Annotated in this window: 61 protein-coding genes, 1 pseudogene and 1 riboswitch (1 of these 63 only partly in view); of the genes and pseudogenes, 44 read left to right on the plus strand and 18 right to left on the minus strand. The window is 72.3% G+C overall.

Annotation, left to right across the window (positions count from 1 at the left end):
* Positions 1-482 precede the first annotated feature (482 nt).
* A complete protein-coding gene (locus D0D28_RS20155) occupies positions 483-1,487 on the plus strand; it encodes an NADP-dependent oxidoreductase (RefSeq protein ID WP_162830527.1) in 1,005 nt (334 codons plus the stop codon).
* A 31-nt stretch (positions 1,488-1,518) separates the two neighbouring features.
* Here the strand turns inward: D0D28_RS20155 and purU are convergent, their stop codons facing one another.
* The 7 genes and pseudogenes from purU to D0D28_RS20190 all read right to left on the minus strand — a co-directional run bounded on the left by purU (position 1,519) and on the right by D0D28_RS20190 (position 6,609).
* On the minus strand, positions 1,519-2,379 hold the full coding sequence (gene purU, locus D0D28_RS20160) for a formyltetrahydrofolate deformylase (protein ID WP_094003689.1): 861 nt from the start codon (positions 2,377-2,379) through the stop codon (positions 1,519-1,521).
* A 26-nt stretch (positions 2,380-2,405) separates the two neighbouring features.
* Positions 2,406-3,146 (minus strand): maleylpyruvate isomerase N-terminal domain-containing protein, encoded by a 741-nt coding sequence (locus D0D28_RS20165; protein ID WP_346009491.1) that lies wholly within the window; start codon positions 3,144-3,146, stop codon positions 2,406-2,408.
* Positions 3,147-3,270: 124 nt separating this feature from the next.
* Positions 3,271-3,741 (minus strand): annotated as a pseudogene (locus D0D28_RS36895) (DedA family protein); the annotation flags it as partial.
* Complete coding sequence (locus tag D0D28_RS20175) at positions 3,734-4,417, minus strand: lysophospholipid acyltransferase family protein (protein WP_116111641.1); 684 nt, start codon at positions 4,415-4,417, stop codon at positions 3,734-3,736. The pseudogene D0D28_RS36895 and the gene D0D28_RS20175, both read right to left, overlap by 8 nt.
* A 77-nt stretch (positions 4,418-4,494) precedes the next feature.
* The gene (locus D0D28_RS20180) at positions 4,495-5,217 is read right to left on the minus strand and encodes a GNAT family N-acetyltransferase (RefSeq protein ID WP_116111605.1); all 723 of its coding nucleotides are present in this window, start codon (positions 5,215-5,217) and stop codon (positions 4,495-4,497) included.
* 112 nt (positions 5,218-5,329) lie between these two features.
* Positions 5,330-6,130, minus strand: coding sequence for a class I SAM-dependent methyltransferase (locus D0D28_RS20185; protein WP_116111606.1), 801 nt, complete (start codon positions 6,128-6,130; stop codon positions 5,330-5,332).
* A complete protein-coding gene (locus D0D28_RS20190) occupies positions 6,106-6,609 on the minus strand; it encodes a DUF2505 domain-containing protein (protein ID WP_116111607.1) in 504 nt (167 codons plus the stop codon). Before D0D28_RS20190 ends, D0D28_RS20185 begins: the two co-directional genes overlap by 25 nt.
* Positions 6,610-6,635: 26 nt before the next feature.
* Between D0D28_RS20190 and D0D28_RS20195 the strand changes: the two genes are divergently transcribed.
* The gene (locus D0D28_RS20195) at positions 6,636-7,658 is read left to right on the plus strand and encodes a UDP-N-acetylmuramate dehydrogenase (protein WP_116111608.1); all 1,023 of its coding nucleotides are present in this window, start codon (positions 6,636-6,638) and stop codon (positions 7,656-7,658) included.
* Here the strand turns inward: D0D28_RS20195 and D0D28_RS20200 are convergent, their stop codons facing one another.
* Positions 7,659-8,393, minus strand: coding sequence for an SDR family oxidoreductase (locus D0D28_RS20200; protein WP_094003696.1), 735 nt, complete (start codon positions 8,391-8,393; stop codon positions 7,659-7,661).
* A gap of 95 nt (positions 8,394-8,488) precedes the next feature.
* Between D0D28_RS20200 and D0D28_RS20205 the strand changes: the two genes are divergently transcribed.
* The 4 genes from D0D28_RS20205 (at position 8,489) to D0D28_RS20220 (ending at position 12,881) form a co-directional block, all read left to right on the plus strand.
* Complete coding sequence (locus D0D28_RS20205; protein ID WP_116111609.1) at positions 8,489-9,658, plus strand: L,D-transpeptidase; 1,170 nt, start codon at positions 8,489-8,491, stop codon at positions 9,656-9,658.
* A 99-nt stretch (positions 9,659-9,757) separates the two neighbouring features.
* The gene (mshA, locus tag D0D28_RS20210) at positions 9,758-11,065 is read left to right on the plus strand and encodes a D-inositol-3-phosphate glycosyltransferase (RefSeq protein WP_430732401.1); all 1,308 of its coding nucleotides are present in this window, start codon (positions 9,758-9,760) and stop codon (positions 11,063-11,065) included.
* The gene (locus tag D0D28_RS20215; protein ID WP_116111611.1) at positions 11,062-11,577 is read left to right on the plus strand and encodes a YbjN domain-containing protein; all 516 of its coding nucleotides are present in this window, start codon (positions 11,062-11,064) and stop codon (positions 11,575-11,577) included. The genes mshA and D0D28_RS20215 overlap by 4 nt, the downstream gene beginning before the upstream one ends.
* A gap of 563 nt (positions 11,578-12,140) precedes the next feature.
* Positions 12,141-12,881, plus strand: a complete 741-nt coding sequence (locus D0D28_RS20220; RefSeq protein WP_094003700.1) for a phosphoglyceromutase — start codon at positions 12,141-12,143, stop codon at positions 12,879-12,881.
* A gap of 105 nt (positions 12,882-12,986) precedes the next feature.
* Here the strand turns inward: D0D28_RS20220 and D0D28_RS20225 are convergent, their stop codons facing one another.
* Entirely contained in the window at positions 12,987-13,613 is a 627-nt protein-coding gene (locus D0D28_RS20225) for a helix-turn-helix transcriptional regulator (RefSeq protein WP_094003701.1), read from the minus strand.
* 67 nt (positions 13,614-13,680) lie between these two features.
* Between D0D28_RS20225 and D0D28_RS20230 the strand changes: the two genes are divergently transcribed.
* The 15 genes from D0D28_RS20230 (at position 13,681) to D0D28_RS36215 (ending at position 26,393) form a co-directional block, all read left to right on the plus strand.
* Positions 13,681-14,571, plus strand: coding sequence for an oxidoreductase (locus D0D28_RS20230; RefSeq protein WP_116111612.1), 891 nt, complete (start codon positions 13,681-13,683; stop codon positions 14,569-14,571).
* A 107-nt stretch (positions 14,572-14,678) separates the two neighbouring features.
* Positions 14,679-15,899 carry a sensor histidine kinase gene (locus D0D28_RS20235; RefSeq protein WP_162830528.1) on the plus strand — a complete coding sequence of 407 codons (1,221 nt, stop codon included), beginning with the start codon at positions 14,679-14,681 and terminating at the stop codon, positions 15,897-15,899.
* The gene (locus D0D28_RS20240) at positions 15,899-16,588 is read left to right on the plus strand and encodes a response regulator transcription factor (protein WP_094003703.1); all 690 of its coding nucleotides are present in this window, start codon (positions 15,899-15,901) and stop codon (positions 16,586-16,588) included. Before D0D28_RS20235 ends, D0D28_RS20240 begins: the two co-directional genes overlap by 1 nt.
* Before the next feature lie 66 nt (positions 16,589-16,654).
* On the plus strand, positions 16,655-17,662 hold the full coding sequence (locus D0D28_RS20245) for a Ppx/GppA phosphatase family protein (RefSeq protein ID WP_116111613.1): 1,008 nt from the start codon (positions 16,655-16,657) through the stop codon (positions 17,660-17,662).
* Between the two features lie 88 nt (positions 17,663-17,750).
* A complete protein-coding gene (locus D0D28_RS36210; protein WP_205413311.1) occupies positions 17,751-19,427 on the plus strand; it encodes a hypothetical protein in 1,677 nt (558 codons plus the stop codon).
* Positions 19,428-19,452: 25 nt separating this feature from the next.
* On the plus strand, positions 19,453-20,226 hold the full coding sequence (locus D0D28_RS20255; RefSeq protein ID WP_094003706.1) for a sugar phosphate isomerase/epimerase family protein: 774 nt from the start codon (positions 19,453-19,455) through the stop codon (positions 20,224-20,226).
* 83 nt (positions 20,227-20,309) lie between these two features.
* Complete coding sequence (locus tag D0D28_RS20260; protein WP_094003707.1) at positions 20,310-21,236, plus strand: proline dehydrogenase family protein; 927 nt, start codon at positions 20,310-20,312, stop codon at positions 21,234-21,236.
* Positions 21,233-22,060, plus strand: coding sequence for a thioesterase family protein (locus tag D0D28_RS20265; protein WP_094003708.1), 828 nt, complete (start codon positions 21,233-21,235; stop codon positions 22,058-22,060). Before D0D28_RS20260 ends, D0D28_RS20265 begins: the two co-directional genes overlap by 4 nt.
* A 25-nt stretch (positions 22,061-22,085) precedes the next feature.
* Entirely contained in the window at positions 22,086-22,280 is a 195-nt protein-coding gene (locus tag D0D28_RS35730) for a hypothetical protein (protein WP_162831129.1), read from the plus strand.
* A 273-nt stretch (positions 22,281-22,553) separates the two neighbouring features.
* Complete coding sequence (proC, locus tag D0D28_RS20270) at positions 22,554-23,360, plus strand: pyrroline-5-carboxylate reductase (RefSeq protein WP_116111614.1); 807 nt, start codon at positions 22,554-22,556, stop codon at positions 23,358-23,360.
* 188 nt (positions 23,361-23,548) lie between these two features.
* On the plus strand, positions 23,549-23,761 hold the full coding sequence (locus D0D28_RS20275) for a helix-turn-helix domain-containing protein (protein ID WP_094003711.1): 213 nt from the start codon (positions 23,549-23,551) through the stop codon (positions 23,759-23,761).
* 128 nt (positions 23,762-23,889) lie between these two features.
* Positions 23,890-23,991 carry a 30S ribosomal protein bS22 gene (locus D0D28_RS20280; protein ID WP_017986394.1) on the plus strand — a complete coding sequence of 34 codons (102 nt, stop codon included), beginning with the start codon at positions 23,890-23,892 and terminating at the stop codon, positions 23,989-23,991.
* Positions 23,992-24,183: 192 nt separating this feature from the next.
* The gene (locus D0D28_RS20285) at positions 24,184-25,209 is read left to right on the plus strand and encodes an NAD-dependent epimerase/dehydratase family protein (protein WP_094003712.1); all 1,026 of its coding nucleotides are present in this window, start codon (positions 24,184-24,186) and stop codon (positions 25,207-25,209) included.
* Between the two features lie 28 nt (positions 25,210-25,237).
* Complete coding sequence (locus tag D0D28_RS20290; RefSeq protein WP_116111615.1) at positions 25,238-26,230, plus strand: lysophospholipid acyltransferase family protein; 993 nt, start codon at positions 25,238-25,240, stop codon at positions 26,228-26,230.
* Between the two features lie 25 nt (positions 26,231-26,255).
* Entirely contained in the window at positions 26,256-26,393 is a 138-nt protein-coding gene (locus D0D28_RS36215) for a hypothetical protein (RefSeq protein WP_167481474.1), read from the plus strand.
* Between the two features lie 1,003 nt (positions 26,394-27,396).
* Here the strand turns inward: D0D28_RS36215 and D0D28_RS20295 are convergent.
* A complete protein-coding gene (locus tag D0D28_RS20295) occupies positions 27,397-28,233 on the minus strand; it encodes an HAD family hydrolase (RefSeq protein WP_229874567.1) in 837 nt (278 codons plus the stop codon).
* A 180-nt stretch (positions 28,234-28,413) separates the two neighbouring features.
* Between D0D28_RS20295 and D0D28_RS20300 the strand changes: the two genes are divergently transcribed.
* Both D0D28_RS20300 and D0D28_RS20305 read left to right on the plus strand, forming a co-directional pair.
* On the plus strand, positions 28,414-30,369 hold the full coding sequence (locus D0D28_RS20300; RefSeq protein ID WP_116111616.1) for an ABC1 kinase family protein: 1,956 nt from the start codon (positions 28,414-28,416) through the stop codon (positions 30,367-30,369).
* Positions 30,370-30,374: 5 nt separating this feature from the next.
* A riboswitch (guanidine-III (ykkC-III) riboswitch) is annotated at positions 30,375-30,435 on the plus strand.
* Positions 30,436-30,468: 33 nt separating this feature from the next.
* The gene (locus tag D0D28_RS20305) at positions 30,469-30,783 is read left to right on the plus strand and encodes a DMT family transporter (RefSeq protein WP_094003723.1); all 315 of its coding nucleotides are present in this window, start codon (positions 30,469-30,471) and stop codon (positions 30,781-30,783) included.
* Between the two features lie 212 nt (positions 30,784-30,995).
* On the opposite strand, the gene D0D28_RS20310 is transcribed toward D0D28_RS20305, so the two are convergent.
* Together D0D28_RS20310 and D0D28_RS20315 are read right to left on the minus strand one after the other, a co-directional pair.
* Complete coding sequence (locus D0D28_RS20310) at positions 30,996-31,994, minus strand: DUF5667 domain-containing protein (protein ID WP_116111617.1); 999 nt, start codon at positions 31,992-31,994, stop codon at positions 30,996-30,998.
* Between the two features lie 39 nt (positions 31,995-32,033).
* Entirely contained in the window at positions 32,034-32,624 is a 591-nt protein-coding gene (locus D0D28_RS20315) for a sigma-70 family RNA polymerase sigma factor (protein WP_240323277.1), read from the minus strand.
* Positions 32,625-32,848: 224 nt separating this feature from the next.
* Here D0D28_RS20315 and D0D28_RS20320 point away from each other — a divergent pair, with 224 nt between their 5' ends.
* From D0D28_RS20320 to D0D28_RS20385, 14 genes are all read left to right on the plus strand, one after another.
* Positions 32,849-34,342: an AMP-binding protein gene (locus D0D28_RS20320; RefSeq protein ID WP_094003726.1), complete on the plus strand. Its 1,494-nt coding sequence runs from the start codon at positions 32,849-32,851 to the stop codon at positions 34,340-34,342.
* A gap of 7 nt (positions 34,343-34,349) precedes the next feature.
* Positions 34,350-34,586, plus strand: a complete 237-nt coding sequence (locus D0D28_RS20325; protein WP_116111619.1) for a glutaredoxin family protein — start codon at positions 34,350-34,352, stop codon at positions 34,584-34,586.
* A gap of 23 nt (positions 34,587-34,609) precedes the next feature.
* Positions 34,610-36,124, plus strand: coding sequence for a molybdopterin-dependent oxidoreductase (locus tag D0D28_RS20330; protein WP_116111620.1), 1,515 nt, complete (start codon positions 34,610-34,612; stop codon positions 36,122-36,124).
* A gap of 165 nt (positions 36,125-36,289) precedes the next feature.
* Entirely contained in the window at positions 36,290-37,069 is a 780-nt protein-coding gene (locus D0D28_RS20335; protein WP_094003729.1) for a redox-sensing transcriptional repressor Rex, read from the plus strand.
* Entirely contained in the window at positions 37,070-38,395 is a 1,326-nt protein-coding gene (locus tag D0D28_RS20340) for a glutamyl-tRNA reductase (protein ID WP_116111621.1), read from the plus strand.
* The gene (hemC, locus tag D0D28_RS20345) at positions 38,392-39,357 is read left to right on the plus strand and encodes a hydroxymethylbilane synthase (protein ID WP_162831130.1); all 966 of its coding nucleotides are present in this window, start codon (positions 38,392-38,394) and stop codon (positions 39,355-39,357) included. Before D0D28_RS20340 ends, hemC begins: the two co-directional genes overlap by 4 nt.
* A 55-nt stretch (positions 39,358-39,412) precedes the next feature.
* Positions 39,413-40,948 (plus strand): uroporphyrinogen-III synthase, encoded by a 1,536-nt coding sequence (locus D0D28_RS20350; protein WP_116111622.1) that lies wholly within the window; start codon positions 39,413-39,415, stop codon positions 40,946-40,948.
* A 78-nt stretch (positions 40,949-41,026) separates the two neighbouring features.
* The gene (gene hemB / locus D0D28_RS20355; protein WP_116111623.1) at positions 41,027-41,998 is read left to right on the plus strand and encodes a porphobilinogen synthase; all 972 of its coding nucleotides are present in this window, start codon (positions 41,027-41,029) and stop codon (positions 41,996-41,998) included.
* 107 nt (positions 41,999-42,105) lie between these two features.
* Positions 42,106-42,624 carry a hypothetical protein gene (locus D0D28_RS20360; protein ID WP_116111624.1) on the plus strand — a complete coding sequence of 173 codons (519 nt, stop codon included), beginning with the start codon at positions 42,106-42,108 and terminating at the stop codon, positions 42,622-42,624.
* 1 nt (position 42,625) lies between these two features.
* The gene (locus tag D0D28_RS20365; protein ID WP_116111625.1) at positions 42,626-43,048 is read left to right on the plus strand and encodes a DUF3093 family protein; all 423 of its coding nucleotides are present in this window, start codon (positions 42,626-42,628) and stop codon (positions 43,046-43,048) included.
* Positions 43,049-43,060: 12 nt separating this feature from the next.
* Positions 43,061-43,405: a hypothetical protein gene (locus tag D0D28_RS20370; RefSeq protein ID WP_094003734.1), complete on the plus strand. Its 345-nt coding sequence runs from the start codon at positions 43,061-43,063 to the stop codon at positions 43,403-43,405.
* Positions 43,406-43,430: 25 nt separating this feature from the next.
* Positions 43,431-44,732: a glutamate-1-semialdehyde 2,1-aminomutase gene (gene hemL, locus D0D28_RS20375; protein ID WP_116111626.1), complete on the plus strand. Its 1,302-nt coding sequence runs from the start codon at positions 43,431-43,433 to the stop codon at positions 44,730-44,732.
* Complete coding sequence (locus tag D0D28_RS20380; protein ID WP_116111627.1) at positions 44,729-45,355, plus strand: histidine phosphatase family protein; 627 nt, start codon at positions 44,729-44,731, stop codon at positions 45,353-45,355. Before hemL ends, D0D28_RS20380 begins: the two co-directional genes overlap by 4 nt.
* Complete coding sequence (locus D0D28_RS20385; protein ID WP_116111628.1) at positions 45,352-45,927, plus strand: TlpA family protein disulfide reductase; 576 nt, start codon at positions 45,352-45,354, stop codon at positions 45,925-45,927. The genes D0D28_RS20380 and D0D28_RS20385 overlap by 4 nt, the downstream gene beginning before the upstream one ends.
* Here D0D28_RS20385 and D0D28_RS20390 read toward each other — a convergent pair.
* Positions 45,906-46,433 carry a hypothetical protein gene (locus D0D28_RS20390; RefSeq protein WP_116111629.1) on the minus strand — a complete coding sequence of 176 codons (528 nt, stop codon included), beginning with the start codon at positions 46,431-46,433 and terminating at the stop codon, positions 45,906-45,908. The genes D0D28_RS20385 and D0D28_RS20390 overlap by 22 nt on opposite strands.
* A 121-nt stretch (positions 46,434-46,554) precedes the next feature.
* Here D0D28_RS20390 and D0D28_RS20395 point away from each other — a divergent pair, with 121 nt between their 5' ends.
* Genes D0D28_RS20395 through D0D28_RS20410 form a run of 4 tightly spaced genes read left to right on the plus strand, consistent with a single transcriptional unit; the run spans position 46,555 to position 51,025 of the window.
* Positions 46,555-47,328 (plus strand): cytochrome c biogenesis CcdA family protein, encoded by a 774-nt coding sequence (locus D0D28_RS20395; protein WP_116111630.1) that lies wholly within the window; start codon positions 46,555-46,557, stop codon positions 47,326-47,328.
* A complete protein-coding gene (gene resB / locus D0D28_RS20400) occupies positions 47,325-48,923 on the plus strand; it encodes a cytochrome c biogenesis protein ResB (RefSeq protein ID WP_116111631.1) in 1,599 nt (532 codons plus the stop codon). Before D0D28_RS20395 ends, resB begins: the two co-directional genes overlap by 4 nt.
* A 6-nt stretch (positions 48,924-48,929) precedes the next feature.
* Positions 48,930-49,928, plus strand: coding sequence for a c-type cytochrome biogenesis protein CcsB (gene ccsB / locus D0D28_RS20405; protein WP_116111632.1), 999 nt, complete (start codon positions 48,930-48,932; stop codon positions 49,926-49,928).
* On the plus strand, positions 49,928-51,025 hold the full coding sequence (locus D0D28_RS20410; protein WP_094003742.1) for a MinD/ParA family ATP-binding protein: 1,098 nt from the start codon (positions 49,928-49,930) through the stop codon (positions 51,023-51,025). Before ccsB ends, D0D28_RS20410 begins: the two co-directional genes overlap by 1 nt.
* Before the next feature lies 1 nt (position 51,026).
* Here D0D28_RS20410 and D0D28_RS36220 read toward each other — a convergent pair whose 3' ends face one another.
* On the minus strand, positions 51,027-51,200 hold the full coding sequence (locus D0D28_RS36220; RefSeq protein ID WP_094003743.1) for a hypothetical protein: 174 nt from the start codon (positions 51,198-51,200) through the stop codon (positions 51,027-51,029).
* Positions 51,201-51,329: 129 nt separating this feature from the next.
* Positions 51,330-51,539, minus strand: coding sequence for a BldC family transcriptional regulator (locus D0D28_RS20415; protein WP_020417396.1), 210 nt, complete (start codon positions 51,537-51,539; stop codon positions 51,330-51,332).
* Between the two features lie 212 nt (positions 51,540-51,751).
* Here D0D28_RS20415 and D0D28_RS20420 point away from each other — a divergent pair, with 212 nt between their 5' ends.
* The 3 genes from D0D28_RS20420 to D0D28_RS20430 are packed head-to-tail and all read left to right on the plus strand — an operon-like array spanning position 51,752 to position 53,575.
* On the plus strand, positions 51,752-52,225 hold the full coding sequence (locus tag D0D28_RS20420) for an Lrp/AsnC family transcriptional regulator (protein WP_094003744.1): 474 nt from the start codon (positions 51,752-51,754) through the stop codon (positions 52,223-52,225).
* An 11-nt stretch (positions 52,226-52,236) separates the two neighbouring features.
* Positions 52,237-52,518, plus strand: coding sequence for a DUF4229 domain-containing protein (locus D0D28_RS20425; RefSeq protein ID WP_027932766.1), 282 nt, complete (start codon positions 52,237-52,239; stop codon positions 52,516-52,518).
* Positions 52,502-53,575 carry a PLP-dependent cysteine synthase family protein gene (locus D0D28_RS20430; RefSeq protein ID WP_116111633.1) on the plus strand — a complete coding sequence of 358 codons (1,074 nt, stop codon included), beginning with the start codon at positions 52,502-52,504 and terminating at the stop codon, positions 53,573-53,575. The genes D0D28_RS20425 and D0D28_RS20430 overlap by 17 nt, the downstream gene beginning before the upstream one ends.
* A gap of 159 nt (positions 53,576-53,734) precedes the next feature.
* On the opposite strand, the gene D0D28_RS20435 is transcribed toward D0D28_RS20430, so the two are convergent.
* The 3 genes in view from D0D28_RS20435 to menE are tightly spaced (at most 31 nt apart) and all read right to left on the minus strand, a layout consistent with a single transcriptional unit that may run on beyond the window.
* The gene (locus D0D28_RS20435) at positions 53,735-54,607 is read right to left on the minus strand and encodes a 1,4-dihydroxy-2-naphthoate polyprenyltransferase (RefSeq protein ID WP_094003746.1); all 873 of its coding nucleotides are present in this window, start codon (positions 54,605-54,607) and stop codon (positions 53,735-53,737) included.
* Between the two features lie 23 nt (positions 54,608-54,630).
* Positions 54,631-54,771 (minus strand): hypothetical protein, encoded by a 141-nt coding sequence (locus tag D0D28_RS36225; protein WP_167481475.1) that lies wholly within the window; start codon positions 54,769-54,771, stop codon positions 54,631-54,633.
* A gap of 31 nt (positions 54,772-54,802) precedes the next feature.
* On the minus strand, positions 54,803-54,807 hold the final stretch of the coding sequence (gene menE, locus D0D28_RS20440) for an o-succinylbenzoate--CoA ligase (RefSeq protein ID WP_116111634.1). 1,144 nt of this gene lie beyond the right edge of the window; 5 of the gene's 1,149 nt are visible here — the last part of the coding sequence; the start codon falls outside the window, past its right edge; it ends in the stop codon at positions 54,803-54,805.

A 54,807-nucleotide genomic window follows, 5' to 3' on the forward strand; every position in this document is an offset into this window, starting at 1 on the left:
GGCCGGGCGGATGGTTGCCGGGTGGGTCGGCGGTCGCGGGACCGGCCCTGGCTTGCGGGCAGGGCTGGTTCCCGCGGCGGGCTGGGAAGCTGACCGCAGTTGGTGGGCGGGGCTGGTTCGCGCGGCGGGCTGGGAAGCTGACCGCGGTCGGCGGGCGGGCCTGGTTCGCGCGGCGGGCCGCAGATGGTGGGCGCACAGTGGCTGGCGGGTGGGTCGTGGTGCGCACCGTGGCTGGCGGGTGGAGCTGGCGCTCGCGCCGAGCCGTGAGGTCGACCGCGGTCCCGGGTAGCCGCAGTTGGTGGGCTCTCGGGCCGAGCGCGGCTCGGGGCCCGGCACGCCCGCGGCTGGGGTGCGGGGTGTCAGAGGTGATGCGCCGGTGAGGGCACGTGCCGGACCGGCTGTAGCCTCAGCCACAAAGCGGAATCCTCGCCCCGTTTGAGTCGTTGGTGCCGGTGACACACCTTCGACCCGTGGAGTGCATCATGACCACCACCGCGACCGAGATCCGGCTGGCCTCGCGGCCGCATGGCTCGCCGACCTTGGAGAACTTCGACATCGTCGACGTCGAGGTGCCGCGGCCTGGCCCCGGCCAAGCGCTGGTCCGCAACCTGGAAATCAGCGTCGACCCCTACATGCGGGGGCGGATGAGCTCCGCCAAGTCCTACGCGCCTCCGTACGAGGTCGGCAAGGTGATGCTGGGCGGTGCGGTCGGCGAGGTCGTCGAATCGAACACCGACTCGCTGCGGCCCGGTGACCTGGTGCTGCACGGCTTCGGCTGGCGGTCGCACGCCCTGGTCACCGCCGAGCAGGCCGCCAAGATCGACGCCGGCCTGGCGCCGCGCGAGGCGTACCTCGGGGTGCTCGGCATGACCGGCCTCACCGCCTACGCCGGGCTCACCGAGATCGCCCGGTTCACGCCGGGCGACACCGTGTTCGTCTCGGGAGCCGCCGGTGCGGTCGGCTCCGTCGTCGGGCAACTGGCGAAGCTGAAGGGCGCCAAGCGGGTCATCGGCAGCGCCGGCTCCGCCGCGAAGGTCCGCCACCTGATCGACGACCTCGGATTCGACGCCGCGTTCAACTACAAGGACGCGCCCGTCGCCGAGCAGCTGGCACAGGCCGCGCCCGAGGGCATCGACGTCTACTTCGACAACGTCGGCGGCGAGCACCTCGAAGCAGCCATCGCCTCGGCGAACGTGCACGCCCGCATCGCCGTCTGCGGCATGATCTCGATCTACAACCTCACCGAGCCACCCGCCGCGCCGCGCAACCTGGGCCAGATCATCGGCAAGCGGCTCGACATCCGCGGGTTCCTCGTCGGCGACCACTACGACCTGCAGCCGAAGTTCCTCGAGGAGGTCGCGCCGCTGGTGCGCGACGGCCGGCTCAAGTACGAGGAGACGATCGTCGAGGGGCTGCGCAACGCACCGCAGGCCTTCCTCGACCTCCTGGCGGGCGCGAACACCGGCAAGATGCTCGTCCGCGTCTGACCGCCCGGCGCACACACGGCGGCACCAGGAGCTAGAACACCACCGTGCGGTTGCCGTGCACCAGCACCCGGCTCTCCAGGTGCCACCGCAGCCCGCGGGCCAGCGTGATCTTCTCGATGTCGCGACCCTTGCGGACCAGGTCGGGCACGGTGTCGCCGTGGTCGACGCGGATCACGTCCTGCTCGATGATCGGCCCGGCGTCCAGGTCGGCGGTCACGTAGTGGCACGTCGCGCCGATCAGCTTCACGCCCCGGCGGTGCGCCTGGTGGTAGGGCCGCGCGCCGACGAACGACGGCAGGAAGCTGTGGTGGATGTTGATCGCCCGCCCGGACCACGCCTCGCACAGCTCCGGCGGCAGGATCTGCATGAACCGCGCCAGCACGACGGCGTGCGGATCGTGCTCGTCGACCAGCTTGCGGACCTCGGCGAACGCTTCGGCTTTGTCGCCGGCCGCAAAGGGCACGTGGTGGAACGGGATCCCGTGCGCGCGGGTGATGTCGGCGAGGTTGTCGTGGTTGCCGATCACCGCGCGCACGTCGACGTCCAGCTCACCGGCCGCGACCCGGCCCAGCAGGTCGTACAGGCAGTGGCCCTCCTTCGACACCAGGATCACCACCCGGCGCCGCTCCTCGGTGTCCTCGACGCGCCAGTTCGACTCGGCCGACAGCGCCGACGCCACCTCGGCGAAGCGCGAGCGCAGCTCGTCCACACCGAACGGCAGCGAGTCCGCCCGCACCTCCTGGCGGGTGAAGAACCAGCCGGTGTCCGGGTCGGTGTGGTAGGCCGCCTCGACGATCCACCCGCCGTTGTCGGCGAGGAAGGACGACACGCGCGCGACGATGCCGGTGCGGTCGGGGCAGCCGAAGGTGATCACATAACGTCGTTCGGGCACCGCTCCATCTTCCCCGGCGCTCCCGCTCACGGTGCGGCCAGGGGCTCCAGGAGACGCACGTCACCGGTCACCGAGGCGTGGCTGGGCCGCCCCCACACCCGCCGGTACACCGCGTCGGCGGTGCCCGCGACCGTCACGTCGGCCTCGAACGCGGCCGTCACCGGATCGATCGTGCCGGGCTGACCGGGGTGCAGCACGACCCGCCACATGCGGCCGGCGTCGGCGGCGTGCACCAGCACCGAACCGGACACGGCGAACTGGTCCCACTTCGCGCGCGTCGGCAGGATCCAGGCGATCAGCTCGTCGATCCCGTCCGCGGCGAAGGCCGGGCCGAACACCAGCGACGGGACGGCCGACGGGTCGGCGCTGCCGGCCCGCGCGTGCTCGGCGTCCAGCCGGTGGATCGCCGCCTCGTGCGCCTGCCTGCGGGCCCACGAGCCGGTGGTCCCCGGGTAGCGGCCCCACGGCAGCCACGCCGGCGCCGCCGGATCGGCGAGTTCGGCCAGCAGTCCGTGCAGCTGCTCGTCCCACCAGGCCAGCAGTTCAGTCCACTCGGCGGGCGGCTGCCCGGGTGTCACGTTCTCGCCACTGGGATGCGCGATCGCGGACCGGACCCACGACTGGACCTTCGCCAGGTGGCCGACGAGGCGCTGGACAGTCCACTTCGGACAGGTCCGCACCGGCGCCTCCGGCCCGGCTTTCACCGCGGCCGCCCGCAGGGCCTGGGACTGCACCTCGATCATCGTCAGGTACTCGGCGTGCTGCATGTCGTGAGCCTAGCCGCCGCACCACCTCGATGACCCCGACCATCAGCAGGCCGATGCCGAACGACAGCAGCAGCCCCTTGGCCGGCTGACCGTTGAAGCTCGCCCCGCCGATCGCACCGATGATCACGGAGTAGACGGCCCAGATCGAGGTCCCCACGGCGTCGAGCGCGATGAACCGCGCCCACGGCACACCCATGCTGCCCGTCGCCAGGCCGCTCGCGACCCGGCCGCCGGGGATGTACCGGCCCGCGACGATCAGCAGCCCGGCGTGCCGGTCGACCTGTCCGCGGGCCCATTCGTAGCGGTCGTGCTTGCCGCCGCGGAGCCACCGGGTCAGCGCGGGCGCGGCGCCCCGGCCGACCGCGTGCGACAGGCAGTCCCCGGCGAGCGCGCCGGCGGCCGCGAGCAGCGCGAGCAACGCCAGCCTCGGCACGTCCGGACCGAGCAGCACGCCGACCGTGATCACCGTCGTCTCGCTCGGCATGAACGGCAACAGCGCGTCCAGCGCGGCCACCGCGAAGACGATCAGCCACAGCCAGGGCGAGGAGAGGGTGCCCTGGAGCAGCTCGCCGAAGTGGTCGAGGAAATCAAGCATGGGCCGGGATCCGGGTGAGCCGGACGGCGTCCTGGGCCCGCGCGGCCAGCTCGCGCCGGTCGCCGGCGGGGTCGAGCGGCGGGTGCGCGGTCAGTTCGATCCGCAGGTCGCGAGCCCGTGCCACCCGGTTCAGCGAGGGCAGGAGCGCGTCGTCACCGACGAAGGCCGCGACCGTGCTCGGCTGCCCGCCCTGCGAGTACGCGAAGGTGACCGGCCGCACCGGCGCACCGGCGTCGATCGCGGCCTGGAACGCGGCGCGCCGGAACGTCCCGCCCGGCCCGCCGCACCACGTGGTGCCCTCGGGGAACACGACGACCGACTCACCGTGGCGGAGCGCGTCGGCCAGCCCGTCGACCACCGCGGGCAGTTCCCGCAGCTCGCGCCGGGCGATGAACCGGGTGCCGCAGGCCTGCGCGAGCGACCCGATGACCGGCCACGAGCGCACCTCGCGCTTGGCCAGGAACCCCACCGGGTCGACGGCCAGGATTGCGACGATGTCCAGCCAGGACACGTGGTTCGCCACGATCAGGGTGCCGGTGCCGGCCGGCCAGCGCAGCAGGTCGGTGTTCGCGTCCAGGGTGATGCCGAGGGCGTCGAGCACCCCGCGGGCGTGCGGCCGCAGGTTCCCCCGGCGCACCCCGGCGAGGACCGAGCCCAGCGCCAGCCACCGTCGCACGGTCAGCAGTGTGCTCACCTCAGGCAGCCGGTGGGTGACGCAGCGAGGGGTACAAGGTGAAGTCACGTCCCACGGGTTCATGAACTCTCCCCGAGGAAGAACCTGCGGTAGCGCTCGCCGATCTGGTCGACCGCCAGCACGGTGAAGAAGTCGGCGACCGCGAAGTCCGGGTCGTGCGCGGGCGGTCCGCACACCCACGCGCCCAGGCGCAGGTAGCCGCGCAGCAGCGGGGGCACCTGGGCGTAGCTGGGCGGGCGCTCGGTGCGGGGGAGCGGGATCCACGGCCGGTGCGGCTCGATCCGCAGCTCACCCGGCGGGCGGTGCTTGGTCTGCGCGAGCGCCCAGGTCGCGGCCGCCGAGGTGCCGCCGTCGGCCAGCGACACCGACGCGCACCCGGCGAGGTAGCGGTAGCCGTGGCCGACGACGTAACGCGCCATCGCCGACCACATCAGGTTGATCACCCCGCCCGCGCGGTGGTCCGGGTGCACGCACGAGCGGCCGGTCTCGACCAGGTACGGCCGCAGCGGGGCCAGGCCGTCCAGGTCGAACTCCGACTGCGAGTACAGCCGCTCGGACCGGCCCGGGGGCAGCAGCCGGTAGGTGCCGACGACCTCGCCGTCGTGGATGACGGCGAGGTGCTCGCACACGTCGTCGAACTCGTCGGTGTCGAGCCCGCTGGGGTGCGGTGCGGCGCCGAACTCGGTGGTGAACACGCGGTGCCGCAGTCGCTGGCACGCCTGGACGATGTCGGAGTCCGTCGTGATGACGGCCTCGTACTGTCTGCTGAGGGTCGCGGTCATGAGGTGATCGTGTCGCCGTGCGCACCGCCTGAGCCAGGGACTTCCGGCAAGATCAGGGACAACCCGGGGAACGCCCGTACGTGCTGCCCCCGCTACCGAAGTGGGGTTGTCCCTACCACCTTTCGGGTGCCACCGTGGCCCACGGCACGGTCAGCTCGCCGAGCCGGATCCGCCGCGGCCGGGTGAGCACCGGCCAGCCGCGCGCGGCGAGCAGCCGCACGGTCGCCAGCCAGCGGGCGCGGGCGCCGAACGCCTGGTGCGGCGCAGCGGTCGCCCAGCAGGTGTCCAGTGTGGACAGCAGGTCGTGGATCCGCTCGCCCGGCACGTTGCGGTGGATCAGCGCCTTCGGCAGTCGTTCGGCCAAAGTGGACGGTTGATCGAGCGAATCCAGGTGGCAGGACAGGGTGAGTGTACGCGGACCGTCGGTGTCCAGGGTGACCCAGGTGGACAGCCGGCCGATCTCGTCGCAGGTGCCCTCGACGAGCAGCCCGCCCGGGGCGAGCCCGTCCAGGATCAGCTTCCACGCGCCCGCGACCTCGTCCTCGGGGTACTGCCGCAGCACGTTGAACGCCCGCACCAGGTTCGGCCGGGTGCCGGCCAGCTCGAACCCGCCCTGGCGGAAGTCCAGCTCCGGCGGCCGCGCGGCCGGCTGCGCCACCGCGACCCGCTCCGGATCGATCTCCAGCCCGAGCACGCGCACCCGCGGGTGCACCCGCCGCAGCCGGGCCGCCAGCTCGACCGTGGTCACCGGGGACGCGCCGTACCCGAGGTCCACGACGAGCGGGTCCGGCGCGCGGCGCAGCGCGGCCGACACCTCGGGGGTGCCGGCCAGCCAGCGGTCGACGCGGCGCAGGCGGTTGGGGTTCGTGGTTCCTCGGGTCGGCGCGCCTACCGGGCCGCGCGCCCCAGCCATTCTCGGCTGAACCGGGCCTCGCGGGCCAGCAGCTTGGTCAGCTCACCGGCGACGAAGCTCTCCAGCTTGCCGCCAACCAGCGGGATCTTGACCTTGACCTCACCGCGGGTCTCCACCACGGCGCCGTCGCCCCGGGGACGCAGCTCGGTGCGCGCGGTGATCTCGCCGGGCATCCCGCTCACCGTCGCCCGCGCCGTGCCCGTGTAGCCGTTCCCGCTGCGGGTGAAGGTGTGCTCGCGGTCGACGTAGAGGTCGCCGGGCTGCAGTTTGCGGACGATCTGCGGGAGCTTCTCCGCCTCGATGCCCTGGCGCAGCGTGAAGCGCGCGCCGTCGTCGTCCGCGGAATGGCTGAGCAGGGCGCTGTTCTTGCCGCCGATCTCGGCGAGGCGGGCGGTCAGCGCCTCCTCGCTCGTCTCGGCCCGGAACACCTCGGAGACACCGTGGGAGTACTCCGCGCGGTGCTCGATACGGGATGCCATGAGGCCAGACAGTACCGTTTGTCCTCGTGAGCCGTCTTGACACGCCGACCCAGACGACCCTGGCCGAACACACCACGCTGCGCCTGGGCGGGCCGGCCCGCGCGTTCGTGGTGACCGAGACCACCGAGGAGCTGCTGGCCGCGGTGCGCTCGGTCGAGGGCCCGGTGCTGCTGCTCGGCGGCGGGTCGAACCTCGTCGTCGGTGACGACGGCTTCCCCGGCACCGTGGTCAAGATCGCGACCAGCGGCTGGCGCGTCGACGGCGACGAGGTCGAGGTCGCGGCCGGGCAGAACTGGGACGAGTTCGTCGCGGCGACCGTCGAGGCCGGGTTCGGCGGGCTGGAGTGCCTGTCCGGCATCCCCGGTTCGGTCGGGGCGACGCCGATCCAGAACGTCGGCGCCTACGGCTGCGAGGTCGCCGACCTGCTCACCTCGATCCAGTGCTACGACCGCCGCACCGGCGAGGTGCGCACGATGACCGCGGACGAGCTGGGCTTCGGCTACCGCACGAGCGTGCTCAAGGGCGAAAGCTGGGGGATCGTCCTCAGTGTCCGGTTCGCCCTGCGTGCCGACGGGCTGTCCGCGCCGATCCGCTACGCCGAACTGGCCCGCACGCTGGGCGTCGAGCAGGGCGCGCGGGTCCCGGCGGCCCAGGCGCGCGAGGCCGTGCTGAAACTCCGCCAGGGCAAGGGCATGGTGCTCGACGCGTCCGACCACGACACGTGGAGCGCCGGCTCGTTCTTCACCAACCCGATCGTCGCCGAGATCCCGCCGGCGCTGCGGGGCGTGGAGATGCCGCGCTACCCGGCCGACGGCGGCGTGAAGCTGTCCGCCGCGTGGCTGATCGACCGGGCGGGCTTCAGCAAGGGGTACGCGGGCCCGGGCGGGCGGGTGTCGTTGTCCACCAAGCACACGCTCGCGCTGACCAACCGGGGCGGCGCGAGCACGGCGGACCTCCTGGCGCTGGCGCGCGAGGTCCGGGACGGCGTGCACGACCGCTTCGGCGTCACACTGCGTCCCGAACCCCTGCTCATCAACTGCGCCCTGTAGTCACTCGCGGTGGGCGCGGCTGCCGTTCAGCTGCGCGCGCGGCTTCATGACGATCGTGTCGAGGTTCACGTGCGACGGCCGGGTCACCGCGAAGGCGATCACGTCGGCCACGTCCTCGGCGGTCAGCGGCGTGAGGCCCTGGTAGACCTTCGCGGCGCGCTCGGTGTCGCCGTCGAAGCGGTTGGCGGAGAAGTCGGTCTCGACCATGCCCGGCACGATCTCGGTGATCCGCACCGGGTCGCCCAGGTGCTCCGACCGCAGCGTGCGGTGCAGCGCCGACTGGGCGTGCTTCGCCGACGTGTAGCCGGAACCGCCGTCGTAGACCTCCTGCCCGGCGATCGACGTGACGGTCACCACGTGGCCGTCACCGGAGGCGATCAGCTTCGGCAGCAGCGCCTTCGTCATGCGCAGCGTGCCCAGGACGTTGACCTCCCACATCCAGCGCCAGTGGTCCTCGTCGGCCTCTGCCACGCGCTCCAGGCCGCGTGCGCCGCCCGCGTTGTTGACGAGAACGTGGCACTCTGGAACCCGCTGGACGAACGCGGCAACCGAACCGGGGTCGGTGACGTCCAGTACGTGTGCGGTTCCGGACAACTCGGCGGCCAGCTTCTCCAGGCGGTCGAGGCGGCGAGCCCCGAGCACGACGTGGAATCCGGCCTCGGCGAGGGCGCGGGCGGTCGCCTCGCCGATACCCGCGCTGGCGCCGGTGATCACTGCGGTTCGCTTGGTCGTCATACCGCACATACTCCCAGCGGGGGACACGCCGGTAACGCGGCAGGCCCGGGCGTCGCTTGACGTCCGGGAGAGGTAGTTGAGTGCGGAGGTAACAGGTGATCGAGAGGCGCACGGTGTTCAAGGCCGCGCTCGCCGCCGGTGCGGCGACCATGGCCGCGGCGTGCACCAGCGGCGGCGAGGACGGTGGCGCGCAGACCGGGGGCGGTGCGACGACGGAGGCGCCGCCGGTCGCGGTCATCACCGCCGAGCCCGCCGCGGACGCGAAGAACGTGCCCGTGCTGCAACCCGTCACCGTGAAGGTCGCGCAGGGCACGCTCACCGAGGTCAAGCTGACCAACGCCGACGGCAAGGCCGTCGAGGGCAAGCTCAGCGACGACAAGACGACCTGGACCAGCAGCGAGTCGCTCGGCTACGACAAGACCTACACCTACACCGCCTCGGCCACCGGCACCGACGGCAAGCCGGTCACGCTGACCGGCAGCTTCGCGACGCTCAAGCCCGCCTCGACGGTGCGCGTCACCCTGAACCCCACCGACGACGTCACGGTGGGCGTCGCGATGCCGGTGAGCGTGAAGTTCACCAGCGCCGTGAAGAACAAGGCCGCGGTGGAGCGGGCGCTGAAGATCGAGACCTCCACCGACGTCGAGGGCTCCTGGGGCTGGCTGTCCGACCAGCAGGTGGACTGGCGGCCGAAGGAGTACTGGCCGGCCGGCACCACCGTCAAGGTCGAGGCGAAGCTCTACGGGGTGGACCTCGGCGGCGGGGCCTACCCGCGGGCCGACGTCACCACCGAGTTCAAGATCGGCCGCAACCAGGTGGTCAAGATCCACACCCCGGACCACAGGATGAACGTGTACCGGAACGGGTCCCTGTTCAAGAGCTACCCCTGTAGCAACGGCAAGGACTCGGACGTGAACCTCAACACACCGAACGGCACCTACATCATCATGACCAAGGAGCCGAGCGCGATCTTCGACAACGCGCGGTACGGCTACACCAACGTCAACAAGAAGTGGGCGTGCCGGTTCTCCAACCACGGTGAGTTCATCCACGAAAACCAGGACAACGCGGCCAACATCGGGCGGGCCAACACCTCGCACGGCTGCGTCAACCTGCTGGAAGCCGACGCGAAGAACTACTTCGACTCGGCCCTGATCGGCGACCCCGTGGAGATCACCGGGTCGCGGCTCGGGCCGGTCGTCACCTCGGACGTCATGGACTGGCTGGTGAGCTGGAGCGCCTGGCAGGCCAAGTCGGCCCTGTGACGTATTCGCACCGCTGGGAAGATGTCGGGGGCCCGTGGGTGTTGTCGTTCACGGGCTCCGCTTCGATGCGGAAAGCGACTGACACGGGAGTTGAACCAGGTGACGATCTCGCTGCGCGGATCCCGACGGACGCGAACGAGCTGGCCGCGCAGGGTCGCGGTGCTGTCGGTGCACACGTCACCCCTGGAGCAACCCGGCACCGGTGACGCCGGTGGGATGAACGTCTACATCACGCACACCGCGGTCGAGATGGCGCGGCGCGGGATCGCCGTCGAGGTGTTCACGCGCGCGACCTCGTCCGAGCAGCCGCCGGTGGCCGAGCTGGCGCCCGGGGTGCTGGTGCGGCACGTCCCGGCCGGCCCCTTCGAACCTCTGACCAGGGACGAGCTGCCCGCGCAGCTGTGCGCGTTCACCTCCGGTGTGCTGCGCGCCGAGGCGTTCCACGAGCCCGGCTACTACGACCTGATCCACTCGCACTACTGGCTGTCCGGCCAGGTCGGGTGGCTCGCGCGGGACCGCTGGGGCGTGCCGCTGGTGCACACCGCGCACACGCTGGCGAAGGTCAAGAACGCCGCGCTCGCCGAGGGCGACAAGCCCGAGCCGCGCACCCGCGTGATCGGCGAGGAGCAGGTGGTCGCCGAGTCCGACCGGCTGGTGGCGAACACCCCGGTCGAGGCGCGGCAGCTGGTGGACCTCTACGGCGCGGCCCCGGAGCGGGTGCACACGGTGGCGCCCGGGGTGGACCTGAACCGGTTCGTGCCCGGTTCGCAGTCCGGCGCCCGCCGGCGGCTCGGGTTGCCGCGCGATGCCGTGGTACTGGCCTTCGCCGGGCGGATCCAGCCGTTGAAGGCGCCGGACGTGCTGCTGCACGCGGCGGCGCACCTGCTGGGGCGGCAGCCGGAGCTGCGGGAGCGGTTGGTCGTGCTCGTCGTGGGCGGGCCCTCGGGGACCGGGCTGGAGCAGCCGCAGGCTCTGCGTGAGCTGGCGGTGTCGCTGGGTATCCAGGACGTGGTGCGGTTCCTGCCGCCGCAGGCGGGTGAACGGCTGGCGGAGGTGTACCGCGCCGCGGACGTGGTGGCGGTGCCGAGCTACAACGAGTCGTTCGGCCTGGTCGCGCTGGAGGCGCAGGCGTGCGGGACGCCCGTGGTGGCGGCCGAGGTCGGCGGGCTGCCGGTGGCGGTCGCGCACGGCGTGTCCGGGCTGCTGGTGCCCTCGCACGGGGCGCGGGACTGGGCCGGGGCGCTGGCCAGCGTGGCGTTGCGGCCGGACCGGCGGGCGGAGCTGGTGGAGAACGCGCTGGTGCACGCGCGGCGGTTCTCGTGGGCGCGCACCACGGACGCCCTGTTGGACGCGTACGCGGCGGCTTCGCGCACGCTGGCCGCGCTGCACGAGGAGGTCGCGGTATGACGCTCGACAAGGTCGTCCGGACAACACTGGACCAGGCGGACCTGAAGTACGACCGCAAAGCCGAGGGCAAGTACTTCGTCACCCTCCCCGGCACGAAGAAGCTGCAGACCAACGCCTGGCTGATCGAACGCGACCACGCCTTCGCCGTGGAGGCCTTCGTCTGCCGCCGCCCCGACGAGAACCACGAGCAGGTCTACCGCTTCCTGCTGCGCCGCAACGCGAAGCTCTACGGCGTGCACTACACGGTCGATGCGCTGGGTGACATCTACCTGGTGGGCCGGTTCGGCAAGGACGCGGTGACCGAGCCGGAGCTGGACAAGATCCTGGGCCAGGTGCTGGAGGCCGCGGACGGCGACTTCAACACGATCCTCGAACTGGGCTTCGCGACGAGCATCAAGCGCGAATGGGACTGGCGAGTCAGCCGAGGCGAAAGCCTGGCGAACCTACAAGCATTCAAACACCTGGTAGAGCCAGAAACGCCCCACGACCCCGGCACCCTGACCAGTGACTGACAAGCCACCCTGGTCCAAACCCACGGTGCCCAGCGCCCGCCAACGCAAGAAGCTCGCACCGTGGGGGTTTGGGGGGTCGCCCCCCAAATGCAATGGCGAACGCCCGCTCCGGGAAGCGAGCGCAGCGAGCGAACAGGAGGAGCGGGCGGAGCGGCTTGAGGGAGGGGGAGTCGCGAACTCAAGCCGCCCCGCGAACGCTCCCGCCGCTTCTGGACCCGGTGGCGAGGGGGAGTGCCAACGGGGCCGGCGGGGCCGCAGCCCGGCAGGGGGGAGACAGGCTGCGGTCGTACCCCGCGTCCGGCTGGGGAGTGCGTGGAATTCCAGCCGAGCGGGACGTAAGCCAACTTGTCAGATGTCCACCAGTAATCACAAGACTACTGGTTACTCCGTTCGAGTGATTCTCACTGTCTGTGTTAACGGTGTGCAGCAAGTGTCACTTTCGTGACCGGTGTTCAACAGGTCAAGGAGTGGTTTGGCGAACCTCTACCGGGTGGTAACACACTGTCGGTAGAAAGCTCCGGGCGTCATCCGGTCGCTCGGCGTGTTCTGGCAGGCTAGCGGGTATGGCCGAACTTGGGACGCTGGTGCTGCTCCGCCACGGGCAGAGCACCTGGAACGCCGAGAACCTGTTCACCGGCTGGGTCGACGTGCCCCTGTCCGAGCTCGGGCAGCAGGAGGCCCGCAAGGGCGGTGAGCTGCTCGCGGAGAGCGGGCTGCTGCCCGACGTCGTCCACACGTCGCTGCTGCGCCGGGCGATCTCGACCGCGAACATCGCGCTCGACGTGGCCGACCGGCACTGGATCCCGGTGCGCCGCGACTGGCGCCTCAACGAGCGGCACTACGGCGCGCTCCAGGGCAAGAACAAGAAGCAGGTCCGGGACGAGTTCGGCGAGGAGCAGTTCATGCTCTGGCGCCGCTCCTACGACGTGCCGCCGCCGCCGATCGAGCGCGGCAGCGAGTTCAGCCAGGACACCGACGTCCGCTACGGGCCGGACGCGCCGCTGACCGAGTGCCTGAAGGACGTCGTGGCGCGGCTGCTGCCGTACTGGGACTCGGCGATCGTGCCGGACCTGCGCGCCGGCAAGACCGTGCTGGTCGCCGCGCACGGGAACTCGCTGCGCGCCCTGGTCAAGCACCTGGACGGCATCTCCGACGACGCCATCGCCGGCCTGAACATCCCGACCGGCATCCCGTTGCGGTACGACCTGGACGCGGACCTGAAGCCGGCCAACCCGGGCGGCACGTACCTCGACCCGGAGGCCGCGGCCGAAGCCGCCGCCGCGGTCGCCAACCAGGGCCGCTGAACCCAGCCGCGAAGGCCGGTCCTCCACGGGGGACCGGCCTTTCGCGCGTTCGGGGGCGCATCCGTCCGGGACCTGCGCCAGGTGTGCCGGCGCGCGAGGGCGGCGCTAGATCAGTCCCAGCTCGCGTGCTCGCGCGCCGGCCTGGAAGCGGGACGTCGCGCCCAGCGCGGCCATCAGCTCGGCCACCCGGCGCCGGTAGGTGCGCACGCTCAGCCCGAGCGCCCGCGCCGCCGTCTCGTCCTTGCTCCCGGATGCCAGCTCGTCGAGTATCCGCGGCGCCAGGGCCCTCACCTCGCGGAACTCGGTGTCGTAGATCGCCAGCTCGGTGCCGGCCCGCCAGGCCGCGTTGAACAGGCCCGTCACGCTGCCGATCACCTCGGGGCTGGTCACCACGCTGTACCCACGCTCGCCGCCGGACGCGTCGCCCGCCAGGATCGCCACCTTCCGGTCCAGCACGATCGTCTCGTTGATCTCGTCCAGCGTGATCCGGATCCGCGCGCCCATCCGCTCCCGCTCACGCAGGTGCGCCACCCCGCCCGGCTGCAGCAGCGACGCCGGCCGGTACAGCTTCCGCACGCTCCGGCCGGTCAGGTCCCGCCGGGTGTGCGGCACCCGGTGCGCGGCCGCCCACGTGTGCAGGTCGTTCGCGGCGCAGAAGATCTCCCGCGCCGAGGAGAACAAGTGCGCCGTCCGCGCGAACAACTCGGCCTCGCCCCGCACCAGGACATCCATGACAACCAGTGTGGCAGCAAGTTGCCAACCCGAGGCGTCACCACGATCGCCGCACCAGGCTGGAGCCATGACCGAAACGATCAACGCCGCCGCGGCCGGCACCTGGCAGCTGGGCGATCTCACCGTGAACCGCATGGGCTACGGCGCCATGCGCCTGGCCATCTCCGGCGACGGCAGGCTCGACCGCGACCAGGCCATCGCGGTCCTGCGCCGGGCCGTCGAGCTGGGCGTCAACCACATCGACACCGCCGCCTTCTACTTCTCCCCGCTGCGCTCGGCCAACGAGCTGATCAGCACCGCGCTGAACCCCTACCCGGACGATCTGGTGATCACCACCAAGGTCGGCCCCGGCCGCGGCCCGGACGGCGAGTTCCTCCCCGAAGCACGCCCCGAGCAGCTGCGCCTGCAGGTCGAGGAGAACATCCGCCAGCTCGGCCGCGAGGTCCTCGACGTCGTCAACCTGCGCATCGGCAGCACCCTGGACCGCGGCGCCGGCTCACTGGCCGACCGGTTCGGCGCGCTCGCCGAGCTGCGGCAGCAGGGCCTGATCCGGCACCTGGGCATCTCCAACGTCGGCCCGGAGCACCTGGCCGAGGCGCAGGCCATCGCGCCGGTGGTGTGCGTGCAGAACCAGTACGGGCTCACCGCCCGGCGCGAGGACGACGACTTCGTCCGCCTCTGCGCCGAGCAGAAGGTCGCGTTCGTCCCGTTCTTCGCGATCGCCGGCGGCACCGAGGACCAGACCGTCCAGGCCGTCGCGGACGACCACGGCGTCACCCCGGCCCAGGTGCGGCTCGCCTGGACCCTCCACCAGGGACCGAACGTGCTCGCCATCCCGGGCACCGGCAGCGTCGGGCACCTCGAGGAGAACATCGCGGCGGCGTCGCTGCGGCTGTCCGAAGAGGATCTCGCACGGCTCGACGGGGTGAATGGTCACGAGCCGGGACGAGGTGAGTAAACGCAGGTTGAACCGGGTGCGAACACGCGTTGTGAAGGTGTCACAGCCATCACGAGAAGGCAGCCGGGACTAGGCCAAACGGCCACTTCCATGCTTACGATTCACCCGTGAGTGCACCCGGTGCGGTCCTGCTGGCCGTCGGCTGTCTGCTGGTCGGCCTGGTCGCCGGTTTTCTCGTTCCGCAGGTGCGGAAGCGGCGGGCCCAGCGGCGGCCGAGCGGTCCCACGGTCGCCGAGCTGCTGCTCCGGCTGGTGCGCTCGTCGAACAACGGGATCCTGGTGCTGAACCGCTTCGGCGACCTGGTGCTGTTCAACCGCCGCGCCGAGGCGCTCGGACTGGTCCAGGCCAATCGCGCCGATCCGCGGGCGCGGGTCGCGGCCGAGCAGGTCGAGGAGACCGGCGATCCGATGGAGATCGACCTGTCCCCGCTGGAGGCCCGTGGCCGCCAGCCGGAGGCCGTGGTCGCCGAGATCCGCCCGCTCGGCGAGGGGTTCACCGTCGTCGAGGCGGTCGACCACTCCGAGGCCGCCCGGCTGGAGGCCGTCCGGCGCGACTTCGTGGCCAACGTCAGCCACGAGCTGAAGACCCCGGTCGGTGCGATCGCGCTGCTCGCCGAGGCGGTGCTGGACGCGGCGGACGACGTCGAGGAGGTGCGCCGCTTCGGCGGCAAGATCCTGCACGAGTCGACCCGGCTGGGCACGCTCGTCAGCGAGCTGATCGCGTTGTCCCGGCTGCAGGGCGCCGAGCGGCTGCCCGACCTGAACGTGGTCGAGGTGGACGCCGTCGTGCGGGAGGCCCTGGGCCGCACCCGCCTGTCCGCGGAGTCCCGCGAGATCGAGATCACCACCGACGAGCCGAGCGGCCTGCTCGTCGAGGGCGACCGGACGCTGCTGGTCACGGCGTTGTCGAACCTGCTCGACAACGCCGTGAACTACTCCCCGCAGGGCAGCCCGGTGTCGATCAGCCGCCGCCTGTCCGGTGGCATGGTCGAGATCGCGGTGACCGACCGCGGCATCGGCATCGCCGAGGAGGACCAGCAGCGGGTCTTCGAACGCTTCTACCGCGCGGACAAGGCGCGCTCGCGCGCCACCGGCGGCACCGGGCTCGGCCTGGCCATCGTCAAGCACGTCGCCGCCAACCACGGCGGCGAGGTCAAGCTGTGGAGCATGCCGGGCACGGGATCCACGTTCACCCTGCGGATCCCGATGCACCAGTCCGGGCGCAACGGGGACGGAACCCCCGCGGCCCCGGACGACCAGACCCCCGCGCAGCTGTCGCGGCTCGTCGTCACCGCCGCGAAAGACGGCCGGAACCAGGGAGGAAAGTAGTGACGAGAGTGCTCATCGTCGAGGACGAGGAGTCCTTCGCCGACCCGTTGGCCTTCCTGTTGCGCAAGGAGGGGTTCACGGCCGCGGTCGCCACCACCGGCCAGCAGGCCCTGGACGAGTTCGACCGCAACGGCGCCGACATCGTCCTGCTCGACCTGATGCTGCCCGGCATGAGCGGCACCGACGTCTGCAAGCAGCTGCGGCAGCGCTCGGCCGTGCCGGTGATCATGGTGACCGCGCGGGACAGCGAGATCGACAAGGTCGTGGGCCTGGAGCTGGGCGCCGACGACTACGTGACCAAGCCGTACTCGGCGCGCGAGCTGATCGCCCGCATCCGCGCGGTGCTGCGCCGCGGCGGCGAGACCGGTGGCGAGGGCGAGCTGGCGCCGCTGGTGCTCGCGGCCGGCCCGGTGCGGATGGACGTCGAGCGGCACGTGGTCACCGTCGACGGCGGCGAGGTGTCGCTGCCGCTCAAGGAGTTCGACCTGCTCGAGTACCTGCTGCGCAACGTCGGCCGGGTGCTCACCCGCGGTCAGCTGATCGACCGGGTGTGGGGCGCGGACTACGTCGGCGACACCAAGACGCTGGACGTCCACGTCAAGCGGCTGCGCTCGAAGATCGAGCCGGACCCGGGCTCACCGCGCCACCTGGTCACCGTCCGCGGCCTGGGGTACAAGTTCGAGTCCTGACAAGCGGAGGTGGCCTATCCGGCACTTTGCGGCCGCACACGGTGCGGACCGGTACCGTAGGGCTTTGTGCGCCTAGGGGTACTCGACGTCGGGTCCAACACCGTCCACCTGCTCGTGGTGGACGCGCACCGTGGCGCGCACCCGACGCCGATGCACTCCGAGAAGACCGTGCTGCGGCTGGCCGAGCAGATCACCAGGAACAACCACCTCTCCAAGCAGGGCGCGCAGGCGCTGGTGGCCGCCATCGAGGAGGCGAAGGTCTCCGCGGCGAAGCTGGGCTGCGAGGAGCTGATGGCGTTCGCCACCTCGGCGGTCCGTGAGGCCGACAACAGCTCCGAGGTGCTGCGCAAGGTCGCCGACGAGACCGGTGTCGAGCTGACCGTGCTGTCCGGTGTTGACGAGGCGCGGTTGACTTTTCTCGCGGTACGCCGGTGGTTCGGCTGGTCGGCCGGTCAGTTGCTGGTGCTCGACATCGGGGGCGGTTCGCTGGAAGTCGCGATGGGGATCGACGAGGAGCCGGCACTGGCGGAGTCGCTGCCACTCGGCGCGGGCCGGATCACCCGCACCCGGTTCGCCCACGACCCGCCCACGCGCTCCGAGCTGGTCTCCACCTCGGCCTGGCTGGAGGACCAGCTCGCGCCGCTGGCGAAGCGGGTGGCGAAGTTCGGTGTCCCGGACCGCGTGGTGGCCACCTCCAAGACCTTCCGATCCCTGGCCAGGCTGACCGGGGCGGCTCCCTCCGCAGCCGGTCCGCGGGTACGCCGTACCCTGTCCCAGACCGCACTGCGGCAGCTCATCGCGTTCATCTCCCGGATGGAGGCGGCCGACCTCGCCGAACTGGAAGGGGTCAGCGCGAGCCGCGCGCACCAGCTGGCCGGTGGCGCGCTGGTGGCGCAGGCCGCGATGCGGGCGCTGTCGCTGGAAGAACTGGAGATCTGTCCCTGGGCGCTGCGAGAGGGCGTCATCCTGCGGCGACTTGATCACTCCAACGGTGACGAGGCGACTGTTCGGCGCGGCAGAACCACCGGTGACAGCAACCGGCTGGACCTCGGTGAGCTCGATCAGGCACGGTGAAAGGCGGAAGGATGCGTAAGGCGGTGGTGGGCGTGTGCGGTACACGAGCCCGCGTCTTGTGGCCCTACGCGCTGTTTGGGATGACACGATGAGCCGAGAGAGCCGAGAAGACCGCTCGCAGAAGACCGTCGCCGAGCTGCTCGCCCTGCACGGCGGGAACATCGAGGGCAGGCGGCGCCGCCGGCGCGCGGCCGACGACGACGCGCCGGAGGAGAACGACGGCCCGCGTCGCGCCCAGGACCCGACGGAGACCGGTCCGCAGGCGATCATCGACCGGGTTCGCGCCAACGGCGCGCCTCCCGGGCCCAACGGGGCGCCGCCGGGACGCAACGGCGGGCGGCGCGCCATGCCCGACTCGCCGGGCAGGCAGGACTCGGGTGGCTTCCGCCGTCCCGAGCCGGGCCCGCCCGCGCCGCCGGTTCCCCCTGGCCAGCCCGTTCCCCCTGGTCAGCAGAGCTCGGCCGCCATGCCGCGACCGGTCGTGCCGCCGGAGAACCCCGGCCAGCAGAGTTCGGCCGCCCTGCCGCGGCCGGTGACCCCCGAGCCGCCTGGGCCGCCGGTTCCGCCCGTTTCCCCAGGCCAGCCCGTTCCGCCTGGTCAGCCCATTTCTCCTGGTCAGCCGATTTCTCCTGGTCAGCAGAGTTCGGCGGCCCTGCCGCGGCCGGTCGCGCCCGACTCCGGTGTCCCGCCGCGCCGCGGCCAGCAGGACTCGGGTGGCTTCGCGCGCCCGAACACCGGCGCGCTGCCGCCTCCGCCGCAGGACTCCATGCCGCTGCGCCGCCCGCATCCGCAGGACTCCGGTTTCGTGCGTCGCCCGCCCCAGGAGTCGGGTGCGCTGCCGCTGCCGCCGCAGGAGTCCGGCGCGTTGCCGGTGCCGCCCGCGGAGGCCGTGCCGCCGCCACTGCGGCGCCGTCCGCCCGGCGAGGAGACCGGCACCGGGCTGGCCGCGCGCCTGGACGGCCTCGACGTGCCGGTCGACCCGGACGCCCCGCCCACCGGGGGCCGTGCCACCGGCACGTTCCCGCCGCCGCGGCGTCCGCGTCGCGCCCCAGCGCGCGTCTCGCCGCCGCCGGACCCGAGCACCGAGCAGTTCGAGCCGGTCGGCGAGGTCAAGCCGGTCGACGACCCGGCCCCCGACGCGCCGCCCGCCGGGCTGTCCGCGCCGCCGGCCGGTCTGCAGCGGTGGCGCCGTGGCCGGGAGGAGGCGCCGGCCGAGGAGGACACCGAGGTCGGCCTCATGCCGCCGGTGCGGGACACGCCGGACGCCGACGAGCCGACCGGGTTCCACGCGCCGCCGCATCTGCCCGGCCGCCCGCCGCAGGACGACCCCGGCGAGGCACTGGAGGCCACCGGCTTCCACGACCCGTTCGCCGACGATGACGACGACGTGGACGAGTTCGACCCGGCCGGGGAGGCAGCCGAGCAGCCCTACGACTACGACGACGAGCCCGAGGAGGCCGCCGACGAGCCGGCCCGCGCCAAGAAGCGGGAGCCGGAGCCCTCGCCCGCCAAGCAGTGGCTGTCGATGGCCGGTCAGCTGGCCGGCGGCGTCGTCGGCGGTGCGGCCGTGTGGCTGGGCTTCAACTGGCTGTGGGGCCAGATCCCGGCCGCCGCGCTGATCGCCGCGCTGGTCGTGATCGTCGGGCTGGTGTGGATCGTGCGGCGCATCCGCCGCGCGGACGACATCCAGACCACGGTGCTCGCGGTGCTGGTCGGTCTCGTGGTGACCGTCTCGCCCGCGGCGTTGTTGCTCTTGTCGAGGTAGTGCGAGCGTGCCGGTACCGATCGGGATGTCCACCGCGTCGGTCTGGCCGCTGCGGGCCGGCGCCGGTTTCGAGCTGGCCCAGCGGCTGGGTTACGACGGGGTCGAGGTGATGGTCTGGGTCGACCCGCTCAGCCAGGACGTGGCGGCGCTGCGGCGGCTGTCCCGGCAGACCGGGGTGCCGGTGCTGTCGGTGCACTCGCCGTCGCTGCTCATCACGCAGCGGGTGTGGTCGCCGGACCCGGTCGTGCGGCTGCGTCGCAGCGTCGAGGCGGCCATCGAGCTGGACGCGCGCACCGTCGTGGTGCACCCGCCGTTCCGGTGGCAACGCCGCTACGGCGACATGTTCGCCGACCTGGTGGCCGAGCTGGAGGACGAGACCGGGGTCGAGATCGCGGTCGAGAACATGTTCAAGGTCCGCCCGCCGGGCGGCCGCCGCGACGCGCGGGTGTCGGCGTTCCGGCCGTCGATCGACCCTACGGAAGTCGGGTATCGCCACTACACGCTCGACCTGTCGCACAGCGCCGCGGCCGGCATGGACGCGATGGCGCTGGCCGAGCGGATGGGCAGCGGCCTGACGCACGTGCACCTCGCGGACGGGACGGGTGTCCCGAAGGACGAGCACCTGGTCCCGGGCCGGGGCAACCAGCCGTGCGCGGAGCTGCTGGAGAAGCTGGTCGCGAGCTCGTTCACCGGTCAGGTGGTTCTGGAGGTCAACACGCGGCGCGCGGCGAGCGCCGTGGACCGGGCCCGCGATCTGGCCGAGGCGCTGCTGTTCGCCCGCTTCCACCTCGGTCAGTGAGTCGTATTACAAGATCAACTTCTCCGGGTGGGTGGCGGCCCGGATCGTGGGCTTCCGATAGATGAACACGTAAAGTTCCCGCTGTGAACCCGCTGCGCTCGCTGATCCTCGCCGCCGCCGGAAGCGAGGTGGTCCGCCACCTCGTGGCGACAACCCCGGGAACCTCCGGAGTGGTCGAGCGGTTCGTCGCCGGGAACACGGTCGCCGAAGCGGTGACGCGTGTGGGCCGTCTGGTCGACGACCGGTTGTGGGTGACGCTGGACTACCTCGGCGAGGACGTCACCGAGCCCGCGCAGGCCGAGCAGACGGTCCAGACCTACCTGGCGCTGCTGGACCGGCTCTACGCCGAGGGCCTGGCCGCGCGGGTCGAGGTCAGCGTCAAGCTGTCCGCGCTGGGCTTGCGGCTGGACGAGCGGCTCGCGCTGGACAACGCCTACCGGGTGTGCGCGGGGGCCGAGCAGTGCGGCACCACGGTGACGCTCGACATGGAGGACCACACCACCACCGACGCGACGCTGCGCGTGCTCGGCGAGCTGCGCCGCACCTGGCCGTGGGTGGGCGGGGTGCTGCAGGCGTACCTGCGCCGCACCGAGGACGACGTGCGGGCGCTGGCGGTGCCGGACTCGCGGGTCCGGCTGTGCAAGGGGGCCTACGCCGAGCCGGACGAGGTGGCGTTCTCGCGGGCGCACGAGGTCGACCTCAGTTATGTCCGTTGTGCGAACTTGCTGCTGTCCGGTGACGGTTACCCCATGTTCGCCACGCATGACCCGCGGTTGATCGCGATCCTGGCCGAGCGCGCCCGCTGGTACGGCCGCAAGCAGGGCAGCTACGAGTACCAGATGCTCTACGGGGTCCGTCCGGACGAGCAGCGGCGCCTGGCCGGTGAGGGGGAGACGGTGCGCGTGTACGTGCCGTTCGGGGAGCACTGGTACCCCTACCTGATGCGGCGGCTCGCCGAGCGGCCCGCCAACCTGCTGTTCTTCCTGCGCGCGTTGGTCAGCCGTTCGTGAGCGCGGCAGAGGTTCCGGACCCGGCGTCCTTCGAGGCCGCGTGCGCGGTCCGGTCGCTGGGCGACGGCACGCTGACGGCCGATCTGCGGCACGAGTGGTCCATCGGCGGCCACCCGCACGGGGGATTCCTGATCGCGTTGATGGCTCGCGCGGCGCTGGCGGTGCTGTCCGAGCGGGGCGAGCCGTCGACGGATCCGCTGGCGGTGAGCGCGGAGTTCCTGCGGCCGCCCGCGATCGGCCCGGCGCTGCTGCGGACGGACATCCGGAAGGTCGGCCGCCGCGCGACGGTCGTCGCGGTGCGGCTGGAGCAGCGCGGGCGCAGCTGCGTCGAGGCGACGGTCACCACCGGACGGCTGCCGGTGCGGCGGGCGGACTGGGCGGACCTGCCGCAGATGCCGGTCGAACCGCCGCCGCGGGCGATCCACCTGGCCGGGGAGACGTCGGAGGGCGTGTTCAACCTGGCGAAGGGCTGCGACGTGCGCATCGACCCCGCGACGGCCGGGTACCTGGCCGGCCGCAACGGTGATCCGCCGCGGCTGCGGCTGTGGGTCAAGCCGCGCTACTCGGTGCCGGACGCGTACTTCGCGCTGCTCGCGGGCGACATCAACCCGCCGGTGGTGTTCAACCTGGGCCGGCTGGGCTGGGCGCCGACGGCCCAGCTGACGGCGCTGGTGCGCGCCCGCCCGGCCCCCGGATGGCTCCGCGTGCAGGTCGACTGCCGCACGGTGCAGGAGGCGTGGTTCGACTCGGACGCGACGGTGATCGACTCCGCCGGACGGCTGGTCTGCCAGGCGCGGCAACTGGCCCTGGCCCCGGCGCCCTGACGGGTACGCGTGCGGTAGCTGCGGTGTGGCGGTGCGCTCGCCGGGCGGCGTTGCCTGGTGGGTGCTTCTGGCGCCGGGTGGTCGCTGGGGTGGGCTCGCGCTGGCGGTGGTTCGCGCGGCGGGCGGCGTTGCCTGGTGGGTGCTTCTGGCGCCGGGTGGTCGCTGGGGTGGGCTCGCGCTGGCGGTGGTGCGCGGGCGGCTCTTCGAGCTGGTGTCCTGAGGGGCGCGTGCGGTAGCTGCGGTGTGGTGGTGTGCGCGGCGGGCGGCGCTCCGTGGTGGTGCTTCTGGCGCCGGGTGGTCGCTGGGGTGGGCTCGCGCTGGCGGTGGTGGGCGGGCGGCTCTTCGAGCTGGTGTCCTGAGGGGCGCGTGCGGTGGGCGCCGCGTGGCGGTGCGCTCGCCAGCGGCGCTGTGTGGCGCCTCCCGCGCCGTGCTGCGCCGCCGCTGAGCGGCCCCTGGCACCGGCGCCCTGAGCGGCCTTTGGCACGCTGGTGCCATGACGGTTATCGCGGTTCTCGGGGCGGGGAAGATCGGTGAGGCGCTGCTGGCGGGCCTGCTGCAGGGCGGTCGCAGCGCGGAGGAGTTGCTGTTCACCGAACGCCACCCGGAGCGCGCCGCCGAGCTGACCGCCCGCTACGGCATCGCCGGGGTCGAGGTCACCGAGGCCGCCAAGCGCGCCGACGTGCTCGTCGTCGCCGTGAAGCCGCAGGACATCGAGCCCGTCCTGACCGAGCTGGCGCCGCTCGTCGGGCCGAACTCGCTGGTCGTGTCGCTGTGCGCGGGCCTGCCCACCAGCCTCTACGAGCGCCGGCTGCCGGACGGCGTGCCGGTCGTGCGGGTCATGCCGAACACCCCGATGGTCGTCGGCGAGGCGATGAGCGCCGTGTCGCCCGGCAAGCACGCCACCCCCGAGCACGTCGCGCTGGTGACGGAGATGCTCGCCACCGTCGGCCAGGTCGTCGAGGTCCCCGAAGCGCAGCAGGACGCCGTCACCGCGCTGTCCGGATCCGGCCCCGCCTACTTCTTCTACCTGGTCGAGGCCATGATCGACGCCGGCATCCTGCTCGGCCTGCCCCGCGCGGTGGCGGAGAAGCTGATCATCCAGTCCGCCGTGGGCGCCGCGAAGATGCTCGCCGAGACCGACGAGCACCCGGTGATCCTGCGGGAGGCCGTCACGTCCCCGGCCGGCACCACCATCAACGCGATCCGCGAACTGGAGAAGCACGGCGTCCGCGCCGCGCTGCTGGCCGCCATCGAAGCGGCGCGGGACCGGTCCGTGGAACTCGGCAAAGCCCACGAATGAGCCCCGCGCACCGGCCCTGACTAGGCCGAACGGGCGCCGCCGACCGGGCTCTTTCGCGGGAAAGTACCCGCCGGGCGTCGCATTGGCCCCAGGTGTCCCGCTACCCTCAAGGGTGAAGCACGTGCGTGTCGGTACCGCCCGGTGGGGAAGCCGAGCGGCACGACACGTGTCGAAGGGCACGGTGACGTATGCCGTCGAACAACAAGGACGTGCCCGCTGTCGGGCAGGTCCAGTTCCTGACGGTCGCCGAGGTGGCCGCGCTGATGCGCGTCTCCAAGATGACCGTCTACCGGCTCGTGCACTCGGGCGAGCTACCGGCCGTTCGCGTCGGCAAGTCGTTCCGGGTGCCCGAGAAGGCCGTCCACCAGTATTTGGAGAACGCCTACTTCGATGTGGGTTAGGCCGGGGGCCCGCGCCGCGGCGCGGGCCCGCCCGGTAACCTTAAGGGCCGCTCGTGCCTGTAGCGCTTCAACTCTTTGGACGTTGCGCTGGGCAGCGTGTGAAGCAGACGAAACGTGAAGGAGCACCCGTGGGCTCGGTGATCAAAAAGCGCCGCAAGCGCATGTCCAAGAAGAAGCACCGCAAGCTGCTGCGCCGGACGCGGATGCAGCGTCGCAAGCAGGGCAAGTAAGCCCTGCGCGAACGCCTCTTCACGCGGCCCGTCCAGATCCTGGACGGGCCGCGCGCTTTTTCCGCGGCGATCAGTGACCAAAGTCCCTGACCTGGGTTAACAGCGTGTTAGGCCTCCTGACTCCGGCCGAGGTCCGGGGTAGCATCGGCCACTGCCGCGAACACCACATCCACACCCTTGTCAGGGGGTTTCATGGCGTCCAACGTCGTGCTGGTCACCGGGGTCGGCGGCGAACTCGGAGGCAGGCTGCTGGTACGGCTGGGCAACAACCCGGACCTCGAGCGGGTCATCGGCGTCGACACCGCGCCACCGCCCAGGACGGTCCTCCGACGCCTGGGCCACGCCGAGTTCGTGCGGGCCGACATCCGCAACCCGCTGATCGCCAAGGTCATCGACTCCGCCGGCGTCGACACGGTCGTGCACTGCTCGACCACCGTGCACCCGGCCGGCCCCGCCCGCCGCACGGCGATCAAGGAAGTCAACGTCATCGGCACCATGCGCCTGCTCGCCGCCTGCCAGCGCTCGCCCCGGGTGCGCAAGCTCGTCGTGAAGTCCACCGCCGCGGTCTACGGCGCGGGGGCGCGCTCGCCCGCCGTCTTCACCGAGGACTCCGAGCTGATCCCGGCCTCGTCCAGCGGCTACGCCAAGGACGCCGTCGAGATGGAGGGCTACGTGCGCGGCCTGGCCCGCCGCAGGCCCGACCTCACCATCACCACCACCCGGTTCACCAACGTCATCGGGCCGGACGTGGACACCGTGCTGGCCCGCTACTTCGCGCTCCCGGTCGTGCCGACGGTGCTCGGCTTCGACGCGCGGCTGCAGCTGCTCCACTCGTCGGACGCGCTGGCGATCCTGGAGAAGGCGACCCTGGAGGACAAGCCGGGCGTGTTCAACGCCGGCGGGGACGGGGTACTCACCTTGTCGCAAGCGATCCGGCGAGCGGGCCGGGTCGAGCTGCCGGTGCCGCGGACCATGATCGGCACGGTGGGCAGCATGTTGCGTGGCGCGAGGGTCGACTTCTCGCCGGACCAGGTGCGCCTGCTGAACTACGGGCGGGTCGTCGACACCACCCGGCTGGTCGCGGTCTTCGGGTACCGGCCGCGGTGGTCCAGCGAGGCGGCCTTCGACGACTACGTCACCGGGCGCGGGTTGCGGCCCGTGCTGGATGGTGAGCAGCTGGCCGGAGCGGTCGGCAAGGTGCTGGCGGCAGTCCGATGACCAGAGAGAGGAAAGCGGGGCAAGGCAAGTGACGACCAGCGCGGAAGCTCAGGTCATCCCCCTGCACGCACCCGGGCGCGAGAAGCCGGCGGACGTCCCGCCGCGCGCCGGGGAACCCCCCGCCGACGCGCCCGTCGTGGCGTTCCCGGCGAAGAGCGCGGCGGCCGCGGAAGCGCCGGCCCCGGAACCGGACGCGCTGAGCCGGCTCCTGGAGTTCGTGCGGCACCGGCTGACCGGCGACTACGACGTCGACGAGTTCGGGTTCGACCCGGAGCTGACCGACACGCTGGTGCTGCCGCCGTTCCGGCTGCTGTACGAGAAGTACTTCCGGGTGACCACGCACGGCGCGGAGAACCTGCCCGCCGAGGGCGGCGGGCTCATCGTGTGCAACCACTCCGGGACGCTGCCGCTGGACGCGGTGATGACGGCGGTCGCCGTGCACGACGAAACGCCCGGCCACCGGCACCTGCGCATGCTCGGCGCGGACCTGGTGTTCAAGACGCCGCTGCTCGGGGCGCTGGCGCGCAAGACCGGCCAGACGCTGGCGTGCGCGGCCGACGCCGAGCGGCTGCTGTGCTCGGGCGAGCTGGCGGGGGTGTGGCCGGAGGGCTACAAGGGCATCGGCAAGCCGTTCTCGGCGCGGTACCGGCTGCAGCGGTTCGGGCGGCGCGGGTTCGTGTCGGCGGCGCTGCGGACGCGGGTGCCGATCATCCCGTGCTCGATCGTGGGCGCGGAGGAGATCTACCCGAAGATCGGCGACCTGAAGCCGCTGGCGCGGTTGCTGGGGTTGCCGTACTTCCCGGTGACGCCGTTCTTCCCGCTGCTGGGGCCGCTGGGCGCGATCCCGCTGCCGACGAAGTGGCACATCGAGTTCGGGGAGCCGATCCCGACGGATTCCTACGCCGAGGAGGACCTCGACGACCCGATGCTGGTGTTCTCGCTGACCGACCAGGTGCGCGAGTCCATCCAGACGACCCTGTACCGGCGGCTCGCGCACCGGCGCAGCCCGTTCCAGGACTGAGCGGTCCCGTGCCATCCTGGGTGGCATGGGGTTGATCACGCGGATCGCGTACTCGGTGGGCCGTGTCGTGGGCGGGGTGCTGAAACTGGCGAACGCGATCACCGGCATCCCGGCCGGCGAATCGACGCAGAACCGGCGCAACGAGCGGGGCCGGCGCCGGTAGGGCCTCCCGGCCGCCACGGCGCGGGCAGGCCTTGCGAGCGGGGGCGCGGTCGCCGACGCCGCTACGGCGCCAGCTTGGCGTCGACGGCGCGGGCCGGCCTTGGCAGCGGTAACCGGGGTGCGGTTAGCGGCGTTGGTAGGTCATCCCGGTCGCCACGGTGGCTGCACGGTGCGGGTAGGCCTTGCGAGCGGGAGCCGGGGGCGCGGTCAGCGGCGCCGGTAGGGCGGTAGCGGCGGGCGAGTCCCGCGTTCGGGTGGGCGAGAACGCCCCGCTCGGTTGGGCAATGCGCGGAGGGGGCAGCACGCCGCCGGAAGCGGCCAACCCGCGCCGGGGAACAACACCTGCCCTGGGAGGGCACGCGGTCCGGAGCGCGGTCAGCGGCGTCGGTAGGGCATTCCGGCGGCCACGGTGCCCGCACGGGGGTGCGAGTAGACCTCGCGAGCGGTAGCCGGGGGTGCGGTTACCGGCGCTGGTAGGTCATCCCGGTCGCCACCGTGCCGCACGGCGCGGGTAGGTCTTACGCGCGGTAGCCGGGAGCGCGGTCAGCGGTGGGCGAATCCCGCGGTCGCGCGGGCGAGTTCCACGGTTGGGCGGGCGGGAATGCGCCGCTCGGATGGGCGGAGGGGCAGCACGCCGCCGGGTGGCGATCGCGTCTTGGCGGCGTTGCCGCCGTGGCCATCGCGTCGCCGGAAGCGGCCAACCCGCGCCGGGGAACAACACCTGCCCTGGGAGGGCACGCGGTCCGGAGCGCGGTCAGCGGCGTCGGTAGGGCATTCCGGCGGCTACGGCGCCCGCACGGGGGTGCGGGTAGGCCTTGGCAGCGGTAGCCGGGGGTGCGGTTACCGGCGCTGGTAGGTCATCCCGGTCGCCACCGTGCCGCACGGCGCGGGTAGGCCTCGCGCGCGCCAGCCGGGAGCGCGGTCAGCGGCGCCGGTACGCCATCCCGGTCGCCACCGTGCCGCACGGCGCGGGTAGGCCTCGCGCGCGCCAGCCGGGAGCGCGGTCAGCGGCGCCGGTACGCCATCCCGGCCGCTACCGCTCCCGCCAGTGCGCCCGCGCCCAGCACCGACGGCACCCCGATCTTCGCTGCCTTCCGGCCCGTCCGGAAGTCGCGGATTTCCCAGCCGCGGGCGCGCGCCACCTCGCGCAGGCCGGCGTCCGGGTTCACCGCCACCGCCGTGCCGCACACCGACAGCATCGGGATGTCGTTCGACGAGTCCGAGTACGCCGTGCACCGCCGGAGGTTCAGGCCCTCCCGGGCGGCCAGCGCGCGCACCGCGTGGGCCTTCGCCCTGCCGTGCAGCAGGTCGCCGACCAGACGACCCGTGTACACCCCGTCCACGTGCTCGGCCACCGTGCCCAGCGCGCCGGTGAGCCCCAGCCGCCGGGAGATGATCGCCGCCAGCTCGACCGGCGTCGCCGTCACCAGCCACACCCGCTGGCCCGCGTTGAGGTGCATCTCGGCCAGCGCGCGGGTGCCCGACCAGATCTTGTCGGCCATCAGCTCGTCGTAGATCTCCTCGCCGACCTGGTTCATCTCGGCGACCGTCTTGCCCGCGACGAACGACAGCGCCTGCTCGCGGCTGGACTGCACCCCGCTGTGCGACTCGCGCCCGCCGACCCGGAACTTGATCTGCTGCCACGCGAACCCGGCCAGGTCCGACGTCGTGAAGTACTTGCGCGCGGCCAGCCCGCGGGCGAAGTGGAAGATCGACGCGCCCATCATCATCGTGTTGTCCACGTCGAAGAACGCGGCGGCGGTCAGGTCCGGCGGCGCCGGGGGCACGTCGGCCTGGGCCTCCATGGCCACGGCGGCGTCGGCCGACGCCTCGCCGGCCATCTCGGCGAGCCGCTCGCGCTCCGGGCCGTCACCCCTGCTACGCCACACGCACACCGCCTCCTGCGCTTGTCCCTGGGGTCAGCGTAGCGAGCACGTCACGCATCCGGATCAGGCGATCCCTCCACACCGGGCACCGGTGTGCTTCGATCGGGACACTCATCGCACGCCGGGGGAAACACCATGTCGACAGCGTTGCTGGGGCTGCTCAGCCTGCCCGTCTACCTGCTCATGCTGTGGCCGCTCGTGGTCGCCTCGCGGCGGGTGCTCGGCGTGCGCATCGGCACGTTCCGGGCGCTGCTCGGCGCCGCCGCCGGGTGGACCGTCGCGGGTGGACTGGCGGGCCGGATCGGGGTGCTGACGCGCGATTCCGCCGGCGCGTACCTCGGCTTCATCCTGCCGCTCGCCGGATGCGCGTTCCTGGCGACGCTGATCTTCCTGTTCCTCGCCGAGATGGCCGTCCCCAGCGGCGGCGGGCTCGGGCTGCTCGGCCGGGTCCGGTCGCTGCGCGCGCGGTTCGCCCGGGCCCGCCGGTACTCGCAGATCACGCGGATCGCCGTGCGGCACGGCATCGGGCCCTACCTCACCGGCCGCCGCGTCACCGACTCCGGCCGGCACGCCACCCTGGCCCGCTCGCTGCGGCGCGCACTGGAGGACGGTGGCGCGACCTTCGTGAAGCTCGGCCAGGTCCTCTCCACCCGGCCGGACGTGCTGCCGCCGGTGTTCGTCGACGAGCTGAGCCTGCTGCAGGACCGCGTCGCGCCGGTGCCGTTCGCCGACGTCGAGCGCGAACTGGAGGCCGAGCTGGGCCGCCCGCGCGCCGAGGTGTTCGCCGAGTTCGACCCCGAACCGCTCGGCGCCGCGTCGATCGCCCAGGTCTACCGGGCCCGGCTGCACAGCGGTGAGGACGTCGTCGTCAAGGTGCGGCGGCCGGGCATCGACCGGATCGTCGAGCGCGACCTCGACATCGTCTTCCGCGTCGCGCGCTCGCTGGAACTGCGGGCGGCCTGGGCGCGCTCGCTCGGCGTGCTCGACCTCGCCGAAGGCTTCCGCGCCGCGCTCACCGAGGAGCTGGACTTCCGCGTCGAGGCCCGCAACCTCACCGCGGTCGCCGCCGCCGAGAACGGCTCGGCCGTCGCCTTGCCGTCCGTGCACGCCGACCTGTCCGGTGAGCGCGTGCTGGTCATGCGGCGCCTGCACGGCGTGCCGGTGCGCGAGGGCATCGCCGAGGTGCCGGCGGAACGGCGCGCGGTCCTGGCCCGCGGGCTGCTGGACTCGCTGCTCCGGCAGGTCCTGCTGCACGGGGTCTTCCACGCCGATCCGCACCCGGGCAACGTCCTCCTGCTCACCGACGGCACCCTCGGGCTGCTCGACTTCGGCTCGGTCGGCCGCCTCGACTCGTCCCTGCGCGGTGGGCTGGCGAACCTGTTCGCCGCCGTCGACCGCGGCGATCCGGAGGGGCTGCGGGACGGTCTGCTGGAGATCGTGGACCGGCCGGACGAGATCGACGAGCAGCGCCTGGCGCGGGCCCTGGGCGCGTTGATGGCGAAGCACCTGTCGCACGGCCGGTCGCCGGACGTGGACATGTTCACCGACCTGTTCCGGATCATCGCCGAGTTCCGGTTGTCGATCCCGCCGGCGACCGCGACGGTGTTCCGGGCGCTGGCGACGATGGAGGGCACGCTCGGGCTGCTGTCGCCGGGCTTCGACATCCTCGGCGCGTCCCGGTCGTTCGCCGGCTCGCTGGTCGGGGAGCGGCTGCAGCCGGGCTCGCTGCGCGGCGCGGTGACCGACGAGCTGGTCGCGCTGCTGCCGGTGCTGCGCCGCCTGCCCCGCCGCGTGGACCGGTTGACGTCGGCGCTGGAGCAGGGCCGGCTGACGGTGAACGTGCGCACCTTCGCCGACGAGCGCGACCGGGCGGTGGTGTTCGGCATGCTGCACGAGCTGCTGCTGGCCCTGACCGGCGCGGCGACCGGTCTGATGGCGGTCCTGCTGCTCGCTAGCACCGGCGGGCCGCGGGTGCTGCCCGAGCTGACGCTGAACCACGTGTTCGGCTACAACCTGCTGGTGGTCAGCGCGCTGCTGGGGCTGCGGCTGCTGTTCGTGGTGTTCCGGGCGCAGCGGCGCGGAACCGGGTAACGTGGGCGGCGGTGGCGCGCCACCCCGGACGAGAACGTCGTACCCGGCAGGACAAGACGACGTGGCAGGTTGTCGGTTCTGTTCGGAGGTTTTTCCGTCATGGCGTGGATCGTTCTCGTCGTCTCCGGTCTGCTCGAGACCGTGTGGGCCGCCGCCCTCAACGCCGCTCGCGGCTTCACCCGTCTCGTGCCCAGCGTGGTGTTCGTCGTCGCGCTCGTCGCCAGCATGGCCGGGCTCTCCTACGCGATGCGGTCGATCCCCATCGGCACCGGTTACGCGATCTGGGTGGGCATCGGTGCGATCGGCACCGCCGTCTACGGCATGGTCGCGCTCGGCGACGCCGTGACCGCGGCGCGGCTGGTGTGCCTGGCGCTCATCGTCGCCGGGGTGCTGGGCCTGAAGCTCCTGCACTGATGCCCGCCGCGCGCGGCCCGGCGGTGCGTCCGCACCCAGGAACATCCCGGTCAGCCCGGTGAAGTGCACCAGCGCACCCAGCACGAGGCCGGCCGCCGCGGTGCACGCGGCCGCCGCCCACGCGCCGCCGCTCGCTTGGACGACGGCGAGCCCGCACGGCGGCCCGAGGACCAGGCAGGCGAAGGCGAACAGCGTGGCGGTGCTGCGGCCGCTCAGCCGATCCCGAGTCCCGGCAGGCCGGGGATCAGCGGCGGGATCGAGATCAACGGCGGTGGCGTCGTGGTCGACGGCACCGGCAGCCGGGTGCTGGTCGGCGCGCTGATCGGCGGCGGCAGGACCGGGGGCGCCTGACCGCTGCTCGGCCGCGGCAGGGGACCCGTCGCCGTGGGCACGACCGGTGCGCTCGTCCCGGGCGCGGTCGGCGTCGTCGCGATCTCGACCGGCGGCGGGGACACCGTGCTCACCGGCGGCAGCGGCACCGCGGTCGGGATGCCGAGCAGCGCGTCCGGCGGGACCGCGCACTCGCCGGACGCCGGGACCGCGCCCAGGTCGTCGGCCTCGCCGGTGGTGATGCGGTAGCAGGACAGCCGCCCGGCCAGCGCCACCGCCCGCGCGTCGATGCGGTTGAGCAGCGCCCCGGCCTGCGTGAACCCGTTGCGCGCGGCGTCGGGCACCGCGAGGCCGCCGAGCTTGCCGGCCTGCTCGCGCGCCCACGTCCGCAGCTGCTCCAGCCGGGCCGTGTCGCCCTGCACGCCGAGCACCGTGAGCCGCGCGGTCCCGGCCGTCGCCTCCGCGGCGAATGCCGACAACGTTGTCAGAAAAGCGTCGGCGCCGGGGGAGGGCATCGCGGCGAGCTCGTCGAGCCGGTTCGCCGCGAACTGCAGGTGCTTCGACCCGCGCGCGGCCTCGTCGAAGGTGAGCTGCAGCTGGGCGTCCTCGCTCGCCAGCTTCATGCCGTAGAGCGGGTCACCGGGCAGCGAGCCGCGGGAGAGCAGCAGGCCGACCCCGGCGACGAAGACGATCAGCGCGGCCGCGGCGGCCAGGACGGTCGCCAGCACGCGCCGCCGCCGGCTGGGCTCCGCCTCCAGCTTCCGCGAGATGTCGGCGCGGATGCGGGCCCTGGTGTGCTCGTCCGGTTCGACGGCGCGCCCCAGTGCGCGAAGGCCGGAGATGACCTCCAGCTCACGCGCCGTCCACCGGTGTTCGTCCACACCACCTGCAACGACGCAAACCGTCCGGTTGTTACGCGGTCAGCGCCACCCGTCCGGCAGGAGCTGCGCGAGCTTGCGCACCGCGCGGTGCTGCAACGCCTTGATGGCGCCCTCGTTGCGCTTCATGATCCGCGCGGTCTCGGCCAGCGACAGGCCCTGGATGAACCGCAGCACGATGCATTCCCGCTGGTCGTCGCCCAGGCCGGCGATCGCGGACAGCAGGGCGTCGCGGGTCGCGCTGGTGACCGCCTGCTGCTCCGGGCCCGCGTCGGGACCCGAGGTCGCGGCGAACGGCGCCGAGCCCGAGTCGGCGACCTCGTCGGTGACCACCTCGAGCTTGTACCGGCTGGACTTGAGGTGGTCGAGCACGATGTTGCGCGCGATGGTGACGAACCACGCGCCGACGTCGCGACCCTGGTAGCTGACCGACGAGATCCGGCGCAGCGCCCGCAGGAACGTCTCGCTCGTGATGTCCTCGGCCAGCTCGCGGTCGCTGAGGCGGAAGTACACGTAGCGGTAGACGACGTCGACGTACTGGTCGTAGAGCGCGCCGAAGGCGGCGGTGTCACCCTGCTGGGCGGCGCGGACCAGGGCCCACGGCCCCGCCTGCTCGTCCGGCACCTCGTCCACGCGGGTGACCGTGCCGACGTGCAGACCCGCTGGACGGGCGGCAAGCCAGTTCGTCACGGCGACTCCTTCGTCCGACCCGAGTGATCATCACCACTACGACGCGAGAAGCAGCATACGGGTAGTTACCCGGAAGTAGGTAGTGGCGGGGGTCTCGGAAGAGCGACGATCGCCGGGCTTCCCCGTGACGGGTGAGACGACGCCTGGTTGGTGCCACACTGACTCACATGAAAACGGGCAACATCGCCGACCTGCTCACCGGCGCCGCCGAGCAGTGGCCGGACGCCGTCGCGGTGATCGACACCGCGGCCGGTGTCAGCCTGACCTGGTCCGAGCTGGACGCGGCCGCGGGCGGGCTCGCGCAGCGGCTCACCGGCCAGGGCGTGCGGGCCGGTGACCGCGTCGCGATGCGGCTGCCCACCTCGGCGGACTTCGCCGTCGCCCTGTTCGGCGTCACCCGCTCCGGTGCGATCGCCGTGCCGGTCTCGCCGCTGGCTCCGCGCCCGGAGCTGGACACCGTGCTCGCGCACAGCGGCGCGCGCCTGGTGATCAGCCGGGACCCCGACGACGGCACGGACGAGGTGCCCGTGCTGCGGCCGGAAATCGGTCCCGGTGCGAATTTCCCCGCCCGCGGCGGTGGTGAGGACATCGCCGTGCTGTCCTACACCTCGGGCACCACCGGACCGCCGCGCGGCGTGATGCTGTCCCACCGCGCGCTGCTGGCCAACCTCGAACAACTGGGCCGCCTCGACCCGGCGCCGGTCGGGCACCCGGACCGGGTGCTGATCGCGATCCCGCTGTTCCACGTCTACGGCCTCGGCCCGGGCCTGCTGCTGAGCACCGCGGTGGGCGCGACGGCCGTGCTGGCCGAACGGTTCGACGCGCGGCAGGCGCTGCAGGCGTGCGTGGACCACCACGTGACCGTGATCGGCGGGGTGCCGGCGATGTACGCCGAGCTGGCCGCGTTGGAGCCGGAGGAGCTGGCCGCCGGCCTGGGCACGGTCCGCCTGCTCACCTCGGGCGCCGCGCCGCTGCACCCGAAGGTGCTGGCCGCGATCCGGGAGAAGACCGGGCTGGGCGTCTTCGAGGGCTACGGGCTGACCGAGACCGCGCCGGTGGTGACGTCGACGCTGGTCACCGGCTACCCGAAGCCGGGGTCGACCGGCCGTCCGCTGCCCGGCGTGGAGGTCCGGCTGGTCGGGCCGGACGGCTCGGGCGAGGCGGTGCCGCTCGACCCGGACGACCCGGACGACGTGTTCGCCGAGGACGGCGACGGCACCGGGCTGGTCGCGATCCGCGGCGCGAACCTGTTCTCCGGCTACTGGCCGGACGGGGCGCACGGGCCGGACGCGGACGGCTGGTTCCGCACCGGCGACGTCGGGTTCCTGGACAGCGACGGCGACCTGCACCTGGTGGACCGCGCCAACGACCTGATCATCGTCAACGGCTTCAACGTCTACCCGCACGAGGTCGAGGAGGTCATCGCGCGGCTGCCGGAGGTCGCCGAGTCGGCCGTGGTCGGGGTGCTCGACGAGCGCAGCGGCGAGGCGGTCAAGGCGGTCGTGGTGCCCGCGCCCGGCGCGTCGCTGTCCGAGCAGCAGGTCGTCGAGCACTGCGCCGCCCACCTGGCCGGGTACAAGGTGCCGCGCACGGTCGAGTTCGCCGAGCGGCTGCCGCATTCGGCGACCGGGAAGCTGCGCCGCGTCCAGCTGCGGGGATGATGGGCCCATGGCCCACGAAGTGACCGTGATGACCCGCCGGGGCTGCTCGTCGTGCGTCCAGGCGGAACGCGACGTCGAGCGGATCTGCGCCGAGCTGGGTGTGCCGTGGCGCGCCGAGGACGTCGACAGCGATCCGGAGTGGCAGGCCGAGTACGGCGACCGGGTGCCGGTGATCCTCGTCGACGGCGCCGAGCACGGCTACTGGAAGGTCGAGGAGGACCGCTTCCGCGCCGCGCTGGCGTGACCCGCACGGGTCAGACTGGTGGGGTGAGCACGCACCTCGAGCCGCCGCGGCTGTCCGCGCCCGTCGCCGGGCTGATCGGCGTGATCGCCCTGGTCGCCGCGCTCGGGACCGGGCACCTGGTGGCCGGGTTCGTCGGGGCGGGCGCTTCGCCGTTCTTCGCGGTCGGCAACGCGGCGATCGACGTGTCCCCGGGCTGGCTCAAGGACTTCGCGGTGCGAGCGTTCGGCACCGCGGACAAGGCGGTGCTGCTGACCGGCATGGCCGTGGTGGCGCTGGTGCTCGCGGTGGCCGCCGGGCTGGCCTCCCGCCGCCGGCCCGCGCCGGGGCTCGTGTTCGTGTCCGTGGTCGGCGTGCTCGGCGGTGCCGCCGTGTTCACCCGCCCCGACCTGGGGCAGATCGCGTTGCTCGCGCCGGTGGTCAGCCTGGTCGCCGGGCTCGCGGTGTTCGCGTGGCTGCACCGGACCGCGCTGGACGGGCAGTACTCGTCGGCGGCGCGGCGGAACTTCCTGCTCGCCGTGGCGGGCGCCGGTGCCGCCGGGGTCGCCGGACAGCTGGTCGGCGCGAGCAAGGACGCCGAGGGCTCCCGGGCGGCCGTCGGTCCGCTGATCCCGGCCCGGACCGCGCCACCGGTGCCCGCCGGCGCGGACTTCGCGAAGTTCGGCACGCCGCCGTTCCTCACGCCCAACGCGGACTTCTACCGGATCGACACCGCGCTCGTCGTCCCGCAGGTGCGCACCGAGGACTGGTCGCTGCGGATCCACGGCATGGTGGACCGCGAGACCACCTACTCCTGGTCCGGCATCCGGAACCGGCCGCTGGTCGAGCGGATCGTGACCCTGTGCTGCGTGTCCAACCCGGTCGGCGGGCCCTACATCTCCACCGCGCGGTTCGTCGGCGTCGACCTCGCCGAGCTGCTGGCCGAGGCCGGGGTCGCACCCGGCGCCGAGCAGGTGTTCTCCACCAGCGCCGACGGCTGGACCGCGGGCACGCCGGTGGCCGCGATGGCCGATCCGTCGGTGGGCGCGATGCTGGCGATCGGTATGAACGGCGAGCCGCTGCCCGTCGAGCACGGCTTCCCGGCGCGGCTGGTCGTGCCCGGGCTCTACGGCTACGTCTCGGCGACGAAATGGGTCACCGACCTGGAGGTCACCACCTGGGACGCGCGCACGCCGTACTGGCTGCGGCGCGGCTGGGCGAAGCACGCGCCGATCAAGACCCAGTCGCGGATCGACGCGCCGCGCGGGCCGGTCACCGCCGGGCCGGTGCGGGTCGCCGGGCTCGCGTGGGCCCAGCACACCGGCATCGACCGGGTCGAGGTGAGCGTGGACGACGGGCCGTGGGAGCCCGCGCAGCTGTCCACGGAGGTGACGGTGGACGCGTGGCGGATGTGGTGGGCGGACGTCGCCGCCGCGCGCGGCAACCACGTCGTGCGGGTGCGAGCAACGGACCGGAGCGGCTACACCCAGACCGATCAGCTCGCCGACGTCCTCCCCGACGGCGCCACCGGCTGGCACGCGATCACCTTCACCGCGCGCTAGGTGTGCTTTCGGTCATGCCGTTGACCAGCCACTTTGTGCCTGCGTTCACAAGTGGCTACCGTATTGCCGGTACCCCTCACGGCGGCCGTGCATCAAACCCGACTTCGCGGCCCGGGTCAAGAGGGAATTCGAAGCTCATCGAGGGCGTGGAACGAGGAGGCCGGCGTGGTGTCACAGCGTGGCCGGCGAAACGGTGCGGCCGTCGCCCGGAACCTGTCCACCCCGGACGCCGACAACGCCCCCACCGCGGAGATGCCCGCGGTCACCGAGAACGGCGCCGAGGAGGCCCGGGTCCGCGCGATCCCGGAGGCCGCCGTCGCCCGTCTCGCCGTCTACCTGCGCGTCCTGTCCGCGATGGCCGAGCAAGGCGCGACCACCGTGGCCAGCGAGGAGCTCGCCACCGCGGCCGGCGTGAACTCCGCCAAGCTGCGCAAGGACCTGTCCTACCTCGGCTCCTACGGCACCCGCGGCGTCGGCTACGAGGTGGCCGTCCTGGTCGCCCAGCTCGAACGCATATTGGGACTCACGCGACAGCACAAGGTCGCCGTCGTCGGAATCGGTAACCTCGGTCATGCGTTGGCCAATTACGGAGGCTTCCCCGGCCGGGGGTTCCCGGTCGAGGCGCTGTTCGACATCGACCCCGACCTGATCGGCGTGCCGGTCGGCGGGATCCCGGTGTCGCACCTCAACGACATCCCCGAGGTGTGCTCGGAGCGGGGGATCTCGATCGGCGTCATCGCGACGCCGCCGCCCGCCGCCCAGACGGTCGCCGACCGGCTGGTGCAGGGCGGGGTGCAGTGCATCCTGAACTTCGCGCCGGTGGTCCTCCAGGTACCCGACCACGTCGAGGTGCGCAAGGTCGACCTGGCCGTGGAGCTGCAGATCCTGTCGTTCCACGTCGCCCGGCGAGCGGAGAACGTGGGTAACGGAATGGTGGTGCGCTAAGTGAGTGTCCTGGCCGTCGGGCTGTCGTACCGCACTGCCGATCTCCGCACGCTGGAGAAGGTCGCGATCCCGGCGACGGAGCTGGACAAGGTCCTGCACGAGCTCCAGCAGTCGCCGCACGTGAACGAGGTCATGGTCGTCTCGACCTGCAACCGCATCGAGGTCTACTCGGTGGTCGAGGCGTTCCACGGCGGTCTCGCCGACATCTCCGAGGTGCTCGCCCGGCAGGCCGGCTGCGACGCCGCCGACCTCTACGACAACTTCTACGTGCACTACGCGGGCGCCGCGGTCGAGCACATCTTCTCCGTGGCCTCCGGCCTGGACTCGATGGTCGTCGGCGAGACCCAGATCCTCGGCCAGGTGCGCAACTACTACGCCGCCGCGCGCGAGGCCGGCACCGTCGGCCGCACCCTGCACGAGCTGATCCAGACCACGCTGCGCGTCGGCAAGCGCGTGCACTCCGAGACCGGGCTGGACCACCTCGGCGCGTCCGTGGTGTCCGAGGCCCTCGGCGAGGCGCCCGACCTGGCGGGCAAGCACGCGGTGATCGTCGGCGCCGGCTCGATGGGCGCGCTGTCCGCGAGCCAGCTGCGCAAGGGCGGCATCGGCCGGATCACGGTCGTCAACCGCACCCTGGCCAACGCCGAGCGGTTCGCGGCCAACGTCACCGAGCAGGGCGTGCCCGCCGTGGCCGCGGGCATGGACGAGCTGACCGCGCGCCTGGCCGACGCCGACGTCGTGGTCGCCTGCACCGGCGCCCAGGACGTCGTCATCACCCCCGCGCACCTGGCCGCGCGCGGCGACCGCCCGGTGGTCGTGTGCGACCTCGGCCTGCCGCGCGACGTCCACCCCGACGTGGACGCCCTGCCCGGCGTGCGCCTGGTCGACCTGGAGACCGTCCGCAGGCGGATGGACTCGCACGGTTCGGCAGGCAGCGCCAAGCAGATCGCCAAGGCCAACGGCATCGTGCTGGACGAGCCGACCGAGTACCTCGCCGCGCAGCGCAGCGCCGCGGTCACCCCGACCGTCACCGCGCTGCGCAAGCGGGCCGCCGAGGTCGTCGACGCCGAGATGCTGCGGCTGGACAACCGGCTGCCCGGTCTCGACGCCGCGGTCCGCGACGAGTTCAACCGGACCGTGCGCCGGGTCGTGGACAAGCTGCTGCACGCGCCGACGGTGCGTGTGAAGCAGCTCGCCGCGGAAACCCAGGGCACGGACTACGCCAACGCGCTCCGGGAGCTGTTCGAGCTCGACCCGGCCTCGCCGGCCGTCGTGTCGAGCCCGACCACCGAGCGCCTGCCCAGGACAGACGGTGAAGGCAAGTGACGAGGACCATTCGGATCGGGACCCGGGGCAGTGCGCTCGCCCTGACGCAGACCGGCACGGTCGCCGACGCGCTGCGCAAGGCGGGGCAGGAGGTCGAGATCGTCAAGGTCTCCACACCCGGTGACCGCTCCAGCGCGCCGATCGCGGAGATCGGTGTCGGCGTGTTCACCTCCGCGCTGCGCGAGGCCCTGCTGAACAAGCAGGTCGACGTCGCGGTGCACTCGTACAAGGACCTGCCGACGGCGCCCGAGCGCGGCATCGTGCTGGCCGCCGTGCCGCCGCGGGAGGACCCGCGTGACGCGTTGATCGCGCGCGACGGGCTGACCCTGGGCGAGCTGCCCTCCGGCGCCCGGATCGGCACCGGCTCACCGCGCCGCACGGCGCAGCTGCGCGCGCTCGGCCTCGGCTTCGAGGTCGTGCCCATCCGGGGCAACATCGACACCCGGCTGAACAAGGTCTTCGACGGCGAGCTGGACGCCGTCGAGCAGGCCCGCGCCGGCCTGGTCCGCCTCGGCCGGGCCGACGTGATCACCGAGACCCTGGACCCGATCCAGATGCTGCCCGCGCCCGCCCAGGGCGCGCTGGCGGTGGAGTGCCGCGTCGACGACGTGGACATCGAACACCTTCTTCGGTCCATTGTGGACGACGAAGCGACACGGGCCGCGGTGACGGCGGAGCGGGCCATGCTGGCCGCGCTCGAAGCCGGCTGCAGCGCGCCCGTCGGCGCACTCGCCGAGGTTGTGGAGGATTACGAAGACACAGGCGCGGGCGACCGAGTGGTCGAACGCGTCTCGCTGCGCGGGGTCGCCGCCGCAGGCCTCGACGACGAGTCCGTGCAGCTGCTGCGGGCCTCGGCGGTCGCCGGCAAGAGCGAAGCGGAGCAACTCGGCCGTGACCTGGCCGCGGAGCTGCTCGACCTCGGAGCCGGCGCGCTGTCCGGCCCGGGCCGCGAATCACGGTAAACCAGTTCCTCGAACGGTACGGCGTGCTCGCGCCGATCAATAGGAGAAAGACACGATGACCCCCGCGCGGACAACCGCTGGGCGCGTCGCCTTCGTGGGCTCCGGCCCCGGCGACGCCGGACTGCTGACCGTACGTGCCCAGGAGCTCCTGGCGAAGGCCGAGGTCGTGGTGACCGACCCGGACGTGCCCGCCGGCGTGCTCGCGGGCGCCAGCGCGGACGCCGAGGTCCGGCCCGCCGTCGGCGAGCCGGCCGAGGTCGCGAAGGACCTCGCCAACGAGGCCAAGGGCGGACGGCTGGTGCTGCGCCTGTCCAGCGGTGACCCGCTGACCAGCGCCGCCGCCGTCGCCGAGGTGCAGGCCGTGGCGAAGACCAGCGCGGTCTTCGAGGTCGTCCCCGGCATCACGCCGGGCTCGGCCGTGCCCGCCTACGCCGGCATCGCGCTCGGCGGCAGCTACACCGACGTGGACGTCCGCGGTGACGTGGACTGGGCGAAGGTGGCCGCGGCGCCGGGCCCGATCGTGCTGCACGCGACGTCCGGCCAGCTGGCCGAGGCCGCGGGCGCGCTGACCGAGCACGGCCTGGCCGGCACCACCCCGGTCGCCGTGACCGCCAACGGCACGATCAACACCCAGCGCACGGTCGACACCACGCTGGCGAGCCTGTCGCAGGACGCCGGTGAGCTGGTCGGACCGCTCGTGGTGACCGTCGGTGAGCAGGCCGGGCAGCGGTCGAAGCTGTCCTGGTGGGAGTCGCGTGCCCTGTACGGCTGGAAGGTCCTGGTGCCGCGCACCAAGGAGCAGGCCGGCGAGATGGCCGAGCGGCTGCGCATCCACGGCGCCACCTCGCACGAGGTGCCGACCATCTCGGTCGAGCCGCCGCGCAGCCCCGCGCAGATGGAGCGCGCGGTCAAGGGCCTGGTCGACGGCCGCTACCAGTGGATCGTGTTCACCTCGGCCAACGCGGTGAAGGCGGTGTGGGAGAAGTTCGAGGAGTTCGGCCTCGACGCCCGCGCCTTCTCCGGCGTGAAGATCGCCTGCGTCGGCGAGGCCACCGCGGCGCGCGTGCGGGCGTTCGGCATCAACCCGGAGATGATCCCGCAGGGCGAGCAGTCCAGCGAGGGTCTGCTGGCCGAGTTCCCGCCGTACGACGACGTGCTGGACCCGGTGAACCGCGTGCTGCTGCCGCGGGCCGACATCGCCACCGAGACCCTGTCCGCGGGCCTGGTGGACCGCGGCTGGGAGGTCGACGACGTGACGGCCTACCGGACCGTCCGGGCCGCGCCGCCGCCGGCCGAGACGCGCGAGATGATCAAGACCGGCGGGTTCGACGCGGTGTGCTTCACCTCGTCCTCGACGGTGCGGAACCTGGTCGGCATCGCCGGGAAGCCGCACACGCGCACGCTGGTGGCGTGCATCGGGCCGAAGACCGCGGAGACCGCGGTGGAGTTCGGCCTGCGGGTGGACGGGCAGCCGGAGGTGGCCGACGTGCCGCACCTGGTCGACGCGCTGGCCGCGCACGCCGCGAAGCTGCGCGCGGAGGGCGCCCTGCCGCCGCCCCGGAAGGCGAAGCGCACGCGGCGTTCTTCCTGATTCCACCGGCTCGGGGCCGTCTGTGAGATCTCACGGGCGGCCCCGAGCCGTGTCCGGGGCCGGAGTACCGTCGGTGGCGTGTTTCCCGAGCATCGTCCCCGCCGGTTGCGTAGCACGGCGGCGCTGCGGCGCCTCGTCAGCGAGACCACCCTCCGGCCGCGCCAGCTGATCCTGCCCATGTTCGTCGCGGAAGGGGCCGACCAGCCCCGGCCCATCGCGAGCATGCCGGGCGTCGTCCAGCACACGCGGGACTCGCTGCGCAAGGCGGCCGTCGAGGCGGTGGGGGCCGGCGTCGGCGGGCTCATGCTGTTCGGCATCCCGGCGCACCGGGACGCCACCGGCTCCGGCGGGATCGACGAGAACGGCATCCTCAACGTCGCCCTGCGTGATCTGCGTTCCGAACTCGGCGACTCGACCGTCCTGATGGCCGACACCTGCCTCGACGAGTTCACCGACCACGGCCACTGCGGCGTCCTCGACGACAGCGGCGCCGTGGACAACGACGCCACCCTGGAGCTGTACGCGGAGATGGCCGTCGCCCAGGCCGAAGCCGGGGCGCACCTAGTCGGGCCGAGCGGCATGATGGACGGCCAGGTCGGCGTCATCCGCCGGGCCCTCGACGAAGCCGGCCACACCGGCACCGGCATCCTCGCCTACTCCGCCAAGTACGCCAGCGCGTTCTACGGCCCGTTCCGCGAGGCGGTGGACTCCCAGCTCAAGGGCGACCGCAAGACCTACCAGCAGGACCCGGGCAACGCCCGCGAGGCGCTGCGCGAGATCGAGCTGGACGTCGAAGAGGGCGCCGACGCCATCATGATCAAGCCGGCACTGTCCTACCTGGACGTCCTCCGCCAGGCGGCCGACGCCTCCCCGGTCCCGGTCGCCGCGTACAACATCTCCGGCGAGTACGCGATGGTCGAGGCGGCCGCGGCGAACGGCTGGCTGGAGCGCGAGCGCACCATCCTCGAGGTGCTGACCTCGATCCGCCGGGCGGGCGCGGACATGATCCTGACCTACTGGGCCACGGAGGCGGCGGCCTGGCTCGACTGAGCCCAGCACCGCCCGCACCGGAGCCGCTGGCGCGGCGCAGTAGCCCACCCGCCAGCCCACCACCGCCCTCAACGGAGCCGCTGGCGCGGCACAGTAGTCTCTGTGGCGTGACCGCAGGGAACGAATCGGACGACGAGCGCCGCGCCCAGGGCCTGCCCCCGGCGCCGAGCCTGCCGGGCGACGAGGTCGAACGGCCCGATCCGCCGAAGCCGGTGCAGGTGTCGTTCTGGTTCTGGGTCGCCTCGGCGGTGGTCCTGGTGATCGCCTACCTGGTCGTGTTCCTGTCGCGGCAACAGGTGATCGACGTCCTGGTGAAGGCCAACACCGACCCGCAGATCACCCCGGACAAGATCTCCTCCGGCACCACCGTGTTGTTCGCGATGCTGCTGGTCGGCTCGGTGTCGTTCGCGGCCTTCTTCGTGTTGTTCGCCTGGAAGGCGCGGCAGGGCACCCGCTCCGCCCGCACCGTCCTGACCGTCCTGGTGGCCATCACCCTGGTCTTCCAGTTCGTGATGCAGGCCTACACCGGCATTTCGCTGATCGCGACGCTGCTCTGCCTGGTCGCGCTCGTGTTGATGTACATCCCGTCGGTGCAGCCGTACTTCCCGAAGGTCGGCCGCCGGTAGCGTGACCCGGTACCTGGAGCGCGGAGCGAGCTGGACGGCCCTCGCCTACGGGCCCGGCTTCGCCCTGCTCGGGTTCCTGGCCGAGCTGCTCACCGGCGCCACGCACACCGTCGCGTGGGTGATCGTCGGCCTCGGCCTGGCCGCGATCACCGCGCCCTGGGTGTACGCGCGGCGCCGGTTCCTCACCGTCCAGGTCACCGACGACGCGCTGTGGCAGGGCCGCGAGCGGGTGCCGCTGACGGACATCGCCGAGGTCACCGACGTCGGCGCGCCGGCCGGGGCGCGCGTCCTCGGCGGCGGCTGGACCACCCCGAACAAGTACGAGGCGCTGCCCATCCGGCTCGCCGACGACACGGTCGTCCTCGCCTGGGCCAAGGACGTCGAGGCGCTGCGGACCGCGCTGCGCGACGCGCGGGCGGCATGAGAGGCTGCTCACGTGACTGAACAGCCCCGCCTGAACCAGCCCGTGCGCGCGGTCGTCGCGCTGGCCGAGGTGCTGCTGGCGGCCGTGGCCGTGTGGGGCGCGTTCCAGTTGTGGCCGCACGGCGTGCACACCGTGGCGGTGACGCTCACCGACGGCACCGTCCTGACCAGCACGCGCTGGATCGGCAGCTGGATGGCCGGCGCGATCGGCCTCGGCGTGGTCGCCGGGATCCTGCTGGCCGACGCCGTGCGCGAGATCCTGCTCGCGACGCGGGTCAAGCGCCGCCGCAAGAGCCGCGAAGGCGGCGGCGACGGGGATGACTTCGGCTACTTCGCCGGACACCTGAACCAGGCCTGACGAGGCTTTTGCAAGACTGGGGTCTGTGACGCAAGAAGTCGACAAGTCCAGGGCATGGTTCGACCGCGCCGCCGCGGTGACCCCCGGCGGCGTGAACTCCCCGGTGCGGGCGTTCAACTCGGTGGGCGGCACGCCGCGGTTCATGGTGCGCGGCGAGGGCCCGTACCTGTGGGACGCCGACGGCAACCGCTACGTGGACCTGGTGTCCTCCTGGGGTCCGATGATCCTCGGGCACGCGCACCCGGCGGTCGTCGAAGCCGCGCGGGAGGCCGCGAGCTCGGGCCTGTCGTTCGGCACGCCGACCATCGGTGAGGTCGAGCTGGCCGAGGAGATCATCGACCGGGTCGACCCGGTGCACCAGGTGCGGTTGGTCAACTCCGGCACCGAGGCGACGATGAGCGCGATCCGGCTGGCCCGCGGGTTCACCGGCCGCAGCAAGATCGTCAAGTTCGCCGGCTGCTACCACGGGCACGTCGACGCGCTGCTCGCCCAGGCCGGGTCCGGCGTCGCCACGCTCGGCCTGCCGACCTCGCCCGGCGTGACCGGCGCGCAGGCCGCGGACACGATCGTGCTGCCCTACAACGACATCGAGGCCGTGCGGCAGTCCTTCGCGGACAACCCGGACTCGATCGCCGCGATCATCACCGAGGCCGCCGCCGGCAACATGGGTGCCGTCGCGCCCGGCCCGGACTTCAACGCCCAGCTGCGCGACCTCGCGCACGAGCACGGCGCGCTGCTGATCATGGACGAGGTCATGACCGGTTTCCGGGTGTCCCGGTCCGGCTGGTTCGGCATCGAGGGCGTGCCCGGCGACCTCTACACGTTCGGCAAGGTCATGTCCGGCGGGCTGCCCGCCGCGGCGTTCGGCGGCCGCTCGGACGTGATGGCGCGGCTCGCGCCGACCGGCCCGGTCTACCAGGCCGGCACGCTGTCGGGGAACCCGGTCGCGGTGGCCGCCGGCCTGGCGGCCCTGCGCGCGGCCGACGACGAGGTGTACCGCCGCCTCGACGCCAACTCGCAGCGCCTGGGCGCGTTGTTCACCGAGGCCCTGAACAAGGCGGGCGTGCCGCACCACGTGGCTTACGCCGGGAACCTGCTCAGCGTGTTCTTCCGCGAGGAGCCGGTGCGCAACTACCACGACGCCACCAGCTCGGACACCTGGCGTTTCCCGCCGTTCTTCCACGCCCTGCTGGAGCGCGGCGTGTACGGCCCGCCGAGCGCGTACGAGGCGTGGTTCGTCAACTCCGTGATGGACGACGCGGCGTTCGAGGTCATCGAGGCCGCGCTGCCGGCGGCCGCCAAGGCCGCGGCGGAGGCGCGACAGTGACGACCATCGTGCACCTGCTGCGGCACGGGGAAGTGCACAACCCGGACGGGATCCTCTACGGTCGCCTCCCCGGCTTCCACCTGTCCGAACGCGGCCGCCGCCAGGCCCTCACCGTCGCCGAGGCGGTCGCCACCCACGACATCGCCTACGTCGTCTCCTCGCCGCTGCAGCGCGCGCAGGAGACGGCGGCGCCGATCGCGGCGGCCCACCGGCTCGACGTGCAGACCGACGAGCGGCTGATCGAGGCGGGCAACGCGTTCGAGGGGCAGAAGGTCGCTGTCGGCGACGGCGCGCTGCGCCAGCCGCGGCACTGGCCGAAGCTGCGCAACCCGTTCGTGCCGTCGTGGGGCGAGCCGTACGTGGAGATCGCGCACCGGATGCTCGGCGCGGTCCTGCGGGCCCGCTCGAAGGCCGAGGGGCACGAGGCGTTGTGCGTGTCGCACCAGCTGCCGATCTGGACGCTGCGCCGGTTCCTCGAGGCCAAGCCGCTGTGGCACGACCCGCGCCGCCGCCAGTGCTCGCTCGCGTCGCTGACCAGCCTGGTCTTCCAGGGCGAGGAGCTGGTGAAGATCGTCTACAGCGAACCGGCCGGCGCCACCGACCCGAAGGTGACCGGAGCATGAAGCGGATCCTCGCGGCCGTCCTGGCGAGCGTGTTCGTGCTCGCCGGGTGCAGCACGGGCAACGACGCGGTGTCGCAGGGCAGCAACTTCGAGTTCGTCGCGCCCGGCGGCAAGACCGACATCCTCTACGAGGGCGCCGACCGGCAGCCGATCCCGAACCTGTCCGGCGAGGACCTGATGACCGAGGGCAAGACCATCTCGGTCGCGGACTACGCCGGCCAGGTCGTGGTGATCAACATCTGGGGCCAGTGGTGCGCGCCGTGCCGCACCGAGGCGCCCGAGCTGGAGAAGCTCTACCTGGCGCACCAGGACAAGGGCGTGCAGGTCCTCGGCCTCGACGTCCGCGACGACGACCGCTCGGCGCCGCAGGACTTCGTGCGCAACCGGCAGCTGACCTACCCGTCCATCTACGACCCGCCGGGCCGCAGCCTGCTCCAGCTGTCCGGCTACCCGCGCAACGTCGTGCCGTCCACGATCATCCTGGACAAGCAGCAGCGGGTGGCCGCGGTCTACCTGCGGTCGATCCTGGCAAGCGACATCGAGCCGGTGGTTCAGCGGCTCGCCGCCGAGTAGCCGGAACGCAGGAAGACGCCGCAGGCCAGCGCGCCGCCGAATACCAGCAGCGCCGTGCCCACGACCGACGGCGGGTACGGCGTCGCGAGGTGGTGCGACACCCGCGCCCACTGGTGGATCGCCACGGCGGCGGCCGCGGCGGACAGCGTGAGGGCGGTCGCGCCGAGCACCGCGCCCCACGGCCCGGCGTCGCGCAGGACGATCACCAGCACCGCGATCAGGCCGGCCACCTGGACCAGCGGCAGGTTCACCACCTCGGGCCGGGCCGGCAACCAGTCCAGCAGCAGCACCAGTCCGGCCGAGCCGAGCACACCGCCCGCGGCCGGCAGCACCCCCGTCGACCAGTGGAAGCGCAGCGCCAGCCACGGTGCCGCGGCGACGAGCGCGCAGCAGAGCAGGAACGCGTAGGAGGCGGGACGGCTCAGGTCGACGCGGGTGATTTCCCACACCAGCGGCGCCCCGGTCAGCACGGACAGCAACGCGTGGACACGCAGCGGAATCGTCATGGCTGAAAAGGTATGGTGCGGACCACGGGGCCGGCTTCGGTCGAAGGGCTCGCCGTCCTCGGCCGATCGGCCGACCCCATCCCGGTGAACTCACACCGAACTCACTGCTTACCCTCGAACCGTGAACTCCGTGACCGAGCTGGCGACCTCCGGGCCGCTGCTGCTCGCCGCCGGGGTCGCCCTGCTCGCGGGTGCCATCTCGTTCGCCTCGCCCTGCGTCGTCCCGCTCGTGCCGGGTTACCTCGCCTACCTCGCCGCGCTGGTCGGCGCCGACGCCCCGGCCGTGACCGCGGACGAGGACCGCAAGAAGGGCCGCTACGCGGTCGTCGGCGCGGCCGCCCTGTTCGTGCTCGGGTTCACCGTCGTGTTCGCCGCGGGGGTGGGCAGCCTGGTGTGGCTCGCCGACGCGCTGCTGGTCAACCAGGACCTGCTGCAGCGCGTCGGCGGCGTGGTCACCATCGCGATGGCCCTGGTCTTCCTCGGTCTCATCCCGGCGCTGCAGCGCGACGTCCGGTCGCACCGCGGGCCGCGCGGCGGTCTGCTCGGCGCGCCGCTGCTGGGCGCGGTGTTCGGGCTCGGCTGGACGCCGTGCATCGGCCCGACGCTGTCCGGCGTGCTCGCGCTGGCCGCGGGCACCGGCTCCAGCGGCGCCCGCGGGTTCCTGCTGGTCCTGGTCTACTGCCTCGGCCTGGGCCTGCCGTTCCTGCTCATCGCGTTCGGCGCGCGCTGGGCCGTGCGCGCCACCGACTGGCTGCGCCGCAACGGCCGCCGCGTCCAGATCTTCGGCGGTGTGCTGCTGCTCGTCGTCGGTGTCCTGCTGGTCACCGGCCTGTGGGGCGAGCTGGTCAGCTGGCTGCGGGACGCCTTCGTCACGGACACGGTGCTGCCGCTGTGACCGCCACCGAAGCGCCCCCGGACCCCAAGCCCTACCGCAACTCGCCCGCCCAGCGCGTGCTGGCGTTCCTGCGCAACACCTGGCGCGGGCTCACCGCGATGCGCACCGCGCTGATCCTGCTGTTCCTGCTCGCGCTCGCCGCGCTGCCCGGCGCCCTGCTGCCGCAGCGCACGCTCAACGCCCCGAAGACCGAGCAGTACATCGCCGACCACGGCTGGTGGGGCACGCTGCTGGACCGCCTGCAGTTCTTCGACGTCTACTCCAGCGTCTGGTTCTCGGCGATCTACCTGCTGCTGATGATCTCGCTGGTCGGCTGCCTGCTGCCGCGCAGCGTCGAGTACTTCCGGTCGATGCGCGCCAAGCCGGTGCTCACCCCGCGCAACCTGGCCCGGCTGCCGCACTTCGCCAAGGCCACCACCCCGCGCGACCCCGACGAGGTACTGGCCGCCGCTCGCGCCCGGCTCAAGGGCTGGCGCGCCGTCGAGCGCGCGGAGGACGACGGCGCCCGCACGATCAGCGCCGAGCGCGGCTACCTCCGCGAGACCGGCAACCTGGTCTTCCACTTCGGGATGCTCGGGCTGATCATCGCGTTCGCGCTGGGCAAGATGTACACCTACGAGGGCCAGGTGATCGTCCAGGCCAACGGGTCCCAGTTCTGCAACTCCGGGATCTACGCCTACGACTCGTTCACCCCCGGGCTGCGGGTCGACGGCACCGACCTCAACCCGTTCTGCGTCAAGGTCAACGACTTCAGCGCCGAGTTCACCGAGGCCGGCCAGCCCATCCAGTACAGGTCGAACGTCCAGTACCAGGCGGGCGCGGACCTGGAGACCGGCACCTGGCGCAACTACCTGCTCGAGGTCAACTCGCCGCTGCGGCTGGCCGGCGACCGCGTCTACCTGCTCGGCAACGGCTACTCGCCGATCTTCACGATCACCTGGCCGGACGGCACGACCCGCACGCAGGCGACGCAGTGGCGCCCGACCGACGGCACCGCGACGCTGAACGAGGGTGCGACCAAGTTCGACCCGCCCAACATCACCGACCCGTTCGAGCGGCGCACCAAGCAGCTCGCGATCACCGGCCTGTTCGCGCCGGACGGGCTGCTGCACGGCGGCGTGCTGACCGGCGGCGGGCCGGAGCTGACCAACCCGATGGTCGCGGTCGACGTGATGCGCGGCGACCTCGGCCTGGACTCCGGGCAGAGCCAGTCGATCTTCTCCATCGACCAGTCCATGGTGGACGACGGCCGCCTCACCCGGGTCGCCCGCTCGAACCTGAACGTCGGCCAGTCGGTCACCCTGGACGACGGCACCGTGGTGCGGTTCGACGGGGTGCAGCGCTTCGTGTCGCTGCAGATCTCGCACGACCCGACCCAGACGTACGTGCTCGGGTTCGCCGTCGTCATGTTCGTCGGCCTCGGGTTGTCGTTGCTGATCAAACGCCGCAGGCTGTGGGTGCGGGTCGTCCCGGGCGGCGAGGCCGGGACGGGTACCGTGGTCGAGGTGGGCGGGCTCGCCCGCACCGACCAGGCGGGCTACGGCGAGGAGTTCACCCGGATCGCGGACGAGCTGCTCACAGGCAAACGGAGGTAAGTGGCAATGCCGGGCGCTGCTGTTAATGAGACGTTGTCCCAGTACAGCGACTGGTCCTACACGACAGCGACGGCCATCTACGTACTGGCGCTGGTCTTCTTCCTCATCGAACAGTCCTTCGGCGCCAAGGGGCGCCGCGCGGCCGAGCGCACCCGGGAGCGGGCGCGCGAACTGGTCGGGGCCGGCGGCCCAGGCACCAGCGAGACCGTCACCCCTCCGGCTGAAACTCCGGCGGACCGGGCCGCCCGTGGCCGCGCCGAGCGCATCGGCCGGATGGGTGCCGCGCTGACCGTCCTGGGCGTGCTGCTGCACCTGGCCGCGCTGGTGCTGCGTGGTCTGGCGACGCACCGCGTGCCGTGGGGCAACATGTACGAATACATCATGGCGGTGACGTTCATCGCCGTGGTGACCTGGCTCGTGGTGATCCGCAAGTTCCCGGCCCGCCACCTGTCCGGCTTCCTGCTGCTGCCGGTGGTCATCCTGATGTTCGTCGGCGGCACGATGCTCTACACCGTGGCCGCGCCGGTCCAGCCCGCGCTGCAGTCGTACTGGCTGATCATCCACGTGTCCGCGGCGGCCGCGTCGTCCGGCATCTTCCTGGTGCCCGGCGTCGCCAGCATCCTCTACCTGATCCGCACCGCGCACGAGCGCAACCCGAAGCGCTTCGCCCGGTTCGGGTCGCGACTGCCCGCCGCCGACGTGCTCGACCGCATCGCCTACCGCACCACCGTGTTCGCGTTCCCGCTGTTCACCTTCGGTGTGCTGTGCGGCGCCGTGTGGGCCGAGGCCGCGTGGGGCCGGTTCTGGGGCTGGGACCCGAAGGAGACCACCGCGTTCATCGCGTGGGTCGTCTACGCCGCCTACCTGCACTCGCGGGCCACGGCGGGCTGGCGCGGCACCCGCGCCGCGGTCATCAACACCCTCGGGTTCGCAGTGACGGTGTTCAACCTGTTCTTCGTCAACCTCGTCACCACGGGCCTGCATTCCTACGCCGGGGTCGGCTGATGACCGAGCCGCGCGAACCCGAGTCCTACTTCTCCGACGAACGAACCGACTCCACCTCGCACCCGGCTCCTCCACCGCCGCGGCACCAGCAGCCCGGCTACGACCCGAACCTGCCCCCGCTGCACCAGCAGTACGGGCAGCCGCAGTACCCGTACCCGCCGTTGCCGCAGCCGTCCCGGCCGCGTCACGCCGCGCCCGAGCGCCCCGTGCGGCCGCCGAAGCGCGTGCCCCAGTCGGGCTGGCGCAAGGCGGTCTACCTGGCCTCCGGCAAGCTGATCAACCCGGGGGAGAGCCCGCTGGAGCAGCGGCAGCGTGAGCTGGTCGCGCGGGTGAACCAGCCGCTGCGCGGGTGCTTCCGGATCGCGATGCTGAGCCTCAAGGGCGGCGTCGGCAAGACCACGATCACCACCACGCTCGGCTCGACGTTCGCCGCGCTGCGCGGCGACCGGGTGATCGCGGTGGACGCGAACCCGGACCGCGGCACGCTGTCGCAGAAGATCCCGATCGAGACCACGGCGACGGTGCGCCACCTGCTGCGGGACGCGGACAAGATCACCCGCTACAGCGATGTCCGCGCCTACACCTCACAGGGGTCGAGCCGGCTGGAGATCCTCGCCAGCGAGCAGGACCCGGCGGTGTCGGAGGCGTTCTCCGAAAGCGACTACCTGCGCACGGTCAACCTGCTGGAGCACTTCTACAACATCGTGCTCACCGACTGCGGCACCGGCCTGATGCACTCGGCGATGAAGGGCGTGCTGGACGCGGCCGACGCGCTGGTGGTGGTGTCGTCCGGGTCGGTGGACGGATCGCGCAGCGCGTCGGCGACCCTGGACTGGCTGGATGCCCACGGCTACGGTGACCTGGTGAAACGGTCGGTGACCGTGATCAACTCGGTGCGCCCGAAGGCCGGTTCGGTGGACTTGGACAAGCTGGCCGCGCACTTCGCGGCCCGGACCAGGGCGGTGTGCCGGATCCCGTTCGACCCGCACCTGGAAGAGGGTGCGGAGATCGAGCTGGAGCGCCTGACGCCGGAGACGCGCATGGCGCTGCTGGAGCTGGCGGCCACCATGGCGGACGCCTTCCCCGGTAAACGCTAGGTCAGTCGTCCTCGGACTTCGGCGGCTTCCGCTCGCCGAGCTTGCGCAGGAACTCGGGGTCGTCGTCCGGCGCGACGGTCGCCCGCGAGGACACCCCGACGTGCTCGGGGCCGAAGGCCCGCCACAACAGGACAGCGATGGTGAGCGCGCCGATCGCTGCGAGCAGGTAGATCATCCCCGCTCCCTTCCGAGTGCGTTGGCGGAACTGCTGTACCGAGGGTAACCCCTCCGGCGTGAGTTCCGGATGACGCGCCCGGGCCCCGCGGGTCCGGCTGGGCCGGTCCGCGGGGTTTTCGCCACGTGGTCAGACGCGAGCCGGCTCGTTCGCGTCCGTGGTGAGCTCGGCCAGCAGGGCGTTGACCTCGGACTCCCGGAACCGCCGGTGCCCACCGGGGGTGCGGATCGAGCCGATGCGGCCCGCGGTCGCCCACCGGGTCACGGTCTTCGGGTCCACCCGGAACAACGCGGCGACTTCGCCGGGCGTCAGCAGGCGCCCTCCCGTGCTAGCGGTCATTTTCCGCCTCCTTCACGACCAAACTGCTAAACCGGAGGTCGAAGCCCCGGTTCGATCAACACGGCAATCGTGGCATCTCACCCGTCAGGTACTCGAACGGTTGTCAATAAGTAAAGGGGTAGTAATGGACAAAACGCCCAGCTCGTGTGCGTGGAGCAACAGCGCAGGCAGCGGTCGCGGGCGTTCGGTAAAGGCCGCCTAGGCTGGCTTCCGTGGATGCCCTGGACCGCAAGATCATCGCCGCGTTGCGCATGAACGGCCGTGCCACCTACGCGGAGCTGGGCAGAACCGTCGGGCTGTCCGCGTCCTCGGTGCACGAGCGCGTCGGCAAGCTCGAAGCCGCCGGCGTGATCACCGGCTACCACGCGACGGTCAACCCGAGCACCGTCGGACTGGGCGTGACCGCGCTGGTCGGCATCCAGCCCACCGACACCGCCGACGACAACGACGTGGCCGAGGAGCTGGGCAAACTGCCCGAGGTGGAGAGCTGCTACGCGGTCGCCGGGGACGAGGCGTTCGTGGTGAAGGTCCGGGTGCCGACGGTCGACGAGCTGGAGCACACGCTGGGCAGGCTGCGGCGGATCGGCGGGGTGGCGCGCACGCGGACCACGGTGGTGCTGTCCACGCGGTTCGAGGGGCGGCCGAACAACACGGTGCTCGAAGATCCGCCCGTGACCGGCGCGTAGGCTCCTCAGACGTGAGCGAGACCCGTACTCATCTGGGCCGTGACCTGACGCTTTACCTGCTCGCGCGGTTCGGGCTGATCGTCGTCGTGGCGGCTGTGCTCGTCCTGGTGAAGGTGCCGCTGCTGGTCGCCGTCGCCGTCGGCGTGGTGGTCGGCCTGCCGGTCGGGCTGCTGGTGTTCCGCAAGCTGAACGCGCGGGTGACCGCGGGCCTGGCGGCGCGCAACGAGCACCGGGCGCGGGAGCGGGCGAAGCTGCGGGCCCAGCTGAGGGGCGAGGATGCCGCCGACGAATAGGGCGTGGGTGCGCGAAGCGATCCGCCTCATCGAGGCCGACGCCAACCGCAGCGCCGACACGCACCTGCACTGCTTCCCGCTGCCGCCCGAATGGGGCGTGGACCTGTACCTGAAGGACGAGTCGGTGCACCCGACCGGCTCGCTCAAGCACCGGCTGGCCCGGTCGCTGCTGCTGTACGCGCTGGTCAACGGCCAGATCGGGCCGGACACCACGTTGATCGAGGCGTCCAGCGGCTCGACCGCGGTGTCCGAGGCGTACTTCGCGCGGATGCTCGGGCTGGACTTCGTGACGGTGGTGCCGCGCAAGACCAGCCGGGAGAAGATCGAGCTGATCGAGTTCTACGGCGGCCGGTGCCACTTCGTGGACGTCCCGTCCGCGATGTACAGCGAGGCCGAGCGGCTGGCCGCGGAGTGCGGCGGGCACTACCTCGATCAGTTCACCTACGCCGAGCGGGCCACGGACTGGCGCGGCAACAACAACATCGCGGAGTCGGTGTTCGCCCAGATGCGCGCCGAACGGCACCCGGTCCCGTCGTGGATCGTGGTCGGGGCGGGCACGGGCGGCACGAGCGCGACGTTCGGCCGGTACGTGCGCTACCGGCGGCACACCACGAAGATCGCGGTGGCCGACCCGGAGAACTCGTCGTTCTACGGCGCGTGGGAAACGGGCGCCCTGGACTACGCCACGGGGATGCCGTCACGCATCGAAGGCATCGGACGGCCGCGGGTGGAGCCGAGTTTCGTGCCGACGGTCATCGACCACATGATCCAGGTCCCGGACGCGGCGTCGATGGCGGCGATCAGGTTGTTGCGGGAGCGCACGGGCCACTGGGCGGGCGGCTCGACGGGCACGGCGCTGTACGCGGCGTTCGAGATCATCGCGGGCATGCTCGAGGCGGGCCAGGTGGGCAGCGTGGTAACCCTCATCTGCGATGGCGGGGAGCGCTACGCACACACCTACTACAACGACGAGTGGATCGCCGAGCAAGGCTTCGACCTGGCCCCGCACACAGCCCGGATGGAACGGTTCCTGGCCAGCGGCAAGTGGACCAACTGACCGCAGAACTCGCCCACAGGAGCGCAGAACTCGCCCACAGGAGCGTGGGACTCGCGTGCGGCCGCGAGTCCCACGTTCATGGCCGCGAGTCCCACGTTCATGGCCGCGAATCCCACGTTCAGGGGCGTGAGTTCCACGCTTGGGCGTGGCGCTGGGCGGCTAGGAGAGTCCCAGCCCCAGGGCGGTCAGCACCGACCACGCCAGCATCGCCAGGCCGGTGTCCTTCAGCACCGGGATCAGCCCCGGCCCCGTGCCCCCACTGATGATCGCCCGCACCGGGGTCCGCAGCAGCGGCGCCGTCACCAGCGCGATCAGCGGCCACGGGTGCCCGATCGCCAGCAACACCGTCACCACGTACGGCACCGCGATCAGCGTCAGGTAGAACCGCCGCGTCCCGGCGTCGCCCAGGCGGACGGCGAGCGTCACCTTCCCGGCCACCTTGTCGGTCGGGATGTCGCGCAGGTTGTTCGCCACCAGCACGGCCATCGAGAAGCACCCGACCGCCACCGCGGCCCCCAGCGCCTCCCAGCTGATCCGCCCGGCCTGCACGTACACCGTCCCCAGCACGGCGGCCAGGCCGAAGAAGATGAACACCGCGACCTCGCCGAGCCCCGCGTACCCGTAGGGCTTGCGGCCGCCGGTGTAGAACCAGGCGCCGAGGATGCACGCGGCGCCCATCGCGAGCAACCACCACCGCCCGGTGACCGCCACCAGCACGAGCCCGAGCACCCCGGCCACGCCGAAGCTGGTCAGCGCGGCGGTCAGCACGAGTTTCGGCGCCGCGGCACCGGAGCCGACCAGGCGGAGCGGCCCGACCCGGTCGGTGTCCGTGCCGCGGATGCCGTCGGAGTAGTCGTTGGCGAAGTTGACGCCGATGATCAGCGCGAGCGCCACGAGGAGCGCGAGCAGCGATTGCCACCAGGTGAACGCCCCCAGCTGGATCGTCGCCCCCACGCCCGCCACCACCGGGGCCACCGCGTTCGGCAGCGTCCGCGGCCGGGCCCCCTCGATCCACTCCGTCACAGTCGCCATGACTGCATTCTGGTCGAGCGCGTCTACTCCCCGGCGACCGGTACGGACCAGGTGAGGGTGCCGGAGTCGGGCAGCGGCGGAGCGGCCGCGGCGGTGCCGGACACCGCGAGGACGGTGAATGCGGCTCCGACGGCCGCGACCAGGAGACGTTTCAGCGAGATCATTGGCTAACTGAAAGACGGTCCGCGCTCGATGTCAAC

Origin of the sequence: Amycolatopsis ruanii, from assembly GCF_003385175.1 — a bacterium.
Classification (GTDB): domain Bacteria; phylum Actinomycetota; class Actinomycetes; order Mycobacteriales; family Pseudonocardiaceae; genus Amycolatopsis_E; species Amycolatopsis_E thermalba.

What these genes read in the sequence shown, in the direction of transcription:
- D0D28_RS20155 (WP_162830527.1), top strand. Translation starts at nt 483, where the DNA reads ATGACCACCACCGCGACCGAGATCCGGCTGGCCTCGCGGCCGCATGGC.
- D0D28_RS20165 (WP_346009491.1), bottom strand. Translation starts at nt 3,146, where the DNA reads ATGCAGCACGCCGAGTACCTGACGATGATCGAGGTGCAGTCCCAGGCC.
- D0D28_RS20180 (WP_116111605.1), bottom strand. Translation starts at nt 5,217, where the DNA reads ATGACCGCGACCCTCAGCAGACAGTACGAGGCCGTCATCACGACGGAC.
- D0D28_RS20185 (WP_116111606.1), bottom strand. Translation starts at nt 6,130, where the DNA reads ATGGCTGGGGCGCGCGGCCCGGTAGGCGCGCCGACCCGAGGAACCACG.
- D0D28_RS20190 (WP_116111607.1), bottom strand. Translation starts at nt 6,609, where the DNA reads ATGGCATCCCGTATCGAGCACCGCGCGGAGTACTCCCACGGTGTCTCC.
- D0D28_RS20200 (WP_094003696.1), bottom strand. Translation starts at nt 8,393, where the DNA reads ATGACGACCAAGCGAACCGCAGTGATCACCGGCGCCAGCGCGGGTATC.
- D0D28_RS20215 (WP_116111611.1), top strand. Translation starts at nt 11,062, where the DNA reads ATGACGCTCGACAAGGTCGTCCGGACAACACTGGACCAGGCGGACCTG.
- D0D28_RS20220 (WP_094003700.1), top strand. Translation starts at nt 12,141, where the DNA reads ATGGCCGAACTTGGGACGCTGGTGCTGCTCCGCCACGGGCAGAGCACC.
- D0D28_RS20225 (WP_094003701.1), bottom strand. Translation starts at nt 13,613, where the DNA reads ATGGATGTCCTGGTGCGGGGCGAGGCCGAGTTGTTCGCGCGGACGGCG.
- D0D28_RS20230 (WP_116111612.1), top strand. Translation starts at nt 13,681, where the DNA reads ATGACCGAAACGATCAACGCCGCCGCGGCCGGCACCTGGCAGCTGGGC.
- D0D28_RS36210 (WP_205413311.1), top strand. Translation starts at nt 17,751, where the DNA reads ATGAGCCGAGAGAGCCGAGAAGACCGCTCGCAGAAGACCGTCGCCGAG.
- D0D28_RS20255 (WP_094003706.1), top strand. Translation starts at nt 19,453, where the DNA reads ATGTCCACCGCGTCGGTCTGGCCGCTGCGGGCCGGCGCCGGTTTCGAG.
- proC (WP_116111614.1), top strand. Translation starts at nt 22,554, where the DNA reads ATGACGGTTATCGCGGTTCTCGGGGCGGGGAAGATCGGTGAGGCGCTG.
- D0D28_RS20275 (WP_094003711.1), top strand. Translation starts at nt 23,549, where the DNA reads ATGCCGTCGAACAACAAGGACGTGCCCGCTGTCGGGCAGGTCCAGTTC.
- D0D28_RS20285 (WP_094003712.1), top strand. Translation starts at nt 24,184, where the DNA reads ATGGCGTCCAACGTCGTGCTGGTCACCGGGGTCGGCGGCGAACTCGGA.
- D0D28_RS36215 (WP_167481474.1), top strand. Translation starts at nt 26,256, where the DNA reads ATGGGGTTGATCACGCGGATCGCGTACTCGGTGGGCCGTGTCGTGGGC.
- D0D28_RS20295 (WP_229874567.1), bottom strand. Translation starts at nt 28,233, where the DNA reads ATGGCCGGCGAGGCGTCGGCCGACGCCGCCGTGGCCATGGAGGCCCAG.
- D0D28_RS20300 (WP_116111616.1), top strand. Translation starts at nt 28,414, where the DNA reads ATGTCGACAGCGTTGCTGGGGCTGCTCAGCCTGCCCGTCTACCTGCTC.
- D0D28_RS20305 (WP_094003723.1), top strand. Translation starts at nt 30,469, where the DNA reads ATGGCGTGGATCGTTCTCGTCGTCTCCGGTCTGCTCGAGACCGTGTGG.
- D0D28_RS20320 (WP_094003726.1), top strand. Translation starts at nt 32,849, where the DNA reads ATGAAAACGGGCAACATCGCCGACCTGCTCACCGGCGCCGCCGAGCAG.
- D0D28_RS20325 (WP_116111619.1), top strand. Translation starts at nt 34,350, where the DNA reads ATGGCCCACGAAGTGACCGTGATGACCCGCCGGGGCTGCTCGTCGTGC.
- D0D28_RS20350 (WP_116111622.1), top strand. Translation starts at nt 39,413, where the DNA reads ATGACCCCCGCGCGGACAACCGCTGGGCGCGTCGCCTTCGTGGGCTCC.
- D0D28_RS20385 (WP_116111628.1), top strand. Translation starts at nt 45,352, where the DNA reads ATGAAGCGGATCCTCGCGGCCGTCCTGGCGAGCGTGTTCGTGCTCGCC.
- D0D28_RS20390 (WP_116111629.1), bottom strand. Translation starts at nt 46,433, where the DNA reads ATGACGATTCCGCTGCGTGTCCACGCGTTGCTGTCCGTGCTGACCGGG.
- ccsB (WP_116111632.1), top strand. Translation starts at nt 48,930, where the DNA reads ATGCCGGGCGCTGCTGTTAATGAGACGTTGTCCCAGTACAGCGACTGG.
- D0D28_RS20410 (WP_094003742.1), top strand. Translation starts at nt 49,928, where the DNA reads ATGACCGAGCCGCGCGAACCCGAGTCCTACTTCTCCGACGAACGAACC.
- D0D28_RS36220 (WP_094003743.1), bottom strand. Translation starts at nt 51,200, where the DNA reads ATGATCTACCTGCTCGCAGCGATCGGCGCGCTCACCATCGCTGTCCTG.
- D0D28_RS20415 (WP_020417396.1), bottom strand. Translation starts at nt 51,539, where the DNA reads ATGACCGCTAGCACGGGAGGGCGCCTGCTGACGCCCGGCGAAGTCGCC.
- D0D28_RS20430 (WP_116111633.1), top strand. Translation starts at nt 52,502, where the DNA reads ATGCCGCCGACGAATAGGGCGTGGGTGCGCGAAGCGATCCGCCTCATC.
- D0D28_RS20435 (WP_094003746.1), bottom strand. Translation starts at nt 54,607, where the DNA reads ATGGCGACTGTGACGGAGTGGATCGAGGGGGCCCGGCCGCGGACGCTG.
- D0D28_RS36225 (WP_167481475.1), bottom strand. Translation starts at nt 54,771, where the DNA reads ATGATCTCGCTGAAACGTCTCCTGGTCGCGGCCGTCGGAGCCGCATTC.